The 57,671-nt window shown below is 51.3% G+C and carries 43 protein-coding genes, 1 tRNA gene and 1 riboswitch (1 of these 45 cut by a window edge); of the genes, 26 read left to right on the top strand and 18 right to left on the bottom strand.

Going from position 1 to position 57,671, the window contains the following annotated elements; translation table 11 throughout:
* Positions 1–78: 78 nt before the first annotated feature.
* Positions 79–882, bottom strand: coding sequence for a diaminopimelate epimerase (gene dapF, locus ACO08I_RS11275; protein WP_282783438.1), 804 nt, complete (start codon positions 880–882; stop codon positions 79–81).
* Positions 879–1,106, bottom strand: a complete 228-nt coding sequence (locus tag ACO08I_RS11270; RefSeq protein WP_044221417.1) for a hypothetical protein — start codon at positions 1,104–1,106, stop codon at positions 879–881. The genes dapF and ACO08I_RS11270 overlap by 4 nt, the downstream gene beginning before the upstream one ends.
* A 405-nt stretch (positions 1,107–1,511) precedes the next feature.
* Here ACO08I_RS11270 and ACO08I_RS11265 point away from each other — a divergent pair, with 405 nt between their 5' ends.
* The 10 genes from ACO08I_RS11265 (at position 1,512) to ACO08I_RS11220 (ending at position 24,069) form a co-directional block, all read left to right on the top strand.
* The gene (locus ACO08I_RS11265; RefSeq protein ID WP_421949347.1) at positions 1,512–8,885 is read left to right on the top strand and encodes an HYR domain-containing protein; all 7,374 of its coding nucleotides are present in this window, start codon (positions 1,512–1,514) and stop codon (positions 8,883–8,885) included.
* 579 nt (positions 8,886–9,464) lie between these two features.
* The gene (locus ACO08I_RS11260; protein ID WP_421949346.1) at positions 9,465–16,328 is read left to right on the top strand and encodes an HYR domain-containing protein; all 6,864 of its coding nucleotides are present in this window, start codon (positions 9,465–9,467) and stop codon (positions 16,326–16,328) included.
* A 154-nt stretch (positions 16,329–16,482) separates the two neighbouring features.
* Positions 16,483–17,907 (top strand): Do family serine endopeptidase, encoded by a 1,425-nt coding sequence (locus ACO08I_RS11255; protein ID WP_282780591.1) that lies wholly within the window; start codon positions 16,483–16,485, stop codon positions 17,905–17,907.
* A 31-nt stretch (positions 17,908–17,938) separates the two neighbouring features.
* Positions 17,939–19,564, top strand: coding sequence for an acyl-CoA carboxylase subunit beta (locus ACO08I_RS11250; protein ID WP_345894641.1), 1,626 nt, complete (start codon positions 17,939–17,941; stop codon positions 19,562–19,564).
* A 74-nt stretch (positions 19,565–19,638) separates the two neighbouring features.
* A complete protein-coding gene (locus tag ACO08I_RS11245) occupies positions 19,639–19,764 on the top strand; it encodes a hypothetical protein (protein ID WP_282780588.1) in 126 nt (41 codons plus the stop codon).
* A 46-nt stretch (positions 19,765–19,810) separates the two neighbouring features.
* Positions 19,811–20,479, top strand: a complete 669-nt coding sequence (locus ACO08I_RS11240; protein ID WP_282780586.1) for a hypothetical protein — start codon at positions 19,811–19,813, stop codon at positions 20,477–20,479.
* Positions 20,480–20,545: 66 nt separating this feature from the next.
* The gene (locus ACO08I_RS11235; protein WP_421949345.1) at positions 20,546–21,085 is read left to right on the top strand and encodes a hypothetical protein; all 540 of its coding nucleotides are present in this window, start codon (positions 20,546–20,548) and stop codon (positions 21,083–21,085) included.
* Positions 21,086–21,173: 88 nt separating this feature from the next.
* Positions 21,174–22,304 carry a THUMP domain-containing class I SAM-dependent RNA methyltransferase gene (locus ACO08I_RS11230; RefSeq protein WP_421949344.1) on the top strand — a complete coding sequence of 377 codons (1,131 nt, stop codon included), beginning with the start codon at positions 21,174–21,176 and terminating at the stop codon, positions 22,302–22,304.
* Positions 22,285–22,716 (top strand): hypothetical protein, encoded by a 432-nt coding sequence (locus ACO08I_RS11225; RefSeq protein ID WP_282780581.1) that lies wholly within the window; start codon positions 22,285–22,287, stop codon positions 22,714–22,716. The genes ACO08I_RS11230 and ACO08I_RS11225 overlap by 20 nt, the downstream gene beginning before the upstream one ends.
* Before the next feature lie 30 nt (positions 22,717–22,746).
* Positions 22,747–24,069: a sensor histidine kinase gene (locus ACO08I_RS11220; RefSeq protein ID WP_282780579.1), complete on the top strand. Its 1,323-nt coding sequence runs from the start codon at positions 22,747–22,749 to the stop codon at positions 24,067–24,069.
* Here ACO08I_RS11220 and bshB1 read toward each other — a convergent pair.
* Positions 24,057–24,788, bottom strand: a complete 732-nt coding sequence (bshB1, locus tag ACO08I_RS11215) for a bacillithiol biosynthesis deacetylase BshB1 (protein WP_421949717.1) — start codon at positions 24,786–24,788, stop codon at positions 24,057–24,059. The two genes, ACO08I_RS11220 and bshB1, sit on opposite strands and share 13 nt — an antisense overlap.
* Positions 24,789–24,877: 89 nt before the next feature.
* On the bottom strand, positions 24,878–25,372 hold the full coding sequence (locus ACO08I_RS11210; protein WP_044221439.1) for a hypothetical protein: 495 nt from the start codon (positions 25,370–25,372) through the stop codon (positions 24,878–24,880).
* A 140-nt stretch (positions 25,373–25,512) separates the two neighbouring features.
* On the opposite strand from ACO08I_RS11210, the gene ACO08I_RS11205 reads away from it, so the two are divergent.
* The 5 genes from ACO08I_RS11205 (at position 25,513) to ACO08I_RS11185 (ending at position 29,486) form a co-directional block, all read left to right on the top strand.
* Entirely contained in the window at positions 25,513–26,112 is a 600-nt protein-coding gene (locus tag ACO08I_RS11205; protein WP_044221441.1) for a riboflavin synthase, read from the top strand.
* A 66-nt stretch (positions 26,113–26,178) separates the two neighbouring features.
* Positions 26,179–27,639 (top strand): 1-hydroxycarotenoid 3,4-desaturase CrtD, encoded by a 1,461-nt coding sequence (gene crtD / locus ACO08I_RS11200; protein ID WP_421949343.1) that lies wholly within the window; start codon positions 26,179–26,181, stop codon positions 27,637–27,639.
* A 29-nt stretch (positions 27,640–27,668) separates the two neighbouring features.
* Complete coding sequence (locus ACO08I_RS11195) at positions 27,669–28,340, top strand: carotenoid biosynthesis protein (protein ID WP_282780574.1); 672 nt, start codon at positions 27,669–27,671, stop codon at positions 28,338–28,340.
* Between the two features lie 21 nt (positions 28,341–28,361).
* On the top strand, positions 28,362–28,856 hold the full coding sequence (locus ACO08I_RS11190) for a sterol desaturase family protein (protein ID WP_282780572.1): 495 nt from the start codon (positions 28,362–28,364) through the stop codon (positions 28,854–28,856).
* 66 nt (positions 28,857–28,922) lie between these two features.
* Positions 28,923–29,486: a hypothetical protein gene (locus ACO08I_RS11185; RefSeq protein WP_421949342.1), complete on the top strand. Its 564-nt coding sequence runs from the start codon at positions 28,923–28,925 to the stop codon at positions 29,484–29,486.
* A 330-nt stretch (positions 29,487–29,816) separates the two neighbouring features.
* On the opposite strand, the gene sucD is transcribed toward ACO08I_RS11185, so the two are convergent.
* The 5 genes from sucD to hisC form a co-directional block, all read right to left on the bottom strand.
* A complete protein-coding gene (gene sucD, locus ACO08I_RS11180; protein WP_282780568.1) occupies positions 29,817–30,689 on the bottom strand; it encodes a succinate--CoA ligase subunit alpha in 873 nt (290 codons plus the stop codon).
* Positions 30,690–30,718: 29 nt separating this feature from the next.
* On the bottom strand, positions 30,719–31,036 hold the full coding sequence (locus ACO08I_RS11175) for an FtsB family cell division protein (RefSeq protein WP_282780566.1): 318 nt from the start codon (positions 31,034–31,036) through the stop codon (positions 30,719–30,721).
* 101 nt (positions 31,037–31,137) lie between these two features.
* Entirely contained in the window at positions 31,138–32,424 is a 1,287-nt protein-coding gene (gene eno, locus ACO08I_RS11170; RefSeq protein WP_282780563.1) for a phosphopyruvate hydratase, read from the bottom strand.
* 80 nt (positions 32,425–32,504) lie between these two features.
* A complete protein-coding gene (gene carA, locus ACO08I_RS11165) occupies positions 32,505–33,608 on the bottom strand; it encodes a glutamine-hydrolyzing carbamoyl-phosphate synthase small subunit (protein ID WP_282780561.1) in 1,104 nt (367 codons plus the stop codon).
* A 59-nt stretch (positions 33,609–33,667) separates the two neighbouring features.
* Entirely contained in the window at positions 33,668–34,699 is a 1,032-nt protein-coding gene (hisC, locus tag ACO08I_RS11160; RefSeq protein WP_421949341.1) for a histidinol-phosphate transaminase, read from the bottom strand.
* 43 nt (positions 34,700–34,742) lie between these two features.
* Here hisC and ACO08I_RS11155 point away from each other — a divergent pair, with 43 nt between their 5' ends.
* Positions 34,743–35,003, top strand: a complete 261-nt coding sequence (locus ACO08I_RS11155) for a hypothetical protein (protein WP_282780557.1) — start codon at positions 34,743–34,745, stop codon at positions 35,001–35,003.
* Positions 35,004–35,012: 9 nt separating this feature from the next.
* Positions 35,013–35,462, top strand: a complete 450-nt coding sequence (locus ACO08I_RS11150) for a PIN domain-containing protein (RefSeq protein ID WP_421949340.1) — start codon at positions 35,013–35,015, stop codon at positions 35,460–35,462.
* A 255-nt stretch (positions 35,463–35,717) separates the two neighbouring features.
* Here ACO08I_RS11150 and hisD read toward each other — a convergent pair whose 3' ends face one another.
* The 6 genes from hisD to ACO08I_RS11120 form a co-directional block, all read right to left on the bottom strand.
* Positions 35,718–37,001 carry a histidinol dehydrogenase gene (gene hisD, locus ACO08I_RS11145; protein WP_421949716.1) on the bottom strand — a complete coding sequence of 428 codons (1,284 nt, stop codon included), beginning with the start codon at positions 36,999–37,001 and terminating at the stop codon, positions 35,718–35,720.
* Positions 37,002–37,006: 5 nt separating this feature from the next.
* Complete coding sequence (gene hisG, locus ACO08I_RS11140; RefSeq protein ID WP_282780551.1) at positions 37,007–37,870, bottom strand: ATP phosphoribosyltransferase; 864 nt, start codon at positions 37,868–37,870, stop codon at positions 37,007–37,009.
* 216 nt (positions 37,871–38,086) lie between these two features.
* A tRNA-Phe gene (locus tag ACO08I_RS11135) sits at positions 38,087–38,159 on the bottom strand.
* A 575-nt stretch (positions 38,160–38,734) separates the two neighbouring features.
* A complete protein-coding gene (locus ACO08I_RS11130) occupies positions 38,735–39,313 on the bottom strand; it encodes a DUF6580 family putative transport protein (protein WP_282784935.1) in 579 nt (192 codons plus the stop codon).
* Positions 39,314–39,358: 45 nt separating this feature from the next.
* Positions 39,359–40,336: a DUF4465 domain-containing protein gene (locus ACO08I_RS11125; RefSeq protein WP_421949339.1), complete on the bottom strand. Its 978-nt coding sequence runs from the start codon at positions 40,334–40,336 to the stop codon at positions 39,359–39,361.
* A gap of 6 nt (positions 40,337–40,342) precedes the next feature.
* Positions 40,343–42,220 (bottom strand): TonB-dependent receptor plug domain-containing protein, encoded by a 1,878-nt coding sequence (locus tag ACO08I_RS11120; protein WP_421949338.1) that lies wholly within the window; start codon positions 42,218–42,220, stop codon positions 40,343–40,345.
* A 202-nt stretch (positions 42,221–42,422) separates the two neighbouring features.
* Positions 42,423–42,628: riboswitch (cobalamin riboswitch) on the bottom strand.
* Positions 42,629–42,728: 100 nt separating this feature from the next.
* Between ACO08I_RS11120 and ACO08I_RS11115 the strand changes: the two genes are divergently transcribed.
* Positions 42,729–44,522 carry a choice-of-anchor L domain-containing protein gene (locus tag ACO08I_RS11115; RefSeq protein WP_421949337.1) on the top strand — a complete coding sequence of 598 codons (1,794 nt, stop codon included), beginning with the start codon at positions 42,729–42,731 and terminating at the stop codon, positions 44,520–44,522.
* 138 nt (positions 44,523–44,660) lie between these two features.
* A complete protein-coding gene (locus ACO08I_RS11110; RefSeq protein WP_421949336.1) occupies positions 44,661–46,604 on the top strand; it encodes a M1 family aminopeptidase in 1,944 nt (647 codons plus the stop codon).
* 322 nt (positions 46,605–46,926) lie between these two features.
* Here the strand turns inward: ACO08I_RS11110 and ACO08I_RS11105 are convergent, their stop codons facing one another.
* Positions 46,927–47,502, bottom strand: coding sequence for a Uma2 family endonuclease (locus tag ACO08I_RS11105; protein WP_421949335.1), 576 nt, complete (start codon positions 47,500–47,502; stop codon positions 46,927–46,929).
* A gap of 99 nt (positions 47,503–47,601) precedes the next feature.
* Here ACO08I_RS11105 and ACO08I_RS11100 point away from each other — a divergent pair, with 99 nt between their 5' ends.
* The 3 genes from ACO08I_RS11100 to ACO08I_RS11090 are packed head-to-tail and all read left to right on the top strand — an operon-like array spanning position 47,602 to position 49,589.
* Positions 47,602–48,132 (top strand): hypothetical protein, encoded by a 531-nt coding sequence (locus tag ACO08I_RS11100; protein WP_282784919.1) that lies wholly within the window; start codon positions 47,602–47,604, stop codon positions 48,130–48,132.
* Positions 48,133–48,152: 20 nt separating this feature from the next.
* Entirely contained in the window at positions 48,153–48,917 is a 765-nt protein-coding gene (locus ACO08I_RS11095; protein ID WP_044221667.1) for an LVIVD repeat-containing protein, read from the top strand.
* Positions 48,918–49,589, top strand: a complete 672-nt coding sequence (locus ACO08I_RS11090) for a hypothetical protein (RefSeq protein WP_282784917.1) — start codon at positions 48,918–48,920, stop codon at positions 49,587–49,589.
* 5 nt (positions 49,590–49,594) lie between these two features.
* Here the strand turns inward: ACO08I_RS11090 and ACO08I_RS11085 are convergent, their stop codons facing one another.
* Positions 49,595–50,455, bottom strand: coding sequence for a DUF2911 domain-containing protein (locus ACO08I_RS11085; RefSeq protein ID WP_421949334.1), 861 nt, complete (start codon positions 50,453–50,455; stop codon positions 49,595–49,597).
* A 175-nt stretch (positions 50,456–50,630) separates the two neighbouring features.
* Here ACO08I_RS11085 and ACO08I_RS11080 point away from each other — a divergent pair, with 175 nt between their 5' ends.
* The 3 genes from ACO08I_RS11080 (at position 50,631) to ACO08I_RS11070 (ending at position 54,168) form a co-directional block, all read left to right on the top strand.
* Positions 50,631–52,604, top strand: a complete 1,974-nt coding sequence (locus tag ACO08I_RS11080) for an OmpA family protein (protein ID WP_282784912.1) — start codon at positions 50,631–50,633, stop codon at positions 52,602–52,604.
* A gap of 171 nt (positions 52,605–52,775) precedes the next feature.
* The gene (locus ACO08I_RS11075) at positions 52,776–53,375 is read left to right on the top strand and encodes an RNA polymerase sigma factor (RefSeq protein ID WP_044221503.1); all 600 of its coding nucleotides are present in this window, start codon (positions 52,776–52,778) and stop codon (positions 53,373–53,375) included.
* A gap of 10 nt (positions 53,376–53,385) precedes the next feature.
* Positions 53,386–54,168: an anti-sigma factor gene (locus tag ACO08I_RS11070; RefSeq protein WP_421949333.1), complete on the top strand. Its 783-nt coding sequence runs from the start codon at positions 53,386–53,388 to the stop codon at positions 54,166–54,168.
* Positions 54,169–55,168: 1,000 nt separating this feature from the next.
* Here ACO08I_RS11070 and lepA read toward each other — a convergent pair.
* Positions 55,169–56,959, bottom strand: coding sequence for a translation elongation factor 4 (gene lepA / locus ACO08I_RS11065; protein WP_421949332.1), 1,791 nt, complete (start codon positions 56,957–56,959; stop codon positions 55,169–55,171).
* Positions 56,960–57,289: 330 nt separating this feature from the next.
* Between lepA and ACO08I_RS11060 the strand changes: the two genes are divergently transcribed.
* A protein-coding gene (locus ACO08I_RS11060) for a sigma-54-dependent transcriptional regulator (protein ID WP_421949331.1) crosses the window boundary here: on the top strand, positions 57,290–57,671 show its beginning. It continues 890 nt past the right edge of the window; only the first 382 of its 1,272 coding nucleotides appear in the window; it begins with the start codon at positions 57,290–57,292; the stop codon falls past the right edge of the window.

Genomic DNA, 57,671 nt, shown 5'->3' with positions numbered 1-57,671 from the left:
AGAAGTTTATATACCTTTTTATATCTAGCCGCAAAAGCAGAAGTCAGGTGAAGCAGCCTGGCTTCTCTTTGCTCGTTACTATATATAAAGGTGTCCCTGAAAAACTTCTTCGGCCGGCCCACACAACCAAATCTTACTGTAACGGTCCTCTTTTTTGTCCATTCTGATCTCGAGTATCCCTCCTTTTGTTTGCACAGGGATGGTTATCCCGGGCTCGTCCAACAGTTTATGTCGAAGGGTATAAGCTATAGCTGCCGCCGTCACACCTGTGCCACAGGAAAGGGTTTCTGCTTCCACTCCGCGTTCATAGGTGAAAACCTGCAGCGGGAGGCTCGGTGCTGCCGATACGAAGTTTACATTGGTCCCTGTCGCTGCAAATTGCTCATTGTAGCGGATGTGTCGTCCTTCCTTTTCTACGTTCAGGGCATGCAGCGTTTCTTCAAACCTCACATAATGAGGAGAACCGGTATCCATGAAAAAATAGTCCTGCCCTCGTTCTACTTTTAGCACATCTGACATTTCGATTTCAAACCAGCCTTCTTTTTTCAGACTTAAACGAGCCCGGTGCGGCCCATCAGGAGCAAAGAAGTAATAGCTTGACTGCTCTAGTCCAAGGGAACGCGCAAAAGCAACCGTACATCGGGCTCCATTGCCACACATTGAGCCTCTGTGCCCATCCGCATTAAAATAATCCATCTCAAAATCGTATCCCTGTTTTGGCTGCAGTAAAATTAGCCCATCAGCCCCTATGCCAAAGCGACGGTCGCAAAGTCTCTTAATAAGGGCCGTCTCGCTTCCATCCAATACAGTTGCTTTCATCTGATTGATCATGATGAAATCATTGCCTGTACCCTGGTATTTGTAAAATTGGAGTAGCTTCATTTTTGCGCAGGCTTTTCAAGGTTTATACTGTCTGCTGCGGGTTTTTCCCGGGTCTGATCCGGCACTTCCAATCCGAATGGGACGTCAAGTGTGTAGTGCCGGTACGCTGCAAAAGCAGAAAGCAGCACAATGACGGCGGCACCGATAAGTGATATACGCCACCCCCATATGTTGCCAATATACTCGCCATCGAATGGGTCTTTCTTTTTAGGTTCCTGAGTCATATTCAATAGGTTTAAAAAAACAAATATAGAGTGTATGTCGGGAAGAATACAATCTTCTTAGAGCCGGGAGGCGCTACTTCTTTAAGACTTGCAAAGTCTGGGAAAAGCGTCAGCGGTTGATTGTCAGTCTCTTCGGGAATGTATCCATTTCTTGTTGCCTGTTAGTCGCTTCTTTGCTCGCACATTGTTGTATTTGAATATAAAATAATACTATCTTTATCCCCGAATTAAGAAGCTTGTAGGAAAATAAAACAAAGAATTACAGGCTTTGTGCTTGTTTTTTAACACGCTCAGCTTCTTGATAAGACGACCGATACCTACAAGAATTATTTTATCCTAAGGGATAGATATACAGTTTAACGACCTTTTTTTTAACCTAATTTTTTTTAAACAAATCGTGATCTTATGGAAAAAACGAAGTTTACTTTCGTTTCTCCGTCGCGGCTGGCAGGCGCATTTGCGTTCGCGCTGTTGACTTTCCTGGGCCTTCCACAGGCTTTTGCACAGGATTGTCCAACACCATCGAACGTAGACGTGAGCTACAACTGTGATGGAGTCGTTGTACTGGACTGGGACATTACGGACCCAAGCGGCCTGGTACAATCTTACACCGTTGACATCGAGAATGGCAACCAGCCGGTTGTCGACTTTGTCAACATGACTTCCACTGAGCTGACTATTGTTGCAGGTACCCTGACACCAGGCACGACCTACAACTACGCAATTACTGCGAACTGTGCAGCTTCTAATGTTTCATCTGCAACTGGCCAAATCGATGGCGCGGACATTCAGGACCGCCAGCCAACGATTTCTATCACCAACGTGAACAACCCAGTTTGCCCGGGCGACGAGTTCTCCGGCAGCTTTGATGTTACGGTGAATGATGGTTGTGGCGCTTCCTACAATATCTCTGTAGGCGGGACCACTTTCTTCAACGTGCCAGCGGGCAATACCATAACCTTCGGTGGGCTGAACGCCGCAGTAGGTGGTACAGTCTACACGGTGAACCTCTCCTTGGCTTCAGCAGGCGGCTGCCAGTTTAACACAGACCAGACGGGCTGTGTTTCTTCTGTTTCAGCAACTCAGACGCTGACGCCATCCGACAGCCAGGCACCAGGTATGGACGTGACTGCAGCCGGTGGTGTTGACCTGGGCTCAGGCGCGGTACTTACTTACACTCCGCCAGAGGGCGAGTGCGGCGTACAGCTGCTTTGGTCTGTGTTCCCATTCGACAACTGCGGTGGGCCATCTGATATTGACTTCACAGCGAGTGTGACCAATAACAACCTTGGCGTATTCCCAACAGCTTCAGTAACTCAGGATGCAGTAGACGCGGCTTACGCTGTGAATATCTTCGCTGCAGTAGGCACGAACGTTGTTACGCTTAGCGCAACCGATGAGAATGGCAACAACACGACCCTGACTTTCACTATCGAAGTACTGGATGTGCGTATCCCTGAGATTTACGGCCCTGGCGACATGCAGGTTCAAATCCCGGCTTGCCAGGATGAAGGCGTGCCTGTAAACTGGACAGTATCTACAGTTGATGACTGTGATGTGCAGCCAGCACTGACTCAGACAGCTGGCCCATCTTCCGGCAGCACGCTGACAGCAGGTACTTACACGGTATCTTACACTTCTACTGACGATACAGGCAATACTGCTTCCTACAGCTTCGATATCGAAGTGACGCAGGCAGCAAGCCCGGCTCCAATCGTAGACGTATCAGGCAATGGCCAGTTCAACGTACCAGCTTGTGAGGACAACGCAGAGGTTGTGTTCTCTGGCAACGTATATGACTGTGACCTGACAGTATTCAACTTCAATCCTGCGGACCTGACCGTTAGCGGTGCAGATGTAGCGATCAGCTACTTCCTGCCACAGGAAGACTACGTATACTTCGAGGCTACCGGCAACCTTGAGCCAGGTGATTACCTCATCGCAGTAAGCTACCAGGGCGTAACTGTAGACCACGCGGTTTCTGTTATCCAGGATGCGAACCAGCCTGCAACGGTCACGATGCCCGGCAACCTTGCATTCCTTGAGCCACTGTGTGCTGACGGAGCAGACCTGAGCTTCCAGGTACAGATCACAGACGACTGTGATGCAGACCTTAGCGGTGCTACCTTCACACTGAACGGCGGTGCTGCACCTGCAGTTGACGCAGCCGCTTCTGATGAGGCAAATGGCCTTTACGTATGGAACCTTGCTGGTATCCCAGCGGGCTCTTACACACTCGTAGGTACTTACACTGACGGCGCAGGCGCGACTTCAGAAGGCACTGCTACCTTCACGGTAACCGACCAGCCTGACAACGCTGCTCCGATTATTGTATACCCATCACAAAATATCAACGTTGCACTTGACCCATGCTCTGATTCTAACATTGGACTGGTTACTTTCCAAGTTTCTGCGATCGACAATTGTGATGGTGATGTTGATCCGACTGTTACTATTGATGCCCCTGCAACAGTGCTTGCATCTGCTGGTGTATACACAGTGTCTGCCCCAGCTAATGAGGGTCCTTATACTGTTACAATCGAAGCTTCTGATGCAGCTGGCAACAGCCGCACGGAGTCTTTCGTAATTAACGTGACTCAGGCACCCGCACCACAGGAGAACCTGGCGTGTAACGATAACATCAACGTTACGCTTGACGACAACTGCTCACGCGTAGTTACTGCAGATATGGTACTCGAGGGCAACTTTGGCTGCCTTACAGATGATGACTTCGTACTAAACATCGTCAACGATGACAACCCATCTAACGGTAATATTCTTGACGGACATGGGGAGTTTATCTACGAAATCTCTCTGAGCCAGCCACAGACTACTGTAGATTTTACAGGTGCATTTGCTCCCGCTAACTGGGACCTGTCTTCTACTTCAACAGGCATTACTGTTGAGTTCACGGGTGACCAAGCTATCCAGTTCGATAGCCCTGTAGACCCAGGTGTTGGTGACCAGACAGCTATGGCTTCTATCGAAGTACCACTAGACGGTCAGTTGTCCTTCGATTGGTACTTCCAGACGGAGGAGTTTGCAGGTTCTTCTTTATTTATATATGAGTTCTTCGGTTACTCTATTGATGCTAGCGGCAATATTACAGAAGTAGTACTCGCTGCTGATTTCAACGGTACAGGGGGCATTGATCCTACGACTGGCGAAGCATCTGGTAGCGTAAGCCTTGATCTGAACGGTGGTGACCTGTTTGTTCTGTTCATGACTGTTGATGGTCTTGCTCCATATGGCGCTGATGCAACTGTCAGCAACTTCGTGTTTGATCCAGCAGGTGCAGATATTACAGGCTTCGAGCCATGCTGGGGCTATGTTACCGGCGAAGACAAGACCGCACCAGTTGTTGAGTGCCCGGACAATACAGCTGTAGCGACGATTTCTGAGTCTGTACAGAAGATCCAGGGCGCCCTGGAGACGACTGACGCACAGCTTGAGCTTGCGGACTACTCTTGCTTCCTTGACGGAGCAGGCCCAGTTGCAGGCGGACAGTACTACGACATCATCGAGTTCCAGGTGAGCGCCGATGATATCTACACGATTTATCTGAACACTTCATGGGGCGACGGCTTCACTGCACTGTACCAGGGCAGCTTTGATGCGGACAGCCCATGTGAGAATATCCTTTACGCAGCGGATGACAACATCCTTGGCAACGCAGGCCCAATCGGCGGCTTGTTCGACCCACAAGTGCGCGTAACGCTGCCACTGCGTGCGTACGAGACTTACTTCGTGCTGGTTTCCAGCTTTGGCTCAGACGTGACTGGCTCCTACGAGCACACGATCTTCAGCGACGGCAACGGCCTTGTAGGCGCATGGAACTTTACAGAAACGATGCTGCCAGACTGGACAATCCAGTATGACACGACGTTCTCTGCCCTGCCATCGACTACTGAGCAGCTGTCTATCCCGCTGTTCTGTGACGACTTCGGCCAGATCTACGGCGGCGACGCAGGTTCTGTAGCACAGGAGACTGCATTCATCAGCGGCACTTACCAGTGGGTAGGCGCGCCAAGTGCGACGGACAACTGCGACAACAACGTAGACATCACAGCGACGGACAGCTTCACAGCTTCCGGCGACTGCGGCGACGTAGTAATCACGCGCTCCTTCACGGCTACTGACGACCAGGGCCTGACAGACGAGTGCCAGCAGCAGATCACGATCCGCAAGCCAACGCTTGACGACGTGAACTTCCCAAGCTTCACAGCAGTGGTAGAGTGCGACGAAGACTTCCCAACGCTGGCGAACGGCAACCCGGCTCCAGAGCTGACTGGCTATCCGTTCATCTTCACAGCGTTCGGCATCTTTGACATCGCTCCGAATTACTGCAACATCGGCGCTTCTTACGAAGACCTGCCAACAGTAGACGAGTGCGAAGGCCGCTTCAAGTTCCGCCGTGAGTGGACTATCTTTGACTGGTGCGACCCAGGCAGCTCATTGATCGCTAACCAGCTGATCAAAGTAGGCGACTACACAGCGCCAGAGGTGTCTTGCCCAGCGGGCACGCCAATCGCTTACTCTACAAGCCCATTCTCTTGCGGTGCATCTTTCGAAGTGCCTATGCCAAGCGTGAGCGACAACTGCTCTAACGTAACGGTATACACTGAGATCGTGACGACAACAGAGGAAGAGGTGATCAACCAGTACGGCCTGCCAACCGGACAGTTTGTGATCGACACCGTAGTGGTGCGCACAATCCAGCCCGGCGCGAACCGTTTTGTATCCTCTATCCCATTCGGCGACCACTTCTTCCGCTATGTGGCAGAAGACGACTGTGGCAATGAGACGGAGCTGTACTGCCCATTCTCAGTGATCGACCAGATCGAGCCGGTGGCAGTATGCGACGACCAGCTGAACGTAAGCATCGGCGGCGGCAACATCGTGCCTGGCCAGCCAGCGCTTGCACGGGTGTTCGCATCTGACGTGGACGAAGGCTCATGGGACAACTGCGGTGATGTATCTATCGCGATCTTCCGCAACAACTTCAACCCGATCACTTACACTTGCGGCACGCAGAACAGCGTAACCGGCGATTTCGTCGACTTCTTCTGCTGTGACGTAGGCGTTACATCTGATATCACACTGGTTGTGACCGACCAGTACGGCAACCAGAACTCCTGCTGGCTGAGCGTTACGCCAGAGGACAAGATCAACCCATTCTGTGACGCGCCAGACAACGTAGTTGTGGATTGCGACGACCTGCCATACGGCTTCGACGCATCTGACGCAGGCCAGCTGGAAGACCTGTTCGGCATGGCGACGGGCGCAGACAACTGCGGCGTAGCATCTGTACAGCAGGTAGCATCGAACGCTGACCTGGAGTGCGGCTACGGCTCCATCACTCGTATCTTCCGCGTCACTGACGTGAACGGCCTGAGCAGCACGAACAGCTGTGTGCAGGTGATCACGATCAATGAGGTGCACAACTACGAGATCTACTTCCCAGAGGACGCTGAGGCGAACTGTGGCACGCCAACGCCAGACACCGTTGAGTACAACGAGCTTGGCTGCGACCTGCTTGCAGTGACAAGCAACGACGAGCAGTTCTCTGCATCCGGCGACGAGTGCTACAAGATCTTCCGTACGTGGAAGGTGATCAACTGGTGCCAGTATGACGGCGAGAGCGACCCTTACATCGTAGGCCGCGACGAGGACTGCAACGGAACGCCAGGCGATGGCGACCGTATTGCGAACAACGGCAACGGCTTCTGGCTGCTTGCACGCCCGAACGGCAAGATCTACTTCGACCAGGACACAGACGAGACACCTGACAACAACGTACCAGGCATCAACTTCTGTGGCGTATCGAATGACTACTACAGCTTCGAGTATGACGAGACTGGCTACTACCAGTACACTCAGATCATCAAGGTATACGACGACACCGCTCCTGAGATCAGCTTCACGCAGGCAGACGCATTCTGCTCACTGGACAACGTGAACTGTGATGCGAACGTGACTTATCCGTTCAGCATCGATGAGGACTGTACGCCAGACGACCTGACGATCAAGGTGTTCCTTGACCCATTCCTGAGCGGTGACCTTGTGGAGCTGACAGGCGTGGTATCTGGTTCTTACCCAGACTACACGATCACAGTGAACGACCTGCCAATCGGCAGCCACGCGTTCGAAGTGCACGTACTGGACGGCTGTGGCAACTCAGACCTTGCGATCCTGCCATTCGACATCATCGACTGCAAGGCGCCAGCGCCATTCTGCCTGAACGGCATTGCGATCGAGCTGATGCCAGTAGACGAGGACGGCGACAACCTGCCGGACCCGGGCGCAGGCATGGCTGAGATCTGGGCGAGCGACTTTGTCGACTTCTCCACTCAGGCGGGCGACTGCTCTGAGCCAATCAAGTACTCTATCAACCGCGTAGGCGAGCCTAACAACCCTGACCAGACCGGCCTTGTGCTGACTTGCGACGACGAAGGCACGCTGGTGATCGAGATCTGGGCGTACGACGCAGCTGGCAACAGCGACTTCTGCGAGACGTACATCCTGGTACAGGACAACATGGGCGTATGCGGTGCAGCAGCACCAATGGCAGCCGGTGCAGTCAATACCGAGGACAACGAGCCGGTAGAAGATGTACAGGTCAGCCTTTCCGGCCAGGCTTCTACAGCGATGACGACTCAGAACGACGGCGCTTACGTATTCACGAACCTGACATCAGGCCTTGACTACACGATCACGCCACAGCGCGACGGCGACTACCTCAACGGTGTGTCTACGTTCGACCTGGTACTGATCAGCAAGCACATCCTGGGCGTTGGCCCGCTGAGCACGCCATACCAGCGTATCGCAGCGGACGTTAACAACTCTGGCTCTATCACTACTCTGGACTTGATCCAGCTGCGCAAGCTGATCCTGTCTATCGATACAGAGTTCGCTAACAACACCAGCTGGCGCTTTGTGGAGACGGCTTACGTCTTCCCAGACCCATCTAACCCATGGGCAGAGCAGTTCCCTGAAGTGATCAACATCAACGACCTGCCTGCGACAAGCATCATGGATGCGGACTTCGTAGCCGTGAAGATTGGTGATGTGAACGGTGATGCGGCAGCAAACAGCTTTGCAGTAGTTGACGAGCGCAGCTACGAAGGCACTTTTGCACTGCAGACAGACGAGCAGGAGCTGAAGGCGGGCAATGAGTACCGCGTAAGCTTCACAGCTGCTGAGCTGGCACGCATCGAGGGCTACCAGGCGACGCTGACGCTGAGCAACGGCGTAGAGCTGGTAGACATCGTAAGCGGTGTAGCTACTGAAGACAACTTCGGCCTGGCTTACCTGGGCGAAGGCATGATCACGACAAGCTGGAACGGCGAAGCATCTGATGCAGAGCTGTTCACACTGGTATTGCGCGCCAACAGCGACGTGATGCTGAGCGAAGTACTGGGCGTAAGCTCAGCAGTTACGAAGGCAGAAGCTTACGGCAAAGACGGCAGCTTCCAGGACGTAGCGATCGAGTTCAGCACCGGTACTGTAGCGGGCGCAGGCTTCGAGCTGTACCAGAACCAGCCGAACCCATTCAAGGGCGAGACTGTGATCGGCTTCAACCTGCCAGAGGCAGCACAGGTGACGATCACCATCAGCGACGTAACCGGCAAGGTACTGAAACTGTACCGCCAGGATGGCTCTAAAGGCTACAACCACATCACGGTTAAGTCTTCTGAGCTGGCGGCGACAGGCGTAGTATCTTACACTGTTGAAACTGGTGACTACACAGCAACGAAGAAGATGGTAATCATCAAGTAACCATCTCTTTGAGATATAGCCCGGCGGGCGCTGCTTAGGCGGCGCCCGCAGTGGGCAGACCGGGAGGCCGGGCATCCGAAAGGGCGCCCGGCCTTTCTGGTTTTAGGCTAAAGCAGTGATTTCAAAGGTGGTGGACATTGAATAAAAAATAATTTGATTTATCGCAGATAAATAGATCGGATTATGAGTGGGGGTATTGCATAATTGAAATAAATATCCGTTATTTGAACTCACAAACACCTACAGAAAGAAAAAAAGAGCCCAAATAAAAAAGCTCAGTCCCTGTTACACACCCTTTATACAACCTACCTTAACATCTTATTGATATGCACTCCCGGCAGCGGTACATCCGTATGCCATCTTGTAATTTTAGACCCACAGTTTTAGACCCCTTCATAGTTTATTCACTTCTAATGACAGGTGTATAACCTTCAATACTCAGGTATTTATAGGAGGTTTTACGAACAGTGCCTTGCCCCTTTGGCAGGGAGCATGACTGTCGTATACGTCCTTTTTGACCATAATTCCATTAACACAAATCGTAATTCTATGAACATTATGACCTTGACGAAACCTTTTATGACCCGGACCTTGGGCCTGCTGTTTGCAGCAGTACTGTTTACAGGTTGGTCAGGAAATCTCTTTGGGCAATGCCCGATTCCTGCTAACGTGGATGTGGGGTACGATTGCAACGGAGTCGTGACACTTGACTGGGATGGCTCTGCCGCAGCGAACAGCTACACGGTAGATATTGAAAATGGCAATCAGCCGGTTGTCGACTTTGTGAACATGACAAATACTCAATTGACAATTGCCGCAGGAACGCTATCGGCTGGTACGACCTATAATTATGCAATTACTGCTAATTGTGGTTCGTCTAATGTTGCTTCTGCCACTGGTTCAATTAATGGGGACCTCATCCAAAACAGGCTGCCGGAAATTCAAATCTCTGATGTGGCCAGCCCGGTTTGCGGAGGAGATGATGGCAGTTTCGATGTGGTTGTTAGCGATATGGCTGATGGCGGAGTGTCTGATTGCAATGCAATTTATAATATTGTAGTGCTTGCAAACGGCAGTGAAGCCGATCGCCAAAACAACGTTGCTTCAGGCGAAGTGGTTTCATTCAGCCTCCCGGGCAGTACAGGAGCCGGGACTACTTACAGCGTGACTTTGGAGCTGGTAAATGAAGGAGACTGTACCTTTAACGCAGATTGTGTGGAAAGCCTTTCCACTGAAGTTACACTTGCCGCTTCTGATAATCAAGCACCGGAAATAGAAGTGACCGGATCAGGAGGAGTCTCTGTGAATCCCGGAGCTGCTTTTGCTTACAGCCCACCGGAAGGCGAGTGTGGCGTACAGCTGCTATGGTCTGTACTGCCCTCCGATAATTGCGAAAGCCCTTCCGAACTTAGCTTTGACGTTACCTTGACGAACCCCGATCCGGGAGCAGCACCTACTGTCTCTTTTGAGCAGATAGCTCTGGATGCGGCATATGTACTGAATATTTTTCTTGCTGTAGGTGAAAATACCCTGACCATCACCGCTACTGATGGGAATGGCAACTCAGAAGTATTGGATTACGTTCTGACTGTAAATGACAGCCGTGCTCCTGAAGTTTACGGCCCGGGTGATATGAATGTGGAAATCCCCGCTTGTCAAAATGAAGGTGTACCTGTCAACTGGACAATCGTTGTTGCTGATGATTGCGATACCCAACCTGATCTGCAGCAGACCTCAGGGCTTGCTTCCGGCTCTGTATTTTCTGAAGGCTCTTATAATATCAGCTATACTGCAACCGACTACAGCGGGAATGCGACCGTTTACAGCTTTACTGTGAATGTTACACAGGCTAACAGCCCACAGCCAATCGTTGACATTTCCGGAAACGGACAGTTCCACGTGCCAGCCTGCGAAGCTTCTGAGTTTGTGGTGCTATCGGGTAATATCTACGATTGTGATCTTACAGCGGATGATAACCTCTCAGGTGCTATTACTGTAAGTGGTGCTCCCTTGGCAATCACCTATACTCTTGCTGAAGGTGGGTTTGCATATTTTGAGGCCGCCGGCAATCTTACACCGGGTAATTACTTAATTGACTTCACCTATGGTGGTGTAACCGTAGATCACGCGGTAAGTGTTATACAGGATGCAAATCAGCCGGCTGGAATCACCATGCCCGGTAACCTGACTTTTCTGGAGCCTATTTGCACAGCTGGTGCGAATCTCAGCTTCCAGGTGCAAATCTCAGATGATTGTGATACCGACCTGTCAGGTGCCACCTTTACGCTAAATGGCGCTGCTGCACCAGCGATCGATCCATTGGCTTCTGAGCCGGAAAGTGGCTTATATGTATGGAACCTAAGTGGTATCCCGGCAGGTGTATATACTTTGGTAGCCAGCTATACAGATGGCGCCGGGGATACTTCCGAAGGCATATCAGAGCTCACCGTTACAGATCAGCCAGATAACTCAGCCCCAATCATTGTTTATCCTTCCCAGAATATCAACGTTGTATTGGACCCCTGCGCCCCCTCTACTGCTGAGGTGAGCTTCCAGGTTTCTGCAATAGACAATTGTGAAGGCGCATTGACTCCAAACGTTAGCGTGTCGGGTAGCGCAACCATCGCGCCATCTGCCGGCAACACCTACGTGGTGACCGCACCGGCAAACGCAGGGCCGTTCACCGTTAGCATCTTCGCAGAAGACGGATCAGGCAACAGCCGTTCCGAAAGTTTTGCGATCAGTGTAACCCAGGCTGCTGCACCTTCAACCAACCTGGCGTGTAACGATAACATCAATGTCACCCTCAATGATAACTGCTCCCGGGTCATTACTGCTGATATGGTGCTCGAAGGCAACTTCGGCTGCCTGACAGAAGAAGACTTCAGCATTACTATCGTCAATGACCTCAACCCCTCTAACGGCAATATTGTCGATGGGGACGGCCAGTTTATTTATGATATTTCCGGTCCGGACGTACCCGGATTCGAGAATTGCTGGGGCTATGTTACTGCGGAGGACAAGACTGCTCCGGTTATTAGCTGCCCGGATGATACAGGAGAAGCTATTTTCAGCACTGCTGTTCAGAAGATTCAGGGAGCCCTGACGACCACGGATGCACAACTGGAACTGGCAGACTATTCCTGCTTCCTCGATGCAGCTGGCCCAACGGCCGGATCACATTACTACGATATCATTGAGTTCCAGGTGAGCCAGGACGATATCTACACCATTTACCTGAATACGGAATGGGGCGATGGGTTCACGGCTTTATATCAGGGCAGCTTTAATCCTAATAGTCCCTGCGAAAATATCCTGTACGCCGCTGACGATAACATCCTCGGTAATGTTGGTCCAATCGGCGGTTTATTCGATCCGCAGGTACGGGTGACACTCCCACTTCGGGCCTATGAAACCTACTTGGTGCTGGTTTCCAGCTTCGGTGCAGATGAGACCGGTGCTTACGAACATACCATCTTTAGTGATGGCAATGGTTTGGTCGGTGTTTGGAATTATTCCCAAACTACCCTGCCAGACTGGACCATTCAGTTTGATACGACATTCTCTGCTTTGCCAACAACTACTGAAACACTGACAGCACCGCTGTTCTGTGATGATTTCGATCATATTTATGGAGGTGATGCGGGAAGCGTTGCTCAGCAAACAGCATTCATTCAGGGCACGTACGGTTTTGTCGGCGCACCTTCCGCTACGGATAACTGCGACACAAATGTAGACATAACAGCTACGGATGATTTTGTCGCTAATGGCGATTGTGGAGACGTTGTCATTACCCGGACCTTCGTCGCAAGAGATGACAACGGCCGCACGGACAACTGCCAGCAGCAGATTACCTTCCGTAAACCGACTCTGGATGATGTTAACCTGCCTTCCTTTACCGTTGCGATTGAGTGCGATGAGGACTATCCGACTCTGGCAGACGGAAATCCGAGCCCTGAGCTGACTGGCTATCCGTTCATCTTTACTGCTTTTGGAATTTTTGATATTGCGCCTTCCTATTGCAATATTGGAGCATCATTTGATGATACTCCAGCGATAGACGAGTGCGACGGCCGCTTCAAGTTCCGCCGGGAATGGACTATTTTCGACTGGTGCGACCCGGGCAGCTCGCTCGTAGTCAATCAGCTGATCAAGGTAGGGGACTTCACTGCCCCTCAGATTGAGTGCCCGGCTGGTACACCGTTGGTATACTCTTCCAGCCCATTTGCCTGTACGGCAGCATTCGCAGTGCCTATGCCTGCTAATATTTCAGACAACTGCTCAGGTGTAAGTGTATATACTGAGATCGTGACAGAGGTGGAAGATAGCATCTTTAACCAGTATGGTCTGTTTGCAGGTATCGAGATTGATACGGTCGTTGTACGGACCATTGCACCGGGTGCAAGCCGTTTTGTGGGCAGTATTCCGTTTGGTAGCCACTATTTCCGCTACGTAGCAGAAGATGACTGCGGCAATGCAACAGAATTGTACTGTCCTTTTGAGGTTGTGGATCAAATCGAGCCTATCGCGATTTGTGATGACCAACTAAACGTGAGCATTGGCGGTGGTAATATCGTGCCCGGGCAGCCTGCCGGAGCGCGGATCTTCGCTCATGATGTAGACGAGGGATCCTGGGATAACTGTGGTGATGTGACCATTCAGGTCTTCCGCAATAATTTCAACCCCGTAACAAACACTTGTGGTACGCAGAACAGTGTCGCCGGAGACTACGTTGATTTCTTCTGCTGTGATGTTGGCGTGACCTCTGATGTGACCCTGGTTGTCACCGACCAATACGGTAATCAGAATACCTGCTGGCTGAGCGTGACACCGGAGGACAAGATCAATCCATTCTGTGATGCCCCTGACAACGTAGTGGTAGACTGTGATGATCTTCCTTATGGGTTTGACCCAACCAATGCCGATCAGCTGGAGGACCTCTTCGGCATGGCTACCGGTGCAGACAACTGTGGCATCGCGAGTGTTCAGCAAGTGGCTGCCAATAACAACCTTGATTGTGGCTTTGGCTCCATCACCCGTATTTTCCGGGTGACCGACGTGAACGGCCGCAACAGCACCAATAGCTGTGTACAGGTTATTACGGTCAATGAGGTACACAACTACGAAATCAACTTCCCTAAAGATGCAGAAGCACAGTGCGGTATTGCTGAGCCGGACAGCGTGACCTACAACGAGATTGGCTGCGACCTGCTTGCCATTTCCAGCTCTGATGAAACCTTCTCTGCCTCTGGTAACGAATGCTACAAAATCTTCCGTACCTGGAAGGTGATCAACTGGTGTCAGTACGATGGCGAAAGTGCCCCGTACATCGTTGGCAGGGATGAAGACTGCAACGGCACACCTGGCGATAAGAGCATATGGCTGCTGGCTCGCCCGAATGGCAAGATTTACTTCGATCAGGACACTGATGAGTCATCGGACAACAACGTGCCGGGTATCAACTTCTGTGGTACTTCCAATGACTACTACGACTTCGTATACGATGAAACGGGTTTCTACCAGTATACCCAAATCATCAAAGTATACGATGATATCGCACCGGATATTTCCTTCAATGCCGCTTCTCCATTCTGTTCGCTGGATAATGTGGATTGCGATGCAACAGTTGTCTTCCCATTCACGGTTGATGAGGATTGCACGCCGAACGACCTCGATGTTGATGTCTTCCTGAATGCTTTCAACAACGGTACACTTACACCGCTCAACGGTGCCCTGTCTGGTGCTTATCCCAACTTCACGATTACAGGGGCTTTCCCAATCGGCGCGCACTCCTTTGAAGTACGCGTGAAAGATGGGTGCGGCAATTCTGATCAGGCAGTGCTGCCGTTCAGTGTGATCGACTGCAAGGCGCCGGCACCTATTTGCATCAACGGTCTTGCCATTGAGCTGATGCCGGTAGACGAGGATGGCGACAACCTGCCTGATCCAGGCGCAGGCATGGCGGAAATCTGGGCGAGCGATTTCATAGCTTCTCCGATTTCAGACTGTTCAGAGCCCATCAAGTACTCTATCAACCGCGTTGGTGAGCCAAATGACCCGGATCAGACCGGCTTGATCCTGACTTGTGACGATGAGGGTACCCTTGTTGTGGAAATCTGGGCATACGATGCTGCCGGTAACGGTGACTTCTGCGAGACTTACATCCTGGTACAGGACAATATGGGGCTCTGCGGTGATGCCTCACCAATGGCAGCAGGTGCAATCAGCACCGCGCAGGATGAAGCAGTGGAAGATGTTATGGTCAATCTGTCCGGACAAATGTCTGATATGATGATGACTCAGGCAGATGGTCAGTACAGCTTCACCGGACTGCAGCCCGGGCTGGACTATACCGTTACGCCACAGCGCGATGGTGATGACCTCAACGGGGTGTCCACCTATGACCTGGTGCTCATTAGCAAGCACATTCTGGGCGTGGACCCACTGGATTCGCCCTATCAGCTGATTGCAGCTGACGTCAACCGCTCAGGTACGGTAACTACGCTGGACCTGATTCAGCTCCGTAAGCTGATTCTGTCCATTACCACGTCGTTCACTGATAATACGAGCTGGCGTTTCGTGGAAGCAAGCTATAACTTCCCGAACCCTGCTAACCCATGGGCAGCGCAATTCCCTGAAGTGATCAACTTCAATGACCTGCCTTTAGGAGGCATCAGCAATGCTAACTTTGTTGCAGTGAAGATTGGTGATGTAAGCGGTGATGCAACGCCTAACAGCTTTGCAGCTATTGACGAGCGCAGCTACGAAGGCCTCTTCGCACTGCAAACAGACGAGCAGGAGCTGAAAGCAGGCAATGAATACCGCGTAACCTTTACTGCCGCCGATCTGCAGGCAATTGAAGGCTATCAGGCTACGCTGACGCTGAGCAGTGAAGTAGCATTGGTCGACATCGTAAGCGGTGTGGCCACAGAAGACCACTTTGGTCTGGTATACGCTGGCGAGGGTATGATCACCACAAGCTGGAACTGGGCGTCTAAAGCGACAGCAGAAGCCCTGGCAGGCACGGAACTGTTCACACTGGTACTGCGTGCAGAAAGCAATGTGATGCTGAGCGAGGTGCTGGGCGTTAGTTCAGCCGTTACCAAAGCGGAAGCTTATGGCAAAGACGGAACCTTCCGGGACGTAGCCATCGAGTTTAGCGGTACTGCCGCAGCGGTTGCTGGTTTTGAGCTTTATCAGAATCAGCCTAACCCCTTCAAGGGAGAAACTGTAATTGGTTTCAACCTTCCGGAAGCGGCTCAGGCGACAGTGACGATCAGCGATGTCACTGGAAAAGTCCTGAAGCTCTACCGCCTCGAAGGTACAAAGGGCTATAACCAACTGACTGTACGTTCGGCTGATCTGGCAGCAGCTGGTATGGTCTCCTATACTGTTGCAGCAGGCAGCTATACAGCGACTAAGAAGATGGTCATTGTAGAATAACAGCAAACAGGCATAACGTACCTGTTTAATCGACCAAGCGGGCATCTGGCAATAATAAGCCGGGTGCCCGCTTTTTTATTAACCGGGCCCTTTGAAAAATTTAGTACATTAGAGATTCGTTACAGGAATCAGCACTTACAACTTTTGAATCCCTATGAAGCAGTACCTTCTCATTGCCATCAGCTCCCTGCTTAGTGCAGTGCTGGCCATTCTGGCCTACAGATACATTGACCCTCCTAAAGAAGTCATTATCCGGGAGACCGTTGCTGCCCGCTATACCAATTTCGATCAGATGGATGTGAGCAAGCAGCGTTTGTTCCTTTCTGCTTCGCCTACAGACTTCTCAAGTGCGGCAGAGGCGGTGATCCCGGCTGTGGTCAATATCAAAACGATACAGGGCGGAGGAGGATTCGACCTTTGGGGAAGTGCTTCTGTAGGCTCTGCTTCCGGCTCTGGTGTGATCATTTCCGATGATGGCTATATTGTTACCAACAACCATGTTATTGAGGATAGCGATGAAATCGAAGTGACCCTCAACGATAAACGCGAGTACCGTGCCGAACTGATCGGTACGGACCCTTCCACCGATCTAGCCCTAATCAAGGTCAATGCAAAGGACCTCCCTTCGCTCGAATTTGGCAATTCGGATTCCCTGAGGGTAGGGGAGTGGGTGCTGGCCATTGGTAACCCTTTCAACCTCGAATCTACAGTGACTTCCGGCATCGTGAGCGCCAAGGGGCGTAGTATTGACATTTTGGAAGGGCAGGACCGGATTGAGTCCTTTATCCAAACCGATGCTGCCGTCAATCCGGGCAATAGCGGCGGTGCCCTGGTGAACACCAACGGCGAACTGATTGGCATCAACACGGCCATTATCACCCGCTCCGGTCGGTATGAGGGGTATTCCTTTGCTGTACCCATCAATTTGGTACGCAAGGTAGTACGCGACCTTCGGGACTACGGCGTGGTGCAGCGGGGCATCCTTGGTGTGTTTATTGACGAAATGACCAACGAGATGGCCAAACGCCTCAATCTTGATGCGGTGGAAGGCGTGTACATCAACCGCGTGACGCCCGATAGTGGCGCAGACGATGCGGGGCTGACAAAGGGAGATGTCATTATTGGCATTAACGGTGTAAAAACCAAAACCCTGCCCGAAATGCAGGAGCAGCTGGGGCGCTATCGCCCGGGCAACGCCATAAAAATTGAGATCATTCGTGACGGCAACCGGCAGGATGTAGAAGTCATTCTCAAGAATAAGAGTAACAGCACTGCGTTGGTGACCGCCAAAAATGAAGACATTTTACTCGACCTGGGCTTCGAACTCCGGGAGCTGACCCGGGAAGAACAGCGCCGCCTCGATGTAGACGGCGTGAAGGTGATCAGCATCTACCGGGGCAGCCGGGTGGAACGCACTAATATGGACCCCGGCTTCGTCATTACTAAGATAGACAACCGCCCGGTAGACGAGGTGGAAGACCTGGTCAACTACCTGGAGCGCGCTTCCGGCAAAATCATGCTGGAAGGCATCTACGAAGGCTACTCCGGGGAATACTACTACGCCTTTCCACTGGATTGATAAGAAAAACCACTAACCAAATATGGCCAAAATCGACATTGAGAAAAGTAAAAACGAAGACGCAATGAAACTGCTGCTCTCCCGTATGCAGCACCGCCTGGAAAAAATCTATAAGGGCGGCGGAGAGCGAAAAATTGAGAAGCTGCACAAGAAAGGCAAAATGACCGCCCGGGAACGTATTGAGCGGCTCATCGACAAAGACCGCGACTTTCTGGAAATCGGCGCTTTCGCCGGATACGAGATGTACAAGGAACACGGCGGTTGCCCGGCGGGCGGGGTGGTCGTGGGCATAGGCTATGTGAGCGGGCGGCAATGCGTGATTGTCGCTAATGATGCCACGGTTAAAGCTGGTGCCTGGTTTCCGATTACCGGCAAGAAAAACCTGCGAGCTCAGGAAATCGCCATGGAGAACCGCCTGCCGATTATTTATCTGGTAGACAGCGCCGGGGTATACCTGCCAATGCAGGACGAGATTTTCCCGGACAAGGAACACTTCGGGCGTATCTTTCGCAATAACGCGCGCATGTCCAGCATGGGCATTCCGCAAATAGCGGCAATCATGGGTAGCTGCGTGGCAGGTGGGGCTTATCTGCCTATTATGTCCGACGAGGCACTTATCGTGGAAGGTACAGGGTCCATCTTTTTGGCAGGGCCTTACCTCGTCAAAGCGGCTATTGGTGAAGAGGTCGATCAGGAAACCCTGGGCGGAGCAACCACCCAAAGCGAAATTTCCGGCGTAACTGACTACAAAATGCCAGATGACGAAACTTGCCTGGAAACCATCCGCGACCTGGTAGACAAAATCGGGCACTTCCCCAAGGCGGGCTTCGACCGGGCAGAACCTCAACCGCCCAAAGCTGACCCGGAAGAAATTTACAGTTTGTTCCCGGAAGGCAACGCCAAGCCCTACAAAACCACAGAAATCCTCAAGCGCCTGGTCGACGATTCCAAGCTGACATACTACAAAAACGGCTATGGGAAGACCATCATCTGCGCCTACGCCCGCATTGACGGCTGGTCAGTTGGTATTGTGGCGAACAACCGGGAAGTGGTCAAAAACAAGAAAGGGGAGATGCAATTTGGAGGGGTTATCTATTCTGACTCTGCCGATAAGGCCGCCCGTTTCATCATGAACTGCAACCAGAAAAAGATACCGCTTGTCTTCCTGCACGATGTGACTGGCTTTATGGTAGGCACACGGTCGGAGCACGGCGGCATCATTAAGGATGGCGCCAAGATGGTCAATGCCGTTTCCAATTCTACTGTACCAAAGTTCAGTATCGTCATGGGCAATTCCTATGGTGCCGGTAATTACGCGATGTGCGGCAAAGCCTATGATCCGCGCCTCATCGTAGCCTGGCCCAGTGCCAAGATTGCCGTGATGGGGGGCTCTCAGGCGGCCAAGGTGCTCATGCAAATACAAGTGGCCTCTATGAAGGCAAAGGGCGAAGCGCCCAGCACACAGGAGCAGGAGGAATTGCTCAACCGCATACAGGCGAGCTACGACGAACAGACTACGCCCTACTACGCGGCTGCCCGGCTGTGGGTGGATGCCATTATTGACCCGCTGGAAACCCGAAAGGTGATTTCCATGGGTATTGAGGCAGCGAGTAATGCGGAAGTGGATCGCTTCAACCCCGGTGTGCTGCAAACCTAAGGTGGCCGATCAGCTGGTCCGCCAAACCAAAACCTGCTTTGAATGTTCTTAGCCTAAAACGAACAAAGCACAAAATGGAGCGCGAGAATCGGTTAAAACTGTGGCTGAAAAGATTAGGTGTAGCCGGCTTTTTATTCTTCCTGATCAAGGGGCTGGTATGGATTGCTATTTTCGTGGGGCTGGGCAAGTGTGCCATGTAGCAAAATGCTTATCTTCGTGCATCTGCTCTTTGCCCTAAATCAATAGATGATGCAACGTTTTACGCTCTTATTTCTGGCTTTCCTTGGTCATTGCGCTTTCCTTACTGCCCAGGAGATCATTCATTTGGAGAATCCGTCTTTTGAAGACTTTCCAAGGCATAGTCATGTCCCTATACATTGGAATAATGAGGGCTTTAAAGGGGAGTCTCCTGCGGATACACAACCCAATGGTTCTTTTGGAGTCACGGCGCCGGCAACAGATGGGCAGACCTATGTAGGAATGGTCGTTCGTGATAATGAAACATGGGAGTGCGTTGGTCAGCGATTGGAACATCCGCTACGTGCATACACCTGTTATCTATGGTCCGTTGCGCTCATGCGGTCGCCGGAATACATAAGTATTAGCCGGATTACCAAACTAAAAGCGAATTTTAACAAACCCTGCGTACTCCGGGTTTGGGGCGGTAAAACCAAAGGCAAAGGGATGGAACTGCTCAATGAAACGGAACCTGTAGACCACGAAGCATGGGAAGAGTATAAATTGCTGCTGGAACCCTCTGATACCTACGATTACATTTATTTGGAAGCGTACTACTACTACGGAGGTGATGAGATTTCTCCTTACAACGGTAACCTAATGGTCGACCACTGCTCCCCAATTGTGCCCTGTGACATAGCCGATCCGGAAGATGATTTGTACCAATACGAAAAGTAGTGCGAGGTATTATAAAAAATTGTATTTTGAGTGTACACCCAAATCACACTTTGACCACTGCTGCTTATGAGATACCTCTACCTGCTTTTCTTTTGTTGGCCTTTATGGCTTACTGCCCAAACTAACGGGGCAACCGGGCCGCCTTCCCACCGTCATGGCGCGAAAATACCAAGCCAACGCTACAGTCCACCCGCCGGGGCATCCGGGTTGGAACCTGTAAGCACATTATCGGGTTCGTTTAGCAGCGCTTCAGCAGAAGGTTCAGAAAGCACATCAGCCGGAAACAAGCTGGAGGATGTAATGCGCAAACTCGGGCCAGATCTAATCACGCCCCGGCTGACCATAGATGCTAACCTGCTGGATCATTTGTTAAGCCTTCTGGAAACGGAGCAGGACCTGCGGCTGATCCTGGCAGTAGACCACAGTGCCCTGAGTGTGAGGTATGCTTTGGTACATCGACTGCTGGAGGACCTGGAAGCCTATCCGTCCGTGAAATCCCGGGTAGATATAGAAATGTACGCCCCAATTAGTGACTTCCACACGACCTGGCTTTACCGGCGTGGGCTCGGCCACCTGATGATTCGGCTGGAGCACCTTCCGAGGTAAGATTGCGCAAAAGTTCCTACCTTTCCGGTGCAGGCTGGCGTTAAATATCTTTGCGCGAGCTATTGAGAAATCAGAACGAACCGCCAATATGCGATTGATTGCAAAAACACTTGCCGGTTTGGAGCCGGTCCTTGCTCAGGAATTGGAAGAACTGGGTGCACAGGGTATAGAACCCCTCAACCGTGCTGTCGCCTTCGAAGGCGATAAAGCGCTGATGTACCGGGCTAACCTGGAGCTGCGTACCGCACTACGTATTTTACTGCCCGTACACCAAGGCAAAGTCAGAACAGAAGATGAATTGTACCGCCTGGTGCGTAAGGTAGACTGGAGCCGGTATATGAAGGTCAATGACACCCTGGCTGTAGACGGAGTCACCAACTCCAGGCTCTTTACCCATTCTAAATATGTCGCCCTAAAGACTAAGGACGCCATTGTCGATCAGTTTCGTGAAGCGACCGGGCGCCGCCCCAATGTCAATGTTTATGCGCCCCGGCTTAGGGTCAATGTGCACATTTTCAACGATGAATGTACCATAGCGCTGGACAGTTCTGATGATTCCCTGCACAAACGAGGTTATCGCCTGTCTTCAGTAGAGGCGCCAATAAATGAGGTGCTGGCAGCAGGCATGGTGCTGCTCTCAGGCTGGAAGGCGGACCGTCCATTGCTGGACCCCATGTGCGGTTCGGGCACGTTGGTTATTGAAGCCGGGCTGATTGCCACACAGCGGGCTCCGCAGCTCAACCGGGAGCACTTTGGTTTCAAACGCTGGCCTGACTTTGATGAAGCCCTGTGGGCGCAAATCCTGGAAGAGGCTAAACAGCGTGTCCGCAAATCGCCGGTGCCTATTTTGGGTTCTGATAAAGACTTCAAAGCAATGCGGCTTACTGAGCAAAATGCAATGGCTGCCGGTCTGGAAGACACCATCACTGTACAGCGGAAGAAATTTGAAAAACTGGAGCCGGAAGTGGAAGCAGGAATGATTTTAATGAACCCGCCCTACGATGAGCGCTTGTCAGAAGATGATATTGGTGCCTTTTACGAGATGATCGGCGATCAGCTCAAACAGCGCTTTACGGGTTTTGATGCCTGGATTATATCTTCCAGTATAGATGGATTTAAGCGGTTGGGCCTAAAGTCTACCCAGAAAATACCTATGTTTAATGGAGCTTTGGAATGCCGGTTTGTAAAATATGAATTGTATGCCGGGACACGAAATTAGGAGGAAGCAGGTAGGGATTATATGGAAATTTTGTTCTATATTTACTTTGTCAGTAGCTTTGAGTACCTGTCCGGCTACTGCTCAGAACCTCAGTTTAAAGGCACAAAGCAGTCCTATGGGGCTACAGCTTACGGCTGAAGAAGGGGATATTATTGCATTTGGCTATGCGATCCTCCCCCTAAGTTATTGGTTGGCTACACCACTATCTTTGCCTACTAAAAAAAAGCTGCCGTACCAACAATCGATTATTAGAACAGATCCTGCACATGCATATAAACACCTGGGGGTGATTTGCAAGTGGGAGTACCGCTTAGAGCAGGTCGTTCAGTTTCCAGTAAAGTTTAGATTGGGAGAATATCACTATGTGCAGAAGCTGGAAGGCAAAAGCCTGCACAATGATTTCCGCCCTTAGAATAGAGTCTATCCAAAGCCCAGCACAAAAATGAACCAAGCTCATCAATCGAGGTTTCTGAGTGAACAAGCTAAACGTTCCCGTTGGTATGGTTTGGTAACAGCTGTACTGGCATTCATGATTCTCCCTTTTTTTTATTACACAGACCGGACCGAACTGGGCTTGGAAGGTACCCTCCTTTGGCGCGGTATCGGTGCAGCAGCCGCAGTTTTTTTCCTCATTAGCCTGGTCTTCAAGCCTTCTCCCCGTCAAATAAATACTTTTCACGGTATCACGTTAACGGCTTACCTTATAATGATGCTGGGCATCTCGGGTTTGGTATTTACCAGCTCCATGTACGGGGTGACAGAATACTTTGCCGTGACAACGGGGACACTAACGATGTTAGCCATTAATACCCTGGTAGCTCAGGGGGCACGCCCTATTGTGATGTGGGCTACCGGCATTTTAACAGTGGTGTTTATCATTGGTATTTTTATGGGTGAAATCAAAAGTATGGGATGGGCTGCTTCCATCTTGATACTGGCGGTATTCTCTATTTTTGTACTCCGTGGCCAGCACCGGCAGGAAAAAGAGAAAGCTACCTACTTGTATACCCTTGAAGAAAAAGAAGCCCGTATTGCCAGGCAGCGGGAAGAGCTGGAAGACGTTAACGCCAACCTGGTCGGCTTTAATTTTGCAATCACCCACGACCTGAAGGGCGCGCTCCGCCGTGCACAGTCATTTACGCAGTTGGTGGAGCGGAGGTTGCCCCTCCGGGAAAAGGAAGAAGTAGCCGACTTATTTGGAATGATTAAGCAAAATCATGACAAGATCCAGGAGATTATTGAGGGGCTTACACTACTGAATAAAATAGGTAAGTCAGACCTTGAGCCGAAAATAGTTGATTTAGATGAAATGTCTGATAAGGTTTGGAAAGAGCTTGGAGAAGATATTGTTACCGACCGGAAAGTTGAATTCCAAAAAGGCCTATTGGGGAAGGTGGCTGGCGACGAGGGGCTGGTGTGGCATGTTTTCCATAACTTACTTTCCAATGCGGTGAAGTACTCCGAAAAAACGGAGCTTCCTAAAATTGAAGTGGGGGCTTTTCAGGATCGGGGCGAAAAAATTATATACATCAAAGATAACGGCGCGGGGTTTCCTCAGCAGTTCGCCAGTGAACTTGGGCGGCCTTTCAAACGGTTGCATTCTGCTCATGAGTTTGAAGGTACGGGTATCGGACTGGCCATTGTAAAGCAAGTGGTAGAGCTGCACGGCGGCCGCTTTTGGGGCGAAGGGCAGGAAGGAAAAGGCGCTACTTTCTACTTTTCTTTTCCCAAAAATGCTCAGGGCGGCACTGCTTACGACAGTTGAAACAAGTCCTGAATACCTGGAGTACGGGGCACCGTGAACCCTTCTCCAAAATCAAATCCCGCAGGGCGGCCGTAAGTAGCGGCCTTGGCTTTCAGGAAATCCATAAAGCTTTTGGAGGAAATTGGGGAACTTAGTTCCTGTTCATATTCTTTAGCATCAGGAACATAAAACTGCGAGCGGAATGCCTTTACCAAATCCAGCTTTCGCTCCATATACTCCGAAATATCTACTACAAAATCTGGTTTTAAGTTAAAATCCTGTATGTAGTGGTATACTGCCTTCGGCCGCCACCGTTCGTGCAGGTTGCCCTCTGCGTCATAGGTCGGTATTTTCACCAGGCCTGAGTAGAAGCATGCATCAGCGGTAAGCTTTGCTGCCCGGCCATGATCGGGGTGCCGGTCGTCTACCGCATTACAGAGGACTATTTCCGGCTGATGTTCCCGGATGATGGCGATGATTTTTTTTATGTTTTCCGGGTTATAGGCAAAGAACCCGTCTTCCATTTCCAGGTTTTTTCTAAACGAGGCGCCCAGCAATTCCGCCGCATCTGCCGCTTCCTGATCTCTGATTTCAGCAGTGCCCCGGGTGCCCAGTTCCCCACGTGTGAGGTCGAGCAGGCCCACTGTTTTACCCTGATCCATATGCCGCAGCAGGGTGCCGCTACAGCTCAGTTCTACATCATCAGGGTGTACGCCGATGGCTAGTATATCTACTTTCATGAGGAAGGGGCAAAAGTGCATTTTGATTTAATGAAAATACAGTAACAGGACGGGGAACACCGTATTGCTGCCCAGAGTTCAGGATGCAATCAGGCAAATTTAATCAGCTTAGGTTGCTCTGCAACTTGTTTGGCGATCGGAAAGTCCTGCCGGTAGACATTACCGAGCTGATCAAGGTAGGTAAGCTCTACGATAAAATCTTTATTGATCTTTTTCTGGCCGGTAGCTTCCAGCAGGATGCGATAGGAGTCACCAGTGTTGATTTCATGCCCGGCGATGTTATTCTTGACCTGTATGTGCCCCTTTCCTTTAATGGACAGCATGCTCAGCCGGGCAAGCTGCCCGTGGTTATGCACCTTGAAGTAAGCATCTCTGCCCATAGGCGAGAGCTGGAACGCACTGATGGTCAGGTTGGGCGCTATGGCCTTGGCTTTACGCTTCCTGCGCCGCCGGCCGCCGGACAGGGAGATCAGCAGAATGAAGATGATAAGCCCACCTCCTCCGATACCCCATTCCATAGGTCCGGTAGAAGCCAGGTAGTCCGTAGCTGTTTCCAGCCATTGTTCCAGGTTGATGTCTTCCATAATGATGTTCCAAATTACGTAAGGGCGTAATTAACTGTATAACGCGAAGGTAGCTTAAAGTTACAAAATACGCGGGCATGGACCAGACAACTAAATAGGAGGGGGGCTGTTTTTCACAAAAGAAGACCAATACAATTGATATGTTCACAGGAATAATCGAAGCCTCAGGAGAAGTACGGGAAATTAAGCAGGAAGGTACAAACGTACATTTTACCATTGCCAGCCCGATCTCTGGTGCCCTAAAGGTTGATCAGAGTGTAGCGCACAATGGCACCTGCCTTACAGTGGTAAAGTTGGACGAAGGCACCCACACCGTCACTGCAATCGAAGAAACCCTGAAGCGGACCAACCTTGGCGACTGGTCTGTAGGCAGCCTGGTCAATCTGGAGCGGGCAATGAAAGCAGATGCCCGCCTCGATGGCCACATGGTGCAGGGGCACGTGGATGCCACGGCTGTTTGTACGGAAGTGGAAACCCGGGACGGCAGTTGGTACTATCGCTTCAAGTATCAGCCTACGGAAGAGCACCTGCTGGTAGATAAAGGTTCCGTTTGCATTAACGGCGTGAGCCTTACGGTGGTGGAGCCGGTGGGGGACCGTTTTTCGGTAGCTATCATCCCCTACACCTATGAGCATACCAACTTCAAGGACCTTGAGGCAGGAGACCGTGTTAACCTGGAATTTGACATCATCGGGAAGTACATAGCCCGCTATGCCCATCTGTACGCTCAAAAAGTCTAAAAACCCGCCGGGCTACCAACATTCCGGAATGGTGAATGTTAATCGCCCGACAACAAAGAATTCAATATGCGTATTGGAATTATCGGTGCAGGTATTGCCGGACTGGCCAGTGCAGTGCGGATGGCTGTGCAGGGGCATGAAGTAGAGGTCTTCGAGGCCAACGACTATCCCGGAGGCAAGCTGTCGCAGTTTGACCTGCAGGGCTACCGCTTTGATGCAGGGCCTTCACTCTTCACTATGCCACAGTACGTGGACGATCTCTTCCGGCTGGCAGGTGAAGACCCTCTGGAGCATTTCCAATATGACCGGCTGGATACCGTTTGCCACTATTTTTGGGAAGACGGCACCCGCCTGAATGCTTACGCTGACCCCACTGCATTTGGCAAAGAGGTGGAAGATAAGCTTGGCGTGCCGGCGGATCGGGTACATACTGCATTATCTGACAGTGCTTACAAATACGAGCTTACCGGGCGTATCTTCCTTGAAAAATCACTTCACCGGCTGTCTACCTGGACCAATGCCAAAGTGCTTAAGGCTATGCTGAAGATCCCCGGCCTGGACTTGTTTACAAGCATGAACCGGGTGAACGAGCGCTTGCTGCAGGAACCTAAACTGGTGCAGCTATTCAACCGTTTTGCCACCTACAACGGCTCCAACCCCTACAAAGCGCCCGGGCTGCTAAGTATCATTCCGCACTTTGAGCATAAGATAGGGGCCTATTTCCCAAGGGGAGGGATGAATGCCATTACGCAGGCCATCTACGACCTGGCGGTCCGCAAAGGCGTGACCTTTCACATGGGGCAACCGGTTGACCGTATCCTGGTGGAAAATGGACGGGCGGCAGGGCTGCAGGTGGGCGAAGCACAGCACCACTACGACCGCATAATTAGTAATATGGACGTCTTCTTCACGTATAAGAAGTTACTCCCGGATGCCAGGCATCCACAGCTTACGCTAAAGCAACAAAAGTCGACCTCCGCCCTGATTTTTTACTGGGGCATTCGGCATAGCTTTGAGGAGCTTGGGCTGCATAATATTTTCTTCAGCGAAGATTATAAACAGGAGTTTGCCCTGCTGGAAGCCGGAGAAGTGTATGAAGATCCTACGGTCTACGTTAATATTTCCAGCAAATGCGAGCCGGGTGATGCCCCCGAAGGCCACGAGAACTGGTTCACAATGATCAATGTGCCTTACGATAGTGGGCAGGACTGGGATGCTATTATTGACCGGGCCCGGGAGCAGGTTATCCAAAAAGTAGGCCGTATACTGGGCGTGGACCTGAAATCCCTGATCGTTTGTGAGGATATTCTGGACCCCAGGAGCATTGAGTCTAAGACCCGTTCCCATTTGGGCGCCCTCTACGGTACGAGTTCTAATAACCGTATGGCTGCCTTTATGCGGCACGCCAACTTTTCCAACCGGATCAGGAATCTGTACTTTTGCGGAGGCAGCGTGCACCCTGGCGGCGGTATTCCGCTCTGCCTGCTTTCTGCCAAAATTGTGGAGGATGTAATGGAAGCTGCCTGAGCAGCAATTGAAAATTGAAGATTCAATCAATGACAAGTAAATCTCTGGAAGCCCCTAACTGGAAGTTTTTGGGCCTGCAATCGGCAGATTTGTCGATTGCGGTGCTGTCGGTTTTATACCTGGTCGGCATTGTGGGCATTTTACTGCCCATTCATCCGGACTTTATCCTGCTCACGCCCCTCAATCTGTTGGTTTCGGTAGGCCTGGTGCTTTGGTATCACGGTGAGTGGCAACGGAAGACGGTTTTGTACCTGCTGATTGCCTATCTGGCAGGCTTTGGGGCAGAGTTGTTTGGTGTTCAGACCGGGCTGTTATTCGGGGATTATGCCTACGGCCGTGTGCTCGGGCCTAAGATTTGGGGTACACCACTTATGATTGGCGTAAACTGGCTCATGCTTGGCTACTGCGCAGGCATTCTGAGCAATACACTGCTTGGGCAGCGCAGCTTCTGGCTTCGGGGTACCCTTGCCGCATTAATGATGGTGGGGCTGGATGTAATGATAGAACCGGTAGCGATGGCCTACGGGTTCTGGTCCTGGGAGGGCGATGTGGTACCCTTGCAAAATTACCTCGGCTGGCTGGCGGTAGCCTTGCCCCTGGAAGTCCTCTTTGCTTACTGGCACCCCGGGCGGCGCAACAAAGTGGCAGTGGCGTTGTTTTGCCTACAAATCATCTTTTTTGCAGCCCTGCTGATTTTTTAAACTTCAATCGTTAGGACACAAATGAATGTACTCCTTTATTCACTGATCACCCTGGCAGCCGTAATTGGTATGGAGTTTATGGCCTGGTTTGCGCATAAGTACATTATGCACGGCTTTCTGTGGAACTGGCATGAGGACCACCATAAGCCCCACCATGAAAAGGACGGCTTTTTTGAAAAGAACGACCTGTTCTTCCTGGTTTTTGCCATTCCAAGCGCGATTTCCTATATCGTAGGCCTGGCCGTGCCGGGTTATTTCTGGCTGTTGTTTGTTGGCATCGGGATATCTATTTATGGTATGATTTACTTCCTGATTCACGATGTGTATATTCATCAGCGTTTCAAGTGGTTCCGGCAGCTCGACAGCAAGTACTCCCGTGCCATCCTGCGGGCGCATGGTGCCCACCACGCTAAGCGTGAAAAGGAAGATGGAGAGTCTTTTGGGTTACTAATCGTCAACCCAAAGTACTTCCGTAAGCGCAGTGAGTGGGCAAAAGAAGAGGCCAAAGCAGGTTAAACCCAGCATCAGGATTAGCATCTCTGCCGCAGTATTGGTATTTTTGGAAGATAAGACCTCAAAACGGTGGAAAATAAATACTTAGCCAAGGTTAATCAATCGCTCAGTGAGCCCGTCCCGGAGCATACCAACATGGATGACAGCCTCCGGGCTATTCTCAAAGTGGTCCGCCCGCTTAGCGAAGACCTGAGAGAAGAGAAGTTCTACCTGAATAAGCCCTGGCTGGAGTTCAGGGATGATGAAAACTTCCACGATGCCATTCTTCACTTTTTTAATGAAGAGAACGAGTACCTGAGGTCCACCAACGGCGATGTAGAGGCAGGGGAGTGGCGCTACCTGAGCAGTTCCAATAAGCTTATGGTTAGTTTAGATGAAGAAGAACCCTCAGAACTGTACGACCTCGCTTTCCTGGATCCGGAATTTTTTATCCTGTCCAAGCATGGAGACAATAAAAAGCTGGGCCGCCCCGAGTACCTGGTCATGCTGCACGAGCGTGTGGGCAGTAGGCTTGTTTGGCGGGAAGCCCTTGAAAAGCTGTTCAATAAGTACCGCAACAACAATAGCTTTCTGATCACCGTCACCCTCATCGTTCTGGCTTTAATTGCGCTTGTGGTACTGTTGTCCTATTAGCACGCTGCAGGGTAGGGTGCCTGGTAGATGGGGGCGCTTGGTGCAGGTTATTGTCCGGACTACACTACCCCCTGCCATATCGTTTAGATGAAAAGAAAAAGCGCCCACTGCACGATTTTCGCGAAGTGGGCACTTTGCTTTGGTGGTATGCACAGGACTGCGTAGGGTTTAGAGCGTGTTGGGATTTTACACTTCGGGCTGCTCTTACCAAATTTTGTCCTGCTCTTCGTTGTTCTTCGGTCATGTAGCTAAGGCTATGTTCCCTCATCACGCCTTGATCAGAACAAAATTTGGCTGCGTTCGCTCCAAAAGCAAAGTCCCAACACGCTCTTAACCCTGCAGTGCCTTTTTCATAGTCTCGCCGATGGTTGCAGGAGATTTCACGACGTGCAGGCCACATTCTTCCATGATTTTCATCTTGGCTTCTGCGGTATCTTCTGCACCGCCGATGATCGCACCAGCATGGCCCATTGTACGGCCCTTGGGAGCTGTCTGACCGGCAATAAAACCAACTACAGGCTTAGTGCCGTGCTCTTTGATGTAGCGCGCAGCTTCAGCTTCCATGCCACCGCCAATTTCACCAATCATGATGATGCCATCTGTGTCAGGGTCATTCATCAGCAATTCGACAGCTTCCTTAGTAGTGGTACCTACGATGGGGTCGCCACCGATACCGATGCAGGTAGATTGGCCCATTCCGGCTTTGGTCACCTGATCAACGGCTTCGTACGTCAGAGTGCCGGAGCGGGAAACGATACCAATGCGCCCCGGGTTGTGGATAAAGCCAGGCATAATACCGCATTTCGCTTCGCCCGGTGTGATGATACCCGGACAGTTAGGTCCGATAAGGCGGCAGTCGCGATCCTTAATATAGGCCTTGACCTTAACCATATCCTGTACCGGAATACCTTCCGTAATACAGATAATGACCTTAATGCCGGCATCAGCTGCTTCCATGATCGCATCACCCGCAAAGGCAGGGGGTACAAAAATAACGGAAGTGTCTGCACCTGCATCCTTAACAGCATCGGCAACAGTATTGAAAACCGGCTTTCCTAGGTGCTCCTGACCACCTTTTCCCGGCGTTACGCCTCCTACGACGTTGGTGCCATACTCGATCATCTGCCCGGCATGGAACGAGCCTTCCTTCCCGGTGAAGCCCTGCACAATGATTTTAGAATCCTTATTGACAAGAACTGACATAACTATGGTTTTATCGATTGTTGTTGATCTTAATCTTCAATTTCTTCAATGATGAATACATCTTCGCCCTGCTTTTTCATGTAGTACTGCTCGCGGGCAAACTTTTCTTTATTGACTTCCAAATCCAGGCGTTCCTGTTTGGCTTCCTCTATTTTCTCTTCGTACATCGCTTTGTCGCGGTGCATCTTATTAACGGTGCGCTGCAACTTTATTTGAGTCAGCACGCCATGATTGTCAAAGAAGACCATCCAGCCCAGGAACAGCGCCAGCGTAACGAAGTATTTGTTCCTCAGGGGCCCGGGCAGTTGCTCCAAAAGTGGCTGTAGCGGATTGCTTATTTTTGCCATGACAATCGGTTTATAAAGTTAGTGGGTCTGACGAACATACGAAGATGAAGGCAGACCCACTAATTATCTCAGAAAAAAGAGGGCTTGACCTGATATGCCGGTTACTTCTTTAAAATAGAAGTGCCCGGGTAGTAAGCCTGATCGCCCAGCTCTTCTTCAATGCGGATAAGCTGATTGTACTTCGCGATCCGGTCCGAGCGGGAAGCCGAGCCGGTCTTGATTTGTCCGGTATTCAGCGCTACGGCCAGGTCAGCAATTGTGGTATCTTCTGTCTCGCCGGAGCGGTGGCTCATCACACTTGTCATAGAGTGGCGGGTCGCCAGGTTTACCGCTTCAACGGTCTCCGTCAGGGAGCCAATCTGATTGACTTTGATCAGGATGGAGTTGGCAGCACTTTCGTCAATGCCACGCTGCAGGCGCTCCACGTTGGTCACGAAGAGGTCATCACCCACAAGTTGTGTACGGTCGCCGATAGCTGCGTTTAGCGCTTTCCAGCCTGTCCAGTCGTCTTCATCCAGGCCATCCTCAATAGAGAAGATCGGGTAGTTGTCGACCCACTGCTTCCAGTAGTCTACCATTTCAGAACTGGTCAGCTTATCGCCGGTGGACTGATGGAAGTGGTAGACTTTCTCATCGGCATTGTAGAACTCAGAAGCGGCGGCGTCCATTGCAATGTAGATTTCTTCGCCCGGCTTGTAGCCTGCCTTCTCGATCGCAGTCAGGACCGTTTCAATCGCTTCCTGATTGGACTTGATATTCGGTGCAAAGCCACCCTCGTCACCAACGTTGGTGGAGTAGCCTTTGTCCTTGAGTACATTTTTGAGGTGGTGGAAGATTTCCACGCCCATGCGCAAGCCTTCGGAGAAAGTGCTTGCACCTACCGGCATGATCATGAATTCCTGAAAGTCAATGCTGTTGTCTGCATGCGAGCCACCATTGAGGATGTTCATCATCGGTACCGGAAGGACGTGGGCATTCACACCGCCCAGATAGCGGTAAAGGGGCTGTACGGTTGACTCAGCAGCTGCTTTGGCGCAAGCCAGCGACACGGCCAGAATAGCATTGGCACCGAGCTTACCCTTGTTTTTAGTGCCGTCAATTTCCAGCATCAGCATATCGATGTAACGCTGATCTGTCACGTCAACACCAACAAGCTCTTCCAGGATGACTTCGCGGATGTTTTCCACCGCTTTAGTCACGCCTTTGCCCAGGTAACGGCTTTTGTCGCCATCGCGAAGCTCTACTGCTTCATGTTTACCGGTAGAAGCACCTGAAGGCACCGCCGCACGGCCCAGGAAACCATCTTCTGTAATGACTTCTGCCTCTACAGTCGGATTGCCTCGGGAGTCCAGTATCTGTCGGGCTGCAATATCAAGGATAATACTCATGTTGGTTGGTTTTAATTCTCTATATTCTGTTAAGCACCTAAAAATAGGTGTAGGTTCGCTATCCTGCAGTGTTTACAGGATTAATTTTCCATTAAATTCACGAAATGGTCGAAGAGGTAGCGGGCGTCATGCGGGCCAGGGGAAGCTTCGGGGTGGTACTGTACCGAGAAAGCCTTCTTGCCACGGATGCGCATGCCCTCAATCGTATCGTCGTTAAGGTTGATATGGGTAATTTCCACCTTGTCAGCGTTTGCCTGTAAGGCTTCCGGAGATACACCGAAGCCATGGTTTTGGCTGGTGATTTCACATTTGCCGGTAGCCAGGTTTTTGACCGGGTGGTTAATACCGCGGTGCCCGTGGTGCATCTTGTAGGTCGGGATGTCTACCGCCAGTGCCAGAATCTGATGGCCCAGGCAGATGCCAAACAGCGGTTTGTCTTCTTCAAGTATGGCTTTGGCATTCTGAACCGCATAATCCATCGGTGCGGGGTCGCCGGGGCCGTTGGACATGAAGTAACCATCTGGCCCCCATTCACGGATTTCCTCAAGGGGCGTTTTGGCCGGGAAGATTCTCATGTAGCAGTTGCGCTCTGCAAAGCTGTTGAGTATGTTCTGCTTAATGCCAAAGTCCATCACCGCAACTTTGTACTTCGCGTGCGGGTCTCCAAAGGTGTAAATTTCCTTAGTGCTGACCTTAGAAGCCAGCTCCAGCCCATCCATGGAAGGCACTTCCGCCAGTTTTTGCTCCAGTACTTTCAGGTCGGTGGTCTCCGAGGAGATGATGGCGTTCATCGCTCCCTTGCTGCGGATATGCCGCACGATAGCACGAGTGTCTACGCTGCAAATGCCCACCAGGCCTTCTTCCTCGAAGTAGTCCTGAATGGACTGATCAGCGATTGGGCGGTGGTATTCGTTGGTGTAGTTCTTGCAGATCAGCCCATTGATCTTGATGCTGTAAGACTCTGACTCCGTACGCTTGACGCCGTAATTGCCAATATGGGCATTCGTCATCACCATCAGCTGGCCATAGTAGGAAGGGTCGGTGAAGATCTCCTGATAGCCAGTCATACCAGTATTGAAACAAATTTCTCCGGTGGTGGTGCCAATTTTTCCGGCGGAAAGACCGTGGAAGACGGTCCCATCTTCTAATAATAATACGGCGGGAACTTGCTGAATGTCGCTCATTAACTTGAGGAATTTCGCGCAAAGATAAGGCACCGGGGGCTAAAAGCAAAGCTTGTGCCTTACTCAAACTCCACCAGTGCTCGGAATAGCCGCTCGTTTTCTTCCGGCGTTCCCACGGTGATGCGCAGGCAGCCCTCGCACAGCGTCACCCGGGAGCGGTCCCGCACGATGATACCCCGGTCTACGAGGTAGTTGTAAATGCCGGTCGGGTCCTCCACTTTTACAAGCAGGAAGTTGGCATCAGAAGGGTAGATACGCTCCGCGAAAGGCAGCCCGCCCAGGTATTGCTGCAGCAGGGTACGCTGACCAAGCAGTTGCTTTACTTGTGCTTCCTGTGCTTCCTGTTTGTCTAAAGCCTTTAATGCTGCTTCCTGGGTCAGTTGGTTGATATTGTAAGGGGGCTTCACTTTATTGAAATACCCAATAATCTCTTCAGAGGCAAAAGCCATACCCAGCCGTATGCCTGCCATGCCCCAGGCCTTGGAAAAGGTTTGCAGGACAACAAGATTAGGATATTCCGGCAGGAGGTGGATGGCACTTTCCTGAGCAGAGAAGTCAATATAAGCTTCATCCACGACCACAATGCCTGGGAAGCCTTTTGTGAGTTCCCGGATCAGCCCGGGGCGAATGCTGTTGCCGGTCGGGTTGTTAGGGCTGCAGATGAACAGCAGTTTGGAATGGGCATCTGCTTCAGCCAGCACCGCCTCAACATCCGGCTGAAAACTACCCGGGCGCAGAGGGATTTCCTTCACCGACACATTGGAAATATCAGCAGATACCCGGTACATGCCGTAGGTAGGGGGCAGGGTGATGATGTGGTCGGCCCCGGGCTCACAAAAAATCCGGAGCAGCAGATCAATCGCTTCGTCGCTGCCGTTGCCGAGGAAGATGTGCTCCGGGGCAATGCCTTTTAGGGTACTGATGGCCTGTTTGAGCTTCCACTGCAAGGGGTCCGGGTAGCGGTTGTAGCCGGTCTCATACGGGCTTTCGTTGGCATCCAAAAAAACCTCGGCCTTCCCTTTGAACTCCGAACGGGCAGAGGAGTAGGGCGTGAGGCGGTGGATGTTGGGGCGGACTAGGTTTTGTATCATAGGAACTTTTGTTGTATTTTGTATTGTTCTTAAAGAAAAACGAATGACAGTAAAAACTGATCGGCTTCAACTTATTGCTTTGATCGCCTCAACAGAGGACGAGCAACTTATTGCTGAATTGAAAGAAACTGCTGAGCGCCGAAAAGTCTTACAATATTTCAGTGAACCTACTCGCGCTTACATTTCAGTGGAAGAACTCGCTCAGGAACAAAGTTACAACCTGCGAGAGGTGCTTTCCACCAGGGGGGCTTTAGATATAGATGGAGAAGAGTATTCTGAATTATTAAGGCTTCTGGAAGAATGATATTATTGTTTGACACGAATCTCATTCTTGATTTTTCTCCGGGATGGTGCAATTACTGCAGCTATTGATGAACAGTTCAATTTGAGTGCTGCTTCTGGTATTCTTGCCATTTCAGTGGTGTCAATAGGAGAATTGAATGCTTTGGCGTTAAAACGGAATTGGGGACCTAAACGAGTAGAAAGCATATACCACGAATTAAATAAGTTTTTAGTCATTCCCATTAATAGTAAAGATGTCCTTCGATTGTATGGTGAAATTGATGCATTTAGTCAGGGCAAACTAAAAGGTCAACCTCTCCCTGCCGGTTTGTCATCCCGTAATATGGGTAAAAATGATCTTTGGATTGCTGCATCAGCTGCAGCCACTGGAGCTACCCTACTGACAACAGATAAGGACTTTAAGCACCTGAAAGGAGTTTTCATAAAACATCAATATTACGCACCACAAGATTATCTTTAATGCTTTTCGGCCGTCGCTTGAAGTAGCCGGTCGAGTACCTTAAAGTGAGTAAGCTCCTCTTGTTCTTGTACGGTAAGCCCCTGATCAAGCGACTTTCTTTTCAGGCTTCAAACCGGGTATGATTTACTGTTGATGTCCTTAGCTTTTGAAATGCTTTTCTAGGCATATTCTGTAGTATTTCTGCTAACGCTCCATGGATCGTGTCAAGATCATTCATGCTTTGTAGGTTTATGCTCACTTGGTTTCACAGCGCGATTACGCTTTCTCCTCCAACCGAACCGCCACCGCCCGGGCATGCGCCATCAGTTCCTCCGCTTCAGCCATGCGTTGTACCGCAGGCCCGAGCCCCTGCAGCCCCTCCCGGCTTAACTCCTGAAAAGTGATCTTTTTGATAAAGCTGTCGAGCGAGACCCCACTGTAGCTGCGGGCGTACCCATCCGTTGGCAGGGTGTGGTTGGTACCGGAAGCGTAATCGCCCACCGATTCCGGGGTGTATTGTCCCAGAAATACCGAACCGGCGTTCAGGATTTGTTCGCCCATCTCTCCGGCATCCGCCACGGAAAGGATAAGGTGTTCGGGGGCATACGCATTGATGAGTTCCACCGCTGCTGCCCGGTCTTCGAGTACTACGGTTACACTGTGGCTTAGTGCTTCTTTGGCTATTTCCCGCCTGGGCAATGTGGCGAGCTGGGCTTCCACCGCTTCGGCTACCGCCTGAGCCATCGTTTCCGAAAGAGTGACGAGCACGACCTGACTGTCAATGCCGTGTTCTGCTTGCGAAAGCAGGTCGGCCGCGACGAATGCCGGGTTGGCAGTATCATCGGCACAAACGAGCACCTCTGATGGGCCGGCAGGCATATCAATGGCTACACCACGCCGGCTGGCCAGCTGTTTAGCGGCGGTCACGTACTGATTGCCGGGGCCAAAGATTTTGTAGACGGAGGGTACTGTCGCTGTGCCATAAGTCATGGCCCCAATCGCCTGTGCACCACCGATCTTGAAAATCTGCGTAATGCCTACAAGGTCCGCGGTGTAGAGAATGGCAGGGTTGACTTTACCGTTTTTATCAGGAGGCGTGCATAAAATCCGCTCCCGGCAACCGGCAATCGTTGCGGGGACACCGAGCATAAGCACCGCCGAAAACAGGGGCGCAGTACCGCCGGGGATGTACAGTCCGACTTTTTCAATGGGCACACTTTTGCGCCAGCAGCGTACGCCTGGCATGGTTTCCACTGCTTCCACCGGTTCCCACTGCCGGGCGTGGAAGGTTTCAATATTCGTGCGGGCGAGTTGGATGGCGGCTTTGAGCTCAGGCGCAAGTGTGGCCCGGGCTTCTGCAATCTCCGCTTCGCTGACACGAAAATCGTCAAGGCGTACGCCATCGAAACGTTCGGTGTATTCCCGCACGGCTTCGTCACCGCGCTGTTCGATATCAGCAAGGACACCTCCCACGATTTTGTCGAGGTCGGCCGCTGCCATCGTAGGTCGGCGGAGGAGATCGGCCCAAGTGTCCGGAGCCGGATTGAGGTAGGTTTTCATCTGCATTACAAAATCATTTTTTCGATGGGAATAACTAAGATACCTTCCGCACCGGCAGCTTTGAGCTGATCGATGATTTCCCAGAATTGGGATTCATCAATTACGGTGTGGATGGAGTTCCAGCCCGAGGCTGCGAGGGGCATCACTGTAGGGCTCTTCATGCCCGGCAGGATGTTGATGATGGCTTCCGTTTGGCTGGCGGGGGCGTTCATCAGAATGTATTTGTTGTTGCGGGCTTTGAGCACCGACTGTATGCGGAAGATAATTTGATCCAGAATGGCTTGTTTGCCCGCAGAAAGCTGTGCATTCCTGACGATACAGGCTTCCGATTTCAGGATGACCTCTTTTTCTTCCAGCCCATTTTTGAAGAGTGTGCTGCCGGAACTGACGAGGTCGCAAATGGCATCTGCCAGCCCGATATTGGGTGCAATCTCCACCGATCCGGAAATCTCGTGAATCTCCGCCTCAATTTGGTACTTAGCCATAAACTGCCGCAGGGAGTTGGGGTAGGAGGTGGCGATGCGCTTGCCGTTGAGCCATTCCGGTCCGGGGTAAGGCGTATTCTTGGGCAGGGCAATGGACAACCGGCATTTAGAGAAGCCGAGGGGCAGCACTTCTTCGATTTGCTTTTGCTTTTCGACGAGGGTATTTTGGCCCAGAATGCCAATATCGGCTACCCCGTCCTGCACGTACTGCGGGATATCAGAATTACGCAGGTACAGAATATCTACCGGGTAGTTGCTGGCCGAGGCTTTCAGTTGGTCTTTACCGTTGTTGACCCGGATACCGCACTCTTTGAGCAGTTCCAAAGAACCATCCAACAGGCGGCCGGATTTTTGAACAGCGATTTTCAAACGTGTGTCTGACATAATAAACGCGAGGGTTGTGGTGAAACAAAAAAAGAGGTTAACCAGCGAATGGTTAACCTCTTTTGTGGACTAAAGTTGATCAATCAACGGTTCATCTCACGCATGATTCCACCATTCACTGCCGGGCAGTGGGAAATGATGTACGTGATGATGCCAGTTGTTGATAATCATAAGTTGTTAAATAAGAAAAGCAGCCTTTTGAGCTGCTTTCCGGAGTGGTGTGGGGCGGATTCGAACCGCCGACACATGGATTTTCAGTCCATTGCTCTACCACCTGAGCTACCGCACCATGGTTTATACAATTTTCGCTACCCCGCTCTTTTGAAGAAAATAAAATACTCACCTCCGCTATTGCTGCGTTCGCATTTTATTTTCGCCGCGGGCCTGACGCGAAAATTGGGCTTGTAACAGTTTTTGCTAATCCTGCTCCTGTAAAAAAAATTGAAATACTCATCTTCGCTATCGCTTCATTCGCATTTCAATTTTGTCGCAGGCTTACGCAAAAACTGGGTTTATACAATTTTCGCTACCCCGCTCTTTTGAAGAAAATAAAATACTCACCTCCGCTATTGCTGCGTTCGCATTTTATTTTCGCCGCGGGCCTGACGCAAAAATTGAAGATTGCAAAAACACTTTTCAAGTTCTTTTGATCAGCCACCGCTTTCGGTGTTTTGCGGTTGCAAATATAAGCGCGATATCCATACTGCGCAACCCCTTGGCTTAAATTTTTTGTCTTTGCCTCTAAGTTTAGGTTTTAAGGCTTTGCGGTACAGGGAGTTGTAGCCAGAAGAAAAAACAGCCCGGCATTTCCTGTTTTGGAATTGCCGGGCTGTTGCTGCCGCGCTAATCGAGTCGATAGTCGGGCTAGGCGATACGCTGCGTTTGGAAATCCAGCGCCGGGTAGCGGAGTTTGATGAACTCATACGCACCAAACATGACACCGGTGAAGACGAGATCACCGGCAAAGGTTGCCTGATAGAAAGGCCAGCCTGCACCATAGCAAGCCATCAGCCCGCCGATACTTTGCGGGTACATGGGGCTGCCGAGCCATACGCCAAAGTTGGACACCAGGAAAAAGATAGCACCGGCTCCAATCGCACCACCCAGAATACGGGGCAGGGTCACTTTGGAAAGGACACCCAGCCCAAAGAGTACGATGAGCAGGTAGCTGCCGTACTGCCAGAAGAAGCCTTCATAGAACACGGTGAAGCCCTCAAAGTAGTGGGCATAAATGACATTATTGATGATAATATCACTGGCAAAAACCGCCAATACGGGCACCAGGAAAGCCAGCCAGCGCTTGCTGAAGTAAGCGGCACCAAACAAGCCCATCGCGGCTACTGGAGAAAAATTCAGAGGGTGTGGGAAAATCCGGAACAATGCCGCCACGAGGATCATGCCTGTGACCACAGCAAACCGGATGTTAATCTTTTGATCTTGCATATATTAAGTAGTTTATAGTTTTTTGAAACGCCTGACGCTGAGGCGTTAAAAATTGGTTTTAAATAGTTTTTTGGTTAAGAAGCCATCTGCCGTCCTTACCTGTAGCACGTAAATGCCTTTTGGCAAAGTTAAGGCTTCTATGGCGTTTGTTCCCGGCATAAGCCGAAAAGTTTGCAACACCTGCCCACTGATATTCATCAGCCGGGCTTCTGCTTCATGGTCCGTAGCCCAGTTCGCATACCAGGTAGCTCCCGCCGGGTTAGGAAATACATTTAGATAAGCTGCGGGCAGTTGTACACGCCGTGTGCTGACCGGCATGTCGGTAGTCGTCAGGTCGTCCATGCAAAAATACGCGGGCGTATTCATACCAAACATCCCATTATCCGTAGAGCTCATCGTGAATTGCAGGCTGTCGGCATTGCCGAGTGTGCTCAGGTCCACATAGGTCCACTCTTCCACGATGTAGTCCTGACTGTTGTCCTCAAACCGGTAATCAGCCAGGTAAAAGTTGACACTATCGGTACTCAGTTCCCCACCAAGATACTTTTTTATGGTTAAAAGAAAAAAGTCGGGGTCATCGCCGGACTCTCCGCCAAACTTTTTAGCAAAGCCATCACCTTCCAGCATGCTGAGGTAAGGATAGGTGCCATTGGTGACGTAGAAGCCTTCCACTGCACCCCCGGCAGCTGCGCCCTGCAGTACCAGCACGGATTGTGGCGAAGCAAAGCTTACTGCGTAGGCTGTGGAGTTGTACCCCCCTCCGGTAATGGCGCTCAGGTCATTCATAAAGCCAGGGGTAGTTACATCCGTGGTGGCAGATATAGCCCAGCCAGACCAGGAATTAAAATCCGGGTTGTAGCTGTTGGGCAGAAAAAGGTTGCCGCTTTGAAAGCTGCCACTGCCGTCACTCCCGTTCAGGGCTTCGCCGGGCTCGAGATCAAAGTTTTCGAAATCAGCAGTCGTCTGTGCATAGCTCAATGCGGTACAGAGCAGTAGCAGAATAGTCGTTGAAGTCCATTTCATATAAGGCTAATGTTTATGTTTGAAAAATAGGTTAATGCCTAGTTGAAAGCTGCGGCCCGGCATGGGACGCCGATCGACGATGCGGTAGGAAGCGTCCCAGAGATTGTCTGCCCGGCCGAAAGCCTGTAGCGTGAATTTTTGCCAGTTTAGCTGATACTCTAGCTGCGCAAAACCAAGGTGATACCCAGGCAGCTCAGTATTATTCAGGGTTTGGACCGCACTCGTTAGCCGGTGCTGATAGGTGAATTGCAGGGCGTCTTTACTAACGGATATGCGGGCAAAACCCAGATGCTCAGGTGTGTAGGCGAGTTGCTCACCTTCTGCAATCCGCGGCTGCTGAAGGGCGATTTCATTGGTGGAGCGGATGTAATCATAGCCGATTTGCCCTTCCCATTGCCATTCTCCGGTGGTGAAGCGGCAGGATAGGCGCTGTTCCAGCCCCCGGCTCCAGACCTCTGTGAGGTTATTGGCGGACCAGAAGTTTTGCCCCTCGGTAAGCCCCCACATAATCCAATCGTCGATGCGCCGGTGGAAGCCGGTGACGGTATAGCTCCATGCCCCCTTTTGCCAGTTTAGCCCTCCCTCTGCGCTCCAGCCGATTTCGGGCAATAAGTCGGGGTTCCCACCTGGCAGCCAGTACAGGTCGTTCAGGGTGGGAATGCGGTAATTACGGCTGATTTTGGCCTGCCAGCTTAGATTAGAAGTAATGGGGCCGTTTGCGCCCAGTGCAGGCACGATGGGCACCCAGTTTTCATCGACTCGTTCCTGCCGTAGGCTGAGCTGAACCCGCAGGGCGTTCCATTCTTTCCGGAGGCTGGCAAAAGCCGCGGCACGTTGCTGCTCCGGTTGTTCGCCCCGGTAGCCATCAGCTGTAGCCGTAGCCCGGCTATAGAACAGGCCAGCCTGCAGCTCCAGGTCTGCGCTTAGCGCCCATTGCTGCTCCACCTCAGCCATTAGGGTATGGAAATGGCTGAGCGCCCGAAGCAGAATGGCGTCATCCCGGTAGTCGATCGCTTCCCGGAACCAGCCCAGGCGGGCATTAAAGACGCCATGTTTGCTGAGTTGCTGGTAGTGCAGGGCGGTGCGCAGGAAGGTGTCGAGCTGCAGGGCTTCGCTCCGGGTTTGGGTGGTCAGGGGCGGGATGTTACGATCGGAGGTTTGCCACCAGGCAAAAGCAGCCAGTTGACGGTCGGGGCGGGGCTGCCAGTAGACTTCCTGCATGATGGCCTGCTGCCGGAAATCGGCATGCGTTTGCTGCCGCTCTTCTCCGCTGTCCAATCGGTAGCTGAAATCGTTGTCGGCAGACCGGCGGAACAGGCGGGTATTGAATGCCCACTGCTCCCCCCGGTACCGGGCCCGCGCCTGATGGTCCTGAAAGCCAAAGCTGCCCAGCAGGGTTTGTGCGCCGGCTTCCATGCCCCGGTAGGAGAGGGGTGTATTGCGCAAACCCACCGTGCCGCCAATGGCCCCGCTGCCCCAGGCTGCGCTGCCCCCGCCTCTTTGCAGGTTAACCCCATCTACAAAAGCCAGGGGCAGGAGGGAAAAGTCAAGTTGGCCCAGCATCGGGCTTTGGAGCGGCAGCCCATTCCAGGTGACCGCTGTATGCCCGGCACTGCCCCCGCGGATAGAGGTGGTGGCAATGCTGCCCCCGCCGTAATTCTTGATGAAAATACCGCCTTCCCGTTCCAGCAGGTCGGTCAGGTAGTAGCCGGCGTAGCGGTTGACATCGGTGGAGTCCCAGCGTTGTTCCTGACTGCCGGTGAAGTTGGCGCGAAGGGGCGAAGTGGTGATTTCGGCAGTAGGCAGGAGCACGGCGGTATCGGGCTGTGCCAAAAGAGACACCGTACACGAAATACTCAGGAAAAGGATTAGGAGCTGCCGCATCCTGCCATTTTTGGAGCCTAAAGGGCAGGACAAGAGCGGATAGTGGGGCATTTCATGGGTGAACAACCAAAATAAGGTGCAGTAAACACCCACGCATCTGTTTGTTAAGCCGTGCGCTTGCCTTCACATAGTGATCAGGCAGCCACAGCACCCATCAGGCCCAATAAGCACTCCATCCCTGCTTTTCCTCCGAAAGCCCGAATGAATTAAATCTTGCCTGGCAGGTCTTCTGGCTTGCTTCTGCTTTTGCGGCCTTCCCATCATCTCCCGACAGTGGCTTAGTGCGCAAAGGGCATTTTTTGTGAAGCTTACAGCAGCGGGGACTGCTCAGGATTTGCACCTGATTCCCTTTTAAACGAAGGCCATCGTCACAGACATAGCATTCGTACCAAAGCTGGCGCAAAGGTAGGGAAAAAAGCACAGATAGACGTTAAATTTTGGTCAGCGCTGTATAGCAGTTGCCTTTTACCGCCTGTTTTCCTTATTTTTGGTTAACACTAAACCCGATATGATGAAAAAGACGATTACTGCAATCCCCCTTTTCCTGTTCGCCCTTTTGAGCAGCAACGCACTCCTGGCTCAGTCCAACCTGTTTGTCGACACCTCTTACACCGCATCTGAAATGGTTACCGCTTTCTTCAGCGATGCTGATGTTGCGCCTTCCAATGTGACCTATACCGGCGCTCCGGAGGGGATGGCTTTTTTTGATGCCGGCGATACCTACATGGGCATCAATGCCGGGATATTCCTGTCCACCGGCCCGACAACCGTAGCGGCCAACCCGGCAAGCTTCAGTGCAACTTTTAATAACTTATTACAGCCCGGAGACGCTGATTTGCAGGGGCTGCTGGAGCCTGGTATGATGACCCATGATGCCGCAGTACTGGAGTTTGATATCGTGCCCAATACAGATACCATCTGCTTTAATTACATTTTTGGCTCTGAGGAATACCCGGAGTTTGTGGGCAGTCAATTTAATGATGTCTTTGCTTTCTTTATAAGTGGTGGTCCGGAGTACGATTCCCTGACTAATATTGCTACTATACCGGACAGCGACCCGATAGTCCCGGTAACCATCAATAACCTGAATGCGGACTCCAACAGCAGCTTTTATGTTCCGCAATATACCTTTGATACATCTTCGGCATTTCCAATTTATGACACTACAGCCACAGACCTGGCTTACGATGCCTACACCACTTTACTGCCTGCCAAAGCATACGTCACACCGGGCGAAACCTACCACATCAAAATTGGTATTGCAGATGCGGGGGACGGGGTCTATGACTCCGGGGTATTCATTGGGATTACCAGTCTGGGCGGTGACTCCCTGCTCACCCCTACAGCTAACGCGAACCTTAGCGTCATCGGCAATCAGCTCATTGCAGAAAACATTTCTTCTTTTGCCAAGGCCTTCGAATGGGACTTTGGTGATGGCACCACTTCCACGGAACGGCATCCGGAGCCCCATACTTATGCAGAATATGGAACTTATATGGTGGAGCTCAAAGTACATACCTGGTGCTGCTCGGCCACTTTCGTGGAAACCGTGACGGTAGCCCCGCCGTTGCTCACCAATTTTGGCGTCACCCCCGAGGCAGGGAATTGCCCCGGCGATGCTTTTTCCTTTGAGGACCTCTCGGAAGGCGCCGTTGACACCTGGTCCTGGGTTTTCCCCGGTGGGCAGCCGGCGACTGCTGATGCCCCTAATCCAACCGTAACCTATATTGGGCCCGGCGTGTACCCTGTTATACTCACCGTCACCGATACCTTCGGGCAGACAGCGACGATTGAAATGGAGGCCGCCGTTGAAATTCAGGCCCTACCTACCGCTGCTTTCGAAGCCACGGTCAATGAGCTGCAGGTGGCTTTCCAGAATAATGCAGCATATGCCACGTCCTACCTATGGGATTTCGGGGATGGTCAGCAAAGCACCGAGCAGTCGCCCACGCATACCTACGCTTCTGAAGGCAGCTACACCGTAACCCTCACGGCTATGAATGACTGTGGGGAGGCTATTGCGGTGTCACAGGTGAGCGTTATGGTCGTCAGTACCCGGGATTTGCCTGCTACGGCTTTTGCGCTATTCCCCAACCCGGTCAAAGACCGCCTGACCATCCGCCCGGCAATGACCGGAGCTTATGACGTGTCTGTTTTTCGCGCCGACGGACAACTGTTGCTCCGCCGGCAGGGGCTACAGGGGCAGTCCACCATTCCAATGGAGCAGTGGAGTGCGGGTGTTTATGTCATCGAACTGACCAATGAGCAGGGCGCTTTACAACGGCTGGTGAGTAAGCAGTAAAGGGTTTCTGCTGGTAAAATAGGGCTGTTAGGCAGGTGGGGAACTTTCTTGCCTGCCTAATCTCACCCTCTTCGGTGACCATCCTCACTGTAGTTCAGGCTTTTGTCGCTTAATTTTCGGGGAAGAAAAAAATTAGCGATGAAAAAATGGATACTCGCCGGTCTGCTGCTGGCTACTTTGAATACATTAGGCACTGCCCAAACCGAAGAATGGGTGTGCAAAGATCAGGAAGCCATCACCGCCATGGAACGTGGCGCGGCCGAGCGGCAGCTGAATTTCCGTTCCTCCGCATTGACCGATGACTATGATATCAAGTACCACCGGCTGGAGTGGAACATCAACCCCAACAACTACTACATTTCCGGGACCGTCACGACCTACTTCATGCCTAAGGAGGCCAACTTCGTAGCCCTGCACTTCGATCTTGCCAATACCCTGCAGGTCAACAGCGTAACTTTTCACGGGCAGGAAGTGGAAACCTACAGCCAAAGCAACAATATGCTGACCATCAACCTCCCCAATTCCCTGGCGATGGCAGAGCTGGACTCGGTAAGCGTTACCTACGAAGGCGCACCGCCGTCCAATGGCTTTGGCTCCTTTGCGCAGGCCACCCACAGCGGCAATCCGGTGCTCTGGACCCTTTCTGAGCCCTACGGTGCCCGGGATTGGTGGCCCTGCAAGCAGGATTTGAGCGACAAAATTGACAGTATTGATGTACTGGTGCGTACCCCGGTTGCCTACAAGGTGGCCAGCAATGGCTTGTTGAAAGAGATTATTGAAGATGGCAATGAGCACATCTACCACTGGAAGCACCGCTATCCCATCCCCGCCTACCTCATAGCCATTGCGGTGACCAACTACGCGGAGTACTCTGATTTTGTACCGGTGGAAAATGGGGAACCGATTGAGGTGCTCAACTACGTCTTTCCCGAAAACCTGGCAGATGCCCAACTGGCCACCACGGCTACGGTCGAAATCATGCAGCTCTTCAACGAGCTCTTCGGGCTGTACCCCTTTGCCGAAGAAAAATACGGCCATGCCCAATTCGGCTGGGGCGGTGGCATGGAGCACCAAACGATGAGCTTTATGGGCGGCTTTTCCCACCTTTTGCAGGCGCACGAGCTGGCCCACCAATGGTTTGGTGATAAAGTGACCTGTGGCAGCTGGCAGGATATCTGGCTCAACGAAGGCTTTGCCACCTACCTGGAAGGACTGACGTATCAGTACGATCTGGGGCCCAATACCTGGGACAACTGGCTATCCGGTAAGATCAACCACGTGACAAGCGCACCCGACGGCTCCGTTTTTGTGTACGATACGAGCAGCGTAAGCCGTATTTTCAGCAGCCGCCTGTCGTACTCCAAGGGTGCGATGCTCCTCCACATGCTGCGCTGGAAACTGGGCGACGAAGCTTTCTTCCAGGGCGTACGCAACTATGTAGATGCACCCGAGCTGGCCTTTGGCTACGCCAAATCTGATGACCTCAAAGGGTATCTGGAAGCCGAAAGCGGGCAGGACCTAACTGAGTTTTTTGAGGACTGGCTCTATGGGCAGGGGTACCCGTCCTATCAGATGCGTTGGTTTCAGGAAGGGAGTACGCTGTACGTCCGCCTGAATCAGCAAACCTCCCACGCTTCAGTCGACTTTTTCGAAATGCCGGTCCCGGTACGCTTCCTGATCAGCGGCGGTATCGACACCTCCATCGTCTTCGACCATACTTTTGATGGGCAGCAATTTGCCATCGAGGTGCCGGGGAATGTTGGGATTGTCTACTTTGATCCTGAGCAGCGTATCGTGAGCCGCAACAACAGCGTGACGCAGGGGCAGTTTACCAATACCGAAGCCGCACTGCTGGAAGCAGTACAGGTATTCCCCAACCCGGTACAAGACAAGCTTAATCTAAGCCTCCCCGCCGGCACAACCCTTGAGCAAGCCCGCCTTTACCATGCCAACGGGCAGTTGCTGGCTCAGTGGGCAGGTACCGTCCGGCAACTGGAGGTAGGGCAGTGGCCTAGCGGCGCTTACACAGTGGAGCTGCAGACGAATTATGGTGTTGTCCGCAGGTTGGTGGTGAAGCAGTAGGGACGGCTGGGGGTTAGGCGCTAAGATTCTCTCTGTGGTTGGAGAGGGGCTGGTGTTATGGCTTTTCCCCTCCTTCGCCTGAAAGCTTCGGTGGGCAGAGGGTGTTATGGTTTTTCCGACCCGGTGCCTGAGCTTGCGTCGCCGATCGCAGCTTCGCCCCTGCGGGGAGCTTTCTCCCGGTGTTTTATCTGGGTCCGTCGGACTAAGCTGGAGCAGAGCCCTGTGAAGTACTTGGGCTTAAGCTCTACACCAGCAGTCTGGGGCTCCTGCCGGGACATCCACCCGGTGTGCTTTATGTCAGCACCTACGACTCAAGCCCCGGCTATTCCCACACCACCCCCTCATAGATCGCTGACAACTGGATCTCAAGATTTAGGGCCTCAATAGCGAGGCTTTTGTCTAATCCAGTGGTGCGGGTAATTTGCCAAAGGTCGCCGATGCGGTTGTAGGTTTCGATGCTTGGTGAATACTGGTCGATGAGAATGTAAGCCTTCAAGGTGGGGATTTGGCGGTAGAAGAAGAATTTATCCCCCCGGTCATAGCGCTCTGTGGATGCAGACAGGACTTCCACAATAATGGTTGGGTTAATAATGGCATCTTGATGTTGCGGTGCACGCTGCAGTGGTCCGCAAATGGCCATGGCATCCGGATATAAATACTTATTGAAACTGGCAATGTGAAGTTTGACCTCGCCGTTGATGGCTCTGCAGGGCTTTTGATGACCGCGGAGTCCCAATTTGAGTTCACCAAAAATATTGCCGCTAATCAATCCTTGTTCAATGGTGCCGCCTGCCATAGCGACTACAGTACCATCGTGGTACTCATACTTTACCCCGGATTCCTCTTCTAAAGACAAATAAGCTTCTAACGAAAAGTCTTTAAGGGGCTCTGCTTCCATGGCGTAGCTTTAAGGGTTCAGTAAAAATACACAAATCCATAGCCAAAGCCGCGTTTTTCGAAAGCCTTTCGTTTTAGTTGGGCAATCAAACGCTTTGCCATGAAAATCACCCATTGGGCCGGCTTGCTGCTGACCGTAACGTTTTTAGCTGGCTGCTACACCGAGCCGGTAGAGATTCCGGAAGAAACGGTCGGGCTGGCGCCTGTCTATTCTGATGGCGACTGGAAGATCATTGAGAGCCAGCCCCCTCAGCCTATCATAGCGCTCAACAAAATTTATTACAAAGACAGCCTCATCTTCGTAGGCGAAGCCCAGAAAGGCATCCACATCATTGATAACCGCAACCCGGCAGAACCGGAGCGCATTGCCTTCATCAGCATTCAGGGCAACTCTGATATTTCCATCAAGGGCAATCTGTTGTATGCCAACAACCTTGCCGATCTGGTAGTCCTTAATATCAGTGACATCAACAACGTGGAGCTGGTGAGCCGGGTGGAAGGGGCTTTCCCGCAAAGTGGTGCAACCCTGCCCCAAGGCTACTTTGGCTTCTTTGAATGTCCGGACCCCGCCCTCGGGACCATCGTGGGCTGGACCGAAAAGACCCTCCAATCGCCGGAATGCTGGCGCTAATCTCAAAACTGAATGCTATTATGACTAAGATATCCACTTTTATCCTTGCCTTACTTGCCTTCTTTGTATTGAGCTGCGCAGAGGATAGCGCCGATATTAGTGCGGCTGCTTCCAGCGGGACAGGCGTCGGCGGTTCACTGGCCCGTTTTACTATTATTGGCGATTACCTGTACACAGTAGACAATACGACTTTGGCCACTTTTGATATCAGTGCGCCGGAAGCGCCCGAAAAGATAGACGAAACCGTCGTCACCCGGGGTGTTGAGACCATCTTCCCGCTCAAGGACCACTTACTGCTGGGTACACAAAACGGGATGTATATCTATCGGGTAAGCGACAACGGGCTGCCGGCTTATGTGTCTGAATACCAGCATGTGGTCAGTTGCGACCCGGTAGTGGCCAATCAGAACTACGCTTATGTAACCCTGCGCGTATCTGAATGCCGGGAGGCAGCTGCTGGCGCAGCCAATACGCTGGATGTGATCGACATCAGCAATATCGAAAGCCCCAATCTGGTCAACTCCCTTTCCCTGGATGGCCCCTACGGCTTAGGGCTGGACGGGAATGTCCTTTTTGTATGTGAAGGGTCAAACGGGCTCCGTGTTTTCAACCTTGATGACCCGGAGTCGCCGGAGGAAATCCGCTACCTGAATGACATTAACGCCATCGACGTCATCCCTCTTGGCGGAACTTTGCTGGTGGTTGGCACGGATGCGCTCATTCAATTAGACTACACCGATATCAATAATATTCAGGTGATTTCCGTAATGTCAATTGGCGCTTAAATGAAGCATTCTGCAGCGATTGTCGTGTTGCTCCTTGGTATTGCAGGTTTTCTCAATGCCCAGCCCGAAGCTTCGGTTCCTAAGTTGACGGTCAAACTCGGTGCGCTGAGCCTAATCGATCCTGTTTTACCCTCCTTTAATCTGGCAGGAGAGTTTCAGATTAGTGGCCGCTGGTACGGGCAGATGGAGGCAGGGCTGATCCTTAACCTTGAGGATCAGGTGGATGGACTGAGGACTGGCGACAAAAGTGGTTTCAGGTTACGGCCAGCCGTTCGTTTCTACTACCAGGAACAGCGCAACCGGTACTTTCTGGAATTTTTGCTGGTATACCGGCAGGTATCAATGGATATAGATGGCGAGTTTTGGATTGCCCCACCAAACGAACTCTCCTATAACCGATTGGTCAATTACTCTGTGGACAGCCGGAAATTATCAGCATTCCTTAACGTCGGCCTGTTTGACCACAGTTTTAATGAGCGCCTGTTAGTTGAGTTAGGCATGGGGCTGGGCCTAACCGGGCAAGACAATTCCTTCAGCAATATACCTGATTATGGTTCCCTTCGGCGGACGAGTATCTTCAGTGGGGCCTTTGATCCGGATTATGCAATCAATACAGCCGATATCCGGGTCACGGGCATGTTGTACCTGAATATTGGGTACGTCCTTTTCTGATAGCGTCACTGACGCTCATCCTTCCATGCGGCCTGTTTTTCCTGAACAGTCTTCCCATACCGGGCTTTGAAGTTGTTATCTGCCAGCTTTAGTGCTTCAGATGTTGCTTCGAGCGCAGCCTGGTAGGCTTCCTGTTTGGCGTTAATGCGTGCGAGGAGCCAGTAGCCTTGTGCTGTGGGCTTATTGTCTACTGATTTCTGCGCGTAAGTTCGGGCCGGGTTGACAGCCCCTGACCAAAAAAGGAAATCCGCCGCCTGAAGGTAAATTTCCCATTCCCCTTCATCCGGCGTGGCTGCCAGAGCTTCTTCTATTTCCGCGATGGCCCGGTCCATAGTTTCCACCTTGATTGGCAGGTAGAGCCGGAGCTTTTCCCAGCTGAGTAGCATGTAGCCGTTCTCAATATTCTGCCGGACGATCTCATATTGCAGCATTTCCTGGTGCCGGGTACGTGCAAATTTTGGGCGGATATTTACCCTGAGGGCATCTTGTTCGGGTTGGTAGCCATTGGTGCCACGCAGGGAGGTGTTCTGATTGAAAATCACGGTCCAGGTACTGTCTTTTCTGGGCAGAACCAGCAAAGCATACTTACCTGCTTTCAGGGGTTGCCCATTGACCTTGACATCGGTACTGAACCCGACTGTGGTAGCCGCATTAGCGCCGGCGCGCCAGAGGGTGTCATAAGGTACGAGCCCGCCCCATATTTCACGGTCTAGTACTGAAGGGGCGCTATAGTCTATAGAAATATGAGTATAGCCGATGGTAAGCGCAGTACTTGCAGCCGGGCTTTTCAGGGGTAGCTCAACCGTTTGGGCAAAGGGCAGTGTTTGTTGGAGCAGTAGAAACAGGAAGAAAAGAGTAATTCGCATGTTGGTTGGTTTTGTGTGGCACAGACCATTGATTATGCAATGTCTGTAATGGAAAACGAAGCCGGGAAAGGGTTTGTTTTACCAGCTACAGATTGAAAATATTATAAAAAAAACTATTAGTTTTGGGCTGATTTGAGCAGTGAGGCTTGCTGTACTATTCCAAAAACTGATTCCAATGGCACGTATCTTCTTCGGGCTGTTCCTTATTTGCTGTTCCTTTACGACTGCTGCCCAGGTAGTGAACACTGGGGATGCTGTGGATTATTACAAAGCAGCGGAAGAAGCTTTGCTGGCCGGGAAGGAGGAACAGGCCCTTCGGTTATTTAGGAAAGCAGTAAAAGCAAAGCCTGATTTTAATGCTGCCAGACGAGGCATGGCGCTCTGTCTGGAACTGCAGCGGGATTATGCAGGTGCTGCACAGGAGTACAAACAGATTCTTGACCGGGATTCCCTTTTTTCGCGGGCCATGTACTTTCAGGCCGGAGAGGCGTTTTATAAGGCTGGAAAGCCGGAGGAAGCGCTGGCCTATTTTTCCCGCTATAAAGCACTCCTGGCATGGGGTGTGGATACCTTCAGCCTAAATACCGAAAGAGAGCTTGAAATAGAAGAAGAATACCTGCGGCGGCTGCCAGGTAGCATACGTGCCTGCGAGGTCTCCCTTGATTCCATCAAGTTTATCAACATTACTACTGTAGAACCGCTCAATGGGCAAGTCAATACAAAAGCAGACGATTATTTCCCCTTTCTGACCAACGATCAGAAGCTGCTGTATTTCACCCGTAAGACGGATAAGGGGGACGAAGACCTTTATGAAAGTGATTTCGTGGGCGGGCAGTGGTCGAGAGGGCGTCCTGTCCGCGACCTGAACACCAGCAAGGATGAGGGCATGAGCACTTTTGTACGGGATGGGCGGGTATTGTTTTACACTGTTTGTGGCAGGGAAGGCGTGCTCGGTGGTTGCGACATCTGGCAGGTGGAAATGGACCAAAACAGGGAGGTCACCGCCATGGCGCCTTTGGAAGGCTTTGCCAATTCCGGAGGGTGGGAATCTCAGGCGGCGATCAGCTGCGATGGGCAAGCCCTCTATTTTGCCAGTAACCGCCCCGGTGGAGTGGGAGGAACAGACCTCTACGTTTGTGAGCGGCAGGCAGATGGATCCTGGGGGGAGGCCGTCAACCTGGGGGCAGGCATCAATTCAAAACTGGACGAAGAAGCCCCCTTCATCACCAACGACGGGCAGACCCTGTACTTTTCATCCAATGGTCATCCGGGTATGGGCGATCAGGATATCTTCATGAGCTGGAAAGATAAAGACGGGGAGTGGTCGGTGCCTATCAATCTGGGGCCACCCGTGAATTCTGCCTTCCGGGAACTGGGGTTTTTTCTTACCGCAGACGGGCAGACCGGCTATTTTGCCTCTGACCGGCCGGAGGAAAGTGCCGGCGGGCTTGATATTTTTCGCTTTCGACTGGATACACAACTGTATAGCCGCCCGATAACTTTTGTTGAAGGGCTGGTCATCGACAGCTCGCTGGAGATGACCGTGAGCGCTACGGTTTCCATCGCAGGGCGTCAGGATATTCAGGTTGGGCGGGACGGGCGGTTTTTCCTTTGTGTACCCGCTGGCGACACGCTATTCACGGCGGTCAGCAAAAAGTTTTTTCACCCCTATGAAAATGCCTTTATCATCCCGCGATGGAACAACCGTCAGTTCTACACCATTGAGCTGTTGCTCCATTCCACATTTGATATACCTGATGCTGCTCCGGCCATTGAGCAGGACACCCTTCAGGCCATAGCTCAACCGCTGCCACGCAAGAAATTTGTTGAGTACACCCATACCGTTTTCTTCCCCTTTGATGAAGACAAGATGGAAATAGAAGAGCGGGAAAAACTATTAGCTTTCCTGAAGCCGCTGCAGAAAAAAGATGCTCAGGATATTCGTATTGTGGGGTTCTCTGATGACATTGGAACGGATGATTACAATCTACGGCTCTCCGAAGAACGTGCCAAGCAGATTGCACTCGTCATCATGGACAACGGGCTGGAAGTAGACCATATATACATGGAGGGCAAAGGGGAAGTGAAAGATGAAACCACAAAAGCCCTTAACCGCCGGGTGGAAGTGAAAATCAGAGTGCTGGAATAGCGCTAGGGTAGGGTATTCTGTACCCTTCGTACACCATATACCCAGCACTTGCGCAAACTTGTCAAATTAACCCTATCAGAATGGTGAACAAAACCATTGAGGCTCTGTTCCGCATTTGTAACCTTGCCCGAGTTCTTTTTCTAATCTGCATTCGGAATTCAACTGCTGCTTATGGCCACAAAAATCAACGAAGAAAAACTGGTGCGCCGCCTTCAAGCGAGGGACAAGTCAGCCATTGCCGAAGTGTATGACGCCTACGCACCTTCACTGTACGGTATTGCGCTGCATATTGTAAGGTCTGAGGCCATAGCTCAGGATGTGGTACAAGAGACGTTCATCAAAGTCTGGAAAAATGCGGCCACATATGACACCAGGAAAGGGACTTTATTTACCTGGTTGCTAAATATCACCCGGAATGGAGCGATTGATAAAACCCGATCTGCGGCATTTCGGCGAAGGCGGCAGAACCTACCTGTAGATGAGCATTTGAAAAACAACCATAAACTGAGTACCGCGCAGAACACGGATCAAATAGGGTTAAGGTCCTTTGTGAATCAATTAGAGGAAAAGTACAGAGACATAATCGAACTGGCCTATTTTCAGGGGTACACTCAGCAGGAAATTGCTGAAGACCTGGATTTGCCAATTGGTACGGTAAAGTCGAGAGTTCGAATAGGACTCCGTGAGTTGAGGAAAATCTTTTCAGAGCCAGGTCTAACCCACCTCCTGATCGCAGCTTTTTGCCTGTCGGTATATTGGTTCGTCGTTTAAGAATAATGCCATGAATAAAGATAAATTTTTACAAACCGGATTATTAGAGCAGTATATCCTTGGTCTGACGGATGAGGAAGAGACCAAGATTGTAAAAGATTATGCGGAAACCTATCCGGAGGTTCAATCGGAAATTAATCAGATGCGGGAGGCCCTGGATCAGTATGCAAAGCAGTACGCTGTCATGCCTCCGGAAGAGCTGAAGTCAAGAGTCATGAAGGGGGTAGATCAGGCTGATCAGCGTTCTGATACGGGTACAGCTGTCCCTGGCCCCGCCAGTTCAGGCTCCAACTGGATGGGAGCAGCTCTAATGGTTCTGTTAATAGGGGCTTCGCTGTTTTTATACAGGGGCAAAGCTGCCGCAGAACGTGATTTGGCTTCATTGGAAAGCCGGCATACCATTTTCCAGGAAGAATGTGAGCGCCAAAAAGCCGCGCTTCAGCAGCAACAGCAAATATTTGCCATTCTAAATCATGAGGCAACAGTGCCTGTTCGCCTTCATACCACAGGGCTGCAAGCAAATGCAGAAGCCGTAGCTTACCTCAACGGCCTCGAAAAAGTAGCCTATATCAATACTGGTTTGCTGCCAGAATTGCCTTCCGGGAAAACCTATCAGCTGTGGGCTGATGTGGAAGGGGAAATGATCAACATGGGGGTCCTCGAACAACAAAGCAAAGGGTTAAAAGCCGTATCTTATATCGATCACGCAGAGAGCCTTAATATCACTATAGAGCCTGAAGGCGGGAGCGATGAACCTACCGTCGAACAGCTCATTGCAAACGGTGAAGTGTAGCTTTAATCCCCTTTTAAGCTTTTGCCATTTTACAGTGTCGGGTTTTATTAAAAAATATGAGGAATAATTATGTAGAGTATTAAAAAATCACCATTTTAGTAGCGCCCTCAGAACATATCCACCCTAATAGTCCAAAATTTATTGTTTAATTTTAAATCCAATCGGCCTATGTTAATCCTATACATTGCCTCAGGCGCATTTGTTGTAGGTGGAGGGTTAGTGTTCTTTTCAAATCTTATGGCTCAAAAAACACGCAGCCGTTATTATTAATGATCTGATCACCCCCCCTACCTTGTAAGAACGGAGGACTGCCAAAGCTCCTCCCTGCATTAGTAAGCTATGGCACACACCCCAATCAAAATCAAACACATTACTATACCTGCTGTATACGCCACTCACTGCTTCAGGAATGGTGTGCAGCGATGAAGCCTTTGGCTTCTTGTATTTTCCCATGAACTTATTGCCGGCAGGGACAAGTCCCTGCCTAACCGATATGGTGCGATATCGCATACAGGTGTTCATCATGCTAAGCAAGTTGGTTTGGCAGGTTGAATTGTAGCGGTAAACACCTAAAGTATAGTTATTGTCCCTCCTGCCTGTTTACAGGTGAGAGGGGCAATGGCTTTTGGGGCATAAGCTGTCAAAACAAAACGAAAAACTATACCGACGATAAAGCGGCTTGCCGCGGCAAACCGACTCGATGTCGGCGTAAACGCTGGAAAGTGGTCTGCGCTTGTCCTGACAAGCTACGCTTCGTCACAGGTCGATGTCGCTAATCCAAAGATTCCAGACGATGAATGTCTGGACTGTAAGCCAGATATTTATCGTTCCCCGTGCTGGTCGACAGCGCCAGCAGGTGACCACTTTGTTAAGCCTATAACCAACTATGGCTTGATGCTAAAAGTAGCAAAGGCACTGCCTACCCCGATGGTAAGACAGTGCCTTTTGCTTTTTGTAGGAAAGAAACCCCGAAGGGTAACTTGTTTTTGGTTGTATCTTCTCAGAGTTTAAGGACGTCAAGGAATGCTTTTTGGGGCACCTCGACTTTTCCAAACTGCCGCATACGGCGCTTACCAGCCTTCTGCTTTTCGAGCAGTTTCCGCTTCCGCGTAATATCACCACCGTAACACTTGGCAGTTACATCTTTACGCAGGGCGGAGATGGTTTCCCGTGCAATGACCTTAGCACCCACTGCCGCCTGTATGGCAATAACAAACTGTTGGCGTGGCAGTAGTTCCTTGAGCTTTTTGCATATCTGCCGGCCAAAGGCTTCTGCTTTAGACCGGTGAACCAGCGCGGAGAGTGCATCCACAGGCTCACCGTTTAGGCGGATATCCAGCTTAACCAGGTCCGTTTCCCGGTACTCTATAGGCTGATAGTCGAAGCTGGCGTAGCCCCGGGAGACCGATTTGAGACGATCGTAGAAGTCAAACACGATCTCAGCCAGTGGCAGATCAAAGGATAGCTCCACCCGCTCAGGCGTGAGGTAATGCTGTTTTGTCAGCGTACCCCGTTTCTCCATGCAGAGGGTCATGATCGTTCCGATAAACTCGGGCTTGGTGATGATCTGAGCCGTGATATAGGGCTCCTCCACCATTTCAATGGTATGCTGTTCAGGCAACTCCGAAGGCGTCCGTACCGTGTATTCCTCTCCGGACTTGTCCATCAGGTTATAGGAAACGTTGGGAACGGTTGTAATGACATCCATATCAAACTCCCGGTAGAGGCGCTCCTGCACAATTTCCAGGTGCAGCATGCCCAGGAATCCGCAGCGGAATCCGAAGCCCAGCGCAGCGGAAGTTTCCGGCTCAAATACCAGAGAGGCATCGTTGAGCTGCAATTTCTCCAGGCTGTCGCGCAGGTCTTCAAAGTCATCGTTGTCGAGAGGGAAAATTCCGGCAAAAACCATGGGCTTGACATCTTCAAAACCCTGAATCGCCTTTTCGCAGGGGCGTTCCACCGTAGTGATGGTATCCCCCACCTTAATCTCCTTGGACTCCTTAATGCCGGTGATAATATAGCCTACGTTGCCAGCTTCCAGTTTGTCCTTAGGGTGCTGTGTCATTTTGAGCACACCAATCTCGTCGGCCTCGTACTCCTTGCCCGTGTTCACAAACCGGACAAGGTCGCCTTTGCGCATTGTGCCATTAAGTATCCGGAAGTAAGCGATGACACCGCGGTAAGCATTGAAAACGGAATCAAAGATCAGCGCTTGCAGTGGAGCTTGGGGGTCACCCTTTGGTGCTGGGATGCGCTCCACAATGGCTTCCATAATGTCAGGAACACCACGCCCGGTCTTGCCACTGGCCAGGAGGATGTCCTCCTTTTCACAACCAATGAGGTCTATAATCTGATCAGAGACTTCATCGATCATAGCACTTTCCATGTCTACCTTATTGAGGATCGGGATGATCTCAAGGTCATGCTCAATCGCTAAGTAGAGATTGGAAATAGTCTGTGCCTGAATACCCTGAGAGGCATCTACCAGCAGGAGTGCGCCCTCGCAGGCGGCGATAGAACGGGATACCTCGTAGCTGAAGTCCACGTGGCCCGGTGTATCGATAAGGTTGAACGTATATTGTTTCCCATCGCTTGGACGGTCGTAATACATCTGTATGGCGTGACTCTTAATGGTAATGCCACGCTCCCGCTCCAGGTCCATGTTGTCCAGGGCCTGGTCTTTCATCTCCCGGTCGGCAATCGTCTTGGTATACTCCAAAAGCCGGTCGGAGAGGGTACTCTTCCCATGGTCAATATGGGCGATTACACAAAAGTTTCTGGTCTGCTTCATAGCTTGCAAATATACGCTATTTTAGATGTTGGTATGCACTATTTCTGCGACAGGGCTGATTATTACATCTATTTTACGTCGGCATACCCGTTTAGATGCCCTGCGCCTTCTTATATAATGGAATGCGCTGCAAATAGTTGGCTTGGGCCGAATTGATATTCGTCAAACTTTTATATTTAGAAAAAGCTGATGTGCTGCTGAAACCTTCAGTGCCCTGTAGCGTATACCTATTTACGAATTAGCCGGTTAAATCAATCCAATACAAACAACCTGATACGGGTTCTGCCTCTCCCGGGGCGAAGCCTGATGGCAGCAAAACCGATTTGAAGTATGGCCAAAGTTCTCATCGTTGACGACGAAAAAAGTATTCGCCGAACCCTGCGGGACATCCTTGAATTCGAAAAGTACGAGGTGGAAGAAGCTTCGGACGGCATGGAGTGCCTGGTAAAGCTAAAGCAATCCCGGTACGATGTGGTGATTATGGACATCAAGATGCCTAAAATGGACGGCATGGAAGCACTGGAGCGCGTTCAAATATTGGCACCGGATACCCCCGTCGTCATGATTTCCGGGCATGCTAACATCGACACAGCAGTGGAAGCCGTAAAAAAAGGCGCTTTCGACTTTATTTCTAAACCACCGGACCTCAACCGACTGCTGATTACTATCCGGAATGCGATGGACAAATCCAGCCTCGTTACCGAAACTAAGC

This window comes from Phaeodactylibacter xiamenensis, from assembly GCF_965229835.1.
GTDB lineage: Bacteria > Bacteroidota > Bacteroidia > Chitinophagales > Saprospiraceae > Phaeodactylibacter > Phaeodactylibacter xiamenensis.
Note: the sequence above shows the minus strand (reverse complement) of the source record. Positions and strands in the feature narration are given on the sequence as shown.

Excerpts from the sequence above, each read along its gene's own strand:
- dapF (WP_282783438.1), bottom strand. The coding sequence starts at position 882 with ATGAAGCTACTCCAATTTTACAAATACCAGGGTACAGGCAATGATTTC.
- ACO08I_RS11270 (WP_044221417.1), bottom strand. The coding sequence starts at position 1,106 with ATGACTCAGGAACCTAAAAAGAAAGACCCATTCGATGGCGAGTATATT.
- ACO08I_RS11265 (WP_421949347.1), top strand. The coding sequence starts at position 1,512 with ATGGAAAAAACGAAGTTTACTTTCGTTTCTCCGTCGCGGCTGGCAGGC.
- ACO08I_RS11260 (WP_421949346.1), top strand. The coding sequence starts at position 9,465 with ATGACCCGGACCTTGGGCCTGCTGTTTGCAGCAGTACTGTTTACAGGT.
- ACO08I_RS11255 (WP_282780591.1), top strand. The coding sequence starts at position 16,483 with ATGAAGCAGTACCTTCTCATTGCCATCAGCTCCCTGCTTAGTGCAGTG.
- ACO08I_RS11245 (WP_282780588.1), top strand. The coding sequence starts at position 19,639 with ATGGAGCGCGAGAATCGGTTAAAACTGTGGCTGAAAAGATTAGGTGTA.
- ACO08I_RS11240 (WP_282780586.1), top strand. The coding sequence starts at position 19,811 with ATGATGCAACGTTTTACGCTCTTATTTCTGGCTTTCCTTGGTCATTGC.
- ACO08I_RS11235 (WP_421949345.1), top strand. The coding sequence starts at position 20,546 with ATGAGATACCTCTACCTGCTTTTCTTTTGTTGGCCTTTATGGCTTACT.
- ACO08I_RS11230 (WP_421949344.1), top strand. The coding sequence starts at position 21,174 with ATGCGATTGATTGCAAAAACACTTGCCGGTTTGGAGCCGGTCCTTGCT.
- ACO08I_RS11225 (WP_282780581.1), top strand. The coding sequence starts at position 22,285 with ATGCCGGGACACGAAATTAGGAGGAAGCAGGTAGGGATTATATGGAAA.
- ACO08I_RS11220 (WP_282780579.1), top strand. The coding sequence starts at position 22,747 with ATGAACCAAGCTCATCAATCGAGGTTTCTGAGTGAACAAGCTAAACGT.
- bshB1 (WP_421949717.1), bottom strand. The coding sequence starts at position 24,788 with ATGAAAGTAGATATACTAGCCATCGGCGTACACCCTGATGATGTAGAA.
- ACO08I_RS11210 (WP_044221439.1), bottom strand. The coding sequence starts at position 25,372 with ATGGAAGACATCAACCTGGAACAATGGCTGGAAACAGCTACGGACTAC.
- ACO08I_RS11205 (WP_044221441.1), top strand. The coding sequence starts at position 25,513 with ATGTTCACAGGAATAATCGAAGCCTCAGGAGAAGTACGGGAAATTAAG.
- crtD (WP_421949343.1), top strand. The coding sequence starts at position 26,179 with ATGCGTATTGGAATTATCGGTGCAGGTATTGCCGGACTGGCCAGTGCA.
- ACO08I_RS11195 (WP_282780574.1), top strand. The coding sequence starts at position 27,669 with ATGACAAGTAAATCTCTGGAAGCCCCTAACTGGAAGTTTTTGGGCCTG.
- ACO08I_RS11190 (WP_282780572.1), top strand. The coding sequence starts at position 28,362 with ATGAATGTACTCCTTTATTCACTGATCACCCTGGCAGCCGTAATTGGT.
- sucD (WP_282780568.1), bottom strand. The coding sequence starts at position 30,689 with ATGTCAGTTCTTGTCAATAAGGATTCTAAAATCATTGTGCAGGGCTTC.
- ACO08I_RS11175 (WP_282780566.1), bottom strand. The coding sequence starts at position 31,036 with ATGGCAAAAATAAGCAATCCGCTACAGCCACTTTTGGAGCAACTGCCC.
- eno (WP_282780563.1), bottom strand. The coding sequence starts at position 32,424 with ATGAGTATTATCCTTGATATTGCAGCCCGACAGATACTGGACTCCCGA.
- carA (WP_282780561.1), bottom strand. The coding sequence starts at position 33,608 with ATGAGCGACATTCAGCAAGTTCCCGCCGTATTATTATTAGAAGATGGG.
- hisC (WP_421949341.1), bottom strand. The coding sequence starts at position 34,699 with ATGATACAAAACCTAGTCCGCCCCAACATCCACCGCCTCACGCCCTAC.
- ACO08I_RS11155 (WP_282780557.1), top strand. The coding sequence starts at position 34,743 with ATGACAGTAAAAACTGATCGGCTTCAACTTATTGCTTTGATCGCCTCA.
- hisD (WP_421949716.1), bottom strand. The coding sequence starts at position 37,001 with ATGAAAACCTACCTCAATCCGGCTCCGGACACTTGGGCCGATCTCCTC.
- hisG (WP_282780551.1), bottom strand. The coding sequence starts at position 37,870 with ATGTCAGACACACGTTTGAAAATCGCTGTTCAAAAATCCGGCCGCCTG.
- ACO08I_RS11130 (WP_282784935.1), bottom strand. The coding sequence starts at position 39,313 with ATGCAAGATCAAAAGATTAACATCCGGTTTGCTGTGGTCACAGGCATG.
- ACO08I_RS11125 (WP_421949339.1), bottom strand. The coding sequence starts at position 40,336 with ATGAAATGGACTTCAACGACTATTCTGCTACTGCTCTGTACCGCATTG.
- ACO08I_RS11120 (WP_421949338.1), bottom strand. The coding sequence starts at position 42,220 with ATGCGGCAGCTCCTAATCCTTTTCCTGAGTATTTCGTGTACGGTGTCT.
- ACO08I_RS11115 (WP_421949337.1), top strand. The coding sequence starts at position 42,729 with ATGATGAAAAAGACGATTACTGCAATCCCCCTTTTCCTGTTCGCCCTT.
- ACO08I_RS11110 (WP_421949336.1), top strand. The coding sequence starts at position 44,661 with ATGAAAAAATGGATACTCGCCGGTCTGCTGCTGGCTACTTTGAATACA.
- ACO08I_RS11105 (WP_421949335.1), bottom strand. The coding sequence starts at position 47,502 with ATGGAAGCAGAGCCCCTTAAAGACTTTTCGTTAGAAGCTTATTTGTCT.
- ACO08I_RS11100 (WP_282784919.1), top strand. The coding sequence starts at position 47,602 with ATGAAAATCACCCATTGGGCCGGCTTGCTGCTGACCGTAACGTTTTTA.
- ACO08I_RS11095 (WP_044221667.1), top strand. The coding sequence starts at position 48,153 with ATGACTAAGATATCCACTTTTATCCTTGCCTTACTTGCCTTCTTTGTA.
- ACO08I_RS11090 (WP_282784917.1), top strand. The coding sequence starts at position 48,918 with ATGAAGCATTCTGCAGCGATTGTCGTGTTGCTCCTTGGTATTGCAGGT.
- ACO08I_RS11085 (WP_421949334.1), bottom strand. The coding sequence starts at position 50,455 with ATGCGAATTACTCTTTTCTTCCTGTTTCTACTGCTCCAACAAACACTG.
- ACO08I_RS11080 (WP_282784912.1), top strand. The coding sequence starts at position 50,631 with ATGGCACGTATCTTCTTCGGGCTGTTCCTTATTTGCTGTTCCTTTACG.
- ACO08I_RS11075 (WP_044221503.1), top strand. The coding sequence starts at position 52,776 with ATGGCCACAAAAATCAACGAAGAAAAACTGGTGCGCCGCCTTCAAGCG.
- ACO08I_RS11070 (WP_421949333.1), top strand. The coding sequence starts at position 53,386 with ATGAATAAAGATAAATTTTTACAAACCGGATTATTAGAGCAGTATATC.
- lepA (WP_421949332.1), bottom strand. The coding sequence starts at position 56,959 with ATGAAGCAGACCAGAAACTTTTGTGTAATCGCCCATATTGACCATGGG.